Here is a 57,671-nt window from a genome sequence, read left to right as displayed (position 1 = left end):
TCTCGAATACCTCCATACCGTCCTTATGCCATTTTTGCCTGTAGGCCAGGTATCGATCATGTGGTTGTTTGATGGCCTGCAGGTAAAATGCACTGCCCCGGGCCACCTGCGGCGGCCAGTGTCGTCCCTCACGGGAGAACGCGGTCCGGCCCGGAGATCGGTGTCGCCGACAGCCGCCGCCAGGCGACGCGGTCGACGCCGGATCGCCGCGCGGTGCCAACGGGGGATCTGTGGAAAGGCATGCAGTGATGGCCGCACGGGTGAGTGTCGAATCGTCGCGAGTGGGACGTCGCCCCGCCAACCGTACGCAGGGCTGATCGGTGCCCGCTGACGAGGCGGCCGTAGCGAACGGACGGTCCAGCTCATGATCGCCCTGAAGATCTACCGACTCCTGCCGTCACCGGCCCGGCGGCGGCTGCTGGGCCTGCTGCCCGCGCACCGGCGGATGGGCCTGGTGCAGACGCTCTCCCGCCCGCGCGGCGGGGACACGGTGCATCCCCTCGGCGCCCGGGTGGCAGTGACCGACGGTGGCGTTCGCACCCGGGCCGAGGTCGTCGCCGCGGCGACCCCGTTGCAGCAATGGCACCGCAACCTCACGGCCGTCACCACCGCGCTGCACGCGGCCGGCATCGAATACCACTGCATCCGTAACGACGACCACCTGCGCAGCACCGTCGCGGTCCTGGACGACCACCGGCCGGCGGTACAACGCCTGATCCGCTCCGCGCCGGCACTGGCCGGCGCGGACGTCCGGGTGGTGCAGGTCCAGCCCCGTCGGGACCAACCGGACGCCACCCCGACCGAGGTGATCCAGGTCTGCTTCCCGGTGACCGACGCCCGCGCCGGTGTGGTCCTCGGCGCACAGTTCGCCTGCGAGATCGAGTTCTGGAGCCGGCACGGAGACATGGTCCGCGCGCCGCGGCGCAACGGGGTCGTCGACGAGGCACCCGCCCGGGCGCAGCCGGTCCGGGTGGCGGCGGCGCTGATGAGCCACTTCGTGCCCGAGGCCGACGACCACACCTACGGCACCCGCCGGGACCTGGCCGTCCGAGCGCCGGACCGGATCGGCTTCCCGATCGACGCCGTCTACACCTGGGTGGACGGCTCCGACCCGCAGTGGCTGAAGCGGAAGTCGCTGGCGCTCGGCGCCCCCGAAGGCCCGCTGCACGCGGTCGCCGCGAACTCCTCGCGCTACCACAACCGCGACGAGCTGCGGTATTCGCTGCGGTCACTGCACAGCTTCGCGCCCTGGCTGCGGCGGATCTTCCTGATCACCGACAGCCAACTGCCGAGCTGGCTCGACCCGAGCCACCCGATGATCACGGTCATCTCGCACGCCGAACTCTTCGCCGACCTCGGCGGCCGGTCGTCGTACAACTCGCACGCCATCGAGTCCCGGCTGCACCGCATCGACGGCCTGTCCGAACACTTCCTCTACCTCAACGACGACGTGTTCCTCGGTCGCCCACTGCTGCCCAACCACTTCTTCCACGCCAACGGGATCGCGAAGTTCTTTCCCTCGCCGGCCCAGTTCGGCCTGGGCGAGGCGAAGCCGGAGGACCCGCCGGTGAAGGCCGCCGGGAAGAACAACCGCCGGCACATCCAGCGGCAGTTCGGCGTGACCATCACGCAGAAGATGAAGCACACCCCGTTCGCGCTGCGGCGCAGCATCATGCAGCAGATCGAGGGCACGCTGCCGGACGAGGTCATGGCCACCGCGCGGCACCGGTTCCGGCACCACGGCGACCTGTCCATCCCGTCGTCGCTGCACCAGTACTGGGCGTTCCTGACCGCGCAGGCCGTCCCCGGCGACATCGAGTACGAGTACGCCGACCTGGGCCACCCCTCGACCCCCGCCCGACTGGCCGAGCTGCTGGCCCGCCGCAACCGCGACGTGTTCTGCCTCAACGACACCGACTCCGACCCTCGGACGTTCGCCGAGCAGGAGCGGATGCTGGCCGACTTCCTGCCGCGCTACCTGCCCTTCCCCGCCCCGTTCGAGCTGCCGGACGACGTGGTGGCGGAGCGGCGGAACGTGGGCGCCGGGGAGCTGTATCGGCGCTCGTACCGCTCGGTGCAGGACGCCCGTCGGGGCGCCCCGATCGACGCTCCCACCATGCCCAACAACATGCTCAACACGGTCACCGACTTCAAGTCCGTCCTGCTCCGGCGCGACGAGTGAGCCCGTGCCAGCCGATGTTCCCCCCGCGTTTCCCGCACCCTTTCCCGTGGAGTCCAGAGTGGTAGACCCCGCCCCGCAGGTCACGATCATCGTTCCGGTCTACAACGTCGTCGACTACCTGCCCGAGACACTGGGGTCGATCGCCGCGCAGACCGTCTTCCGTCAGTGCCACGTCGTCCTGGTCGACGACGGCAGCACGGACGGCTCCGACCATTTGGTCAAGCAGTTCGCGGCGGAACACCCGAACGTGACCGCCCTGCAACAGCCCAACAGCGGGCCGGGGGCGGCCCGCAACCTGGCGCTCGACATCGCCGACACCCCGTACGTGGCGTTCGTCGACTCCGACGACCTGTTGCCGCCGCGAGCCATCGAGGTGCTGCTCAAGGCGATCGTGACCCACAAGGCGAGCATCGCCATCGGCGACATGGACACCTTTCCGAAGCCGACCGCATTCCTTTGGAAGAAGCCGTTCGGCAAGGGCGATCGGCTGCTGGAAACCGTCGTCGACGCACCGGATCTGATCTTCGACGCCGGCCCGTGCCACAAGCTGTACGACCTCGCCCAACTGCGTCAGCACGGCCTGCGGTTCCGCGAGGGGGTCCACTTCGAGGACGCCTTCCTGGCCATCCCGATGCTGCTCAAGGCCGAGGGCATCGCGCTGGTCGACACCGTGGTCTACCAGTACCGCCGTCGGGACACCGGCAACTCCATCATGGACAACCTGTTCCTGCGGGAGCAGAACTACTGGGACCACCTGGAACTCTGCGAAACCCTCGCCGGTCTCCGGCCCGAGCTGGACGTCTTCCGCCGCGAGGTGCTGGAACGCTTCCTGGTGCGCAGCTACCAGGGGTTCGCGATGCGGGCGCACACCCTGTTCGACGATGCCGCGTTGTGGCGGATATTCGAGAAGTGCACGCAGATCTACCAGGACGTCGACCCGGCCTTCATCGCCCGCTGGAGCGCTGACACCCGGCACCGGGTGGCCTACCTCGCCTTCAAGACGTACGACTTCGAGCTGTTCGCGCGCCCGTGGGAGCGGGTGCAGGGTGTCGTCGCCTGCGGCGGCGAGCTGCACCTCGACTACCCGGTCACCCCGGCTCTGCTTCCCTTGACCAAGGTGAGCGCGGTGTCGGTGCGGTTGGAGCAGACGCGGCTGACCGAATCCGGTGACGCCCTCAAGCTGTCCGGGCACGTGCAGATCAATGGCCTGCCCATGCACCGACCGATCCGTACCCCCCTCGGGCTGCGGTTGCGGGGCAGCAAGCTGACGGTGCCCGCCACGATCGAGCGGCGCAGCGACCTGAAGTCCGCCGACGACAGCCGGGAATGGTCCGGGTTCGTGGCCGAGGTGCCCGTCGCGCAGATGCGCACCGGCAGCCACCTCCTGCGGCTCGTCTTCCTGACCGAGACGGGCCAGGCGTCGCGGCAGTGTCTGATCTCCGCCGCCTTCCTGCGGGACTCGGGGATGAAGCTCGCCGGGGACACCCGGATCCTGCCGGGCTTCGCCGGGCGGGAGAACGCCACTCTGCTGGTACAGCGGGGCGGTGGCGCCGCCGGCCGGCGGCGGTGGCGGCGGATGCTGGTGCGCAAGGACCTTCGACACGTGGTGTCCCGCCGGCCCTTCTGGAAGCAGCGCCTGCTGCGTCTGATCACCGAGCCGCTGATGCGCGGGCGCGACATCTGGCTCGTCGGGGAGCGCAAGGACACCGCCCAGGACAACTCCTGGCACCTGTTCCGACACCTGCGCAAGGTCGAGCGCAGGCGGAACGCCTACTACGTGATCGCCAGCGACAGCCCGGACCGGGAGCGGTTGCGTGGGCTCGGCAACGTCGTCACGTACGACTCGTTCCGGCACAAGTTCCTCATGCTGCACGCCAGCAAGCTGATCAATTCCTACGACATCGACTCCTACATGCTTCCGTCCAGCTGGGAGCGGGGGGCGTACCTCAAGCACCTCAACTGGCGGGTCGCGCCGGCCCGGGTCTTCCTGCAGCACGGCGTCACGGACAAGGACGTCAGCGGCGGGTTGCACCGGGCCAAGACCGGCGTCGACCTGTTCGTCGCCGCGGCCGGCCAGGAGGCCGAGTACGTGGCGAAGCAGTTCGACTACGGCGACGCGGCCCAGCGGTTGGGTTTCCCGCGTTTTGACGCACTGGTCCCGGACCGGGGCGGCCGGCGGATCCTGCTGATGCCCACCTGGCGCAGCTACCTGGTCAGCCCGTCGTACAACCCCGCGCTGCGCCCCAGGTTCCCGTTCGACACGTCCGGGTACGCCCGGTTCCTGAGCGAGCTGTTCGGCAGTGAGGAGTTGCGACTCAGCCTGCGGCGGCACGGGTACACCCTGGAGTTCCTTCCGCACTACGAGATGCGGAACGTGTCGACGGCGATGGTGCCGGCGGACCCCGCGTTCTCCGTGGTGGATCAGACGCAGCGCAGCGTGCAGGACGCCCTGCGGCAGTGCGACCTCTTCATCACCGACTATTCGTCCACTGCCTTCGACGTCGCCTACCTGGGCACTCCGTTGATCTACGCCCACTTCGACAAGGAGGAGTACTTCTCCATCGGGGGCTACCGCAAGGGCTACTTCGAACACGGTGAGCACGGGTTCGGCCCGGTCTGTGCGACCGCGCAGGAGACGGTGACCGCGATCGTCCGCTACCTGGAGAACGGGTGTGTCCGCGAGGAGGAGTACTCCCGCCGGGCGGCCGACTTCTTCGCCGTCCAGGACCGCAACAACTCCCAACGGGTGGCCGCCGCCATCGCGGCGCTGCCGGGCCCGCAGCAGTGACCGGCCCGACGCCCACCCCGGGCGAGCCACCCCGGGCACTGGCCGAACCCACCGGGTTCGTCGAGGTGTACCGGCGGGTGCTCAGCCCGCAGACCCGGCGTGCCATCGCGACGAAGGTGAGCCCCCGGGCCCGGCACCAGCTGAAGCAGTGGGTCGCCCGGGCCGCCCGCGACGGTCACCTCTCCGAGCGCCGGGGCGAGCGGCTGGCCCGCCGCCAGCCGGAGTTGCTGGCCGGCGCGGACCGGGTGGTCGTCACCGCCGACCGGGGGCCGAGGGTGGCCCGGATCGGGGCGTCGGTCACCCCTCTGATGGCACGGCTGGACAATCTCACCGCGGTGACGACGGCGCTCGACGAGGCCGGCGTACCCCATTTCCGGGTGCGGGGGAAGTTTCACCGCTCGTCGGTGGTGGCTGTGGACGCCACCCACCGCGCGCAGGCGTGTGCCGCGCTCGCCGCCGCCTGCGGCCGGGTCCCCGGATACGTCTCGGTGCCGGAGGGCACCGGGCAACCGGCCGCGGGGTTCGAGACGAAGACCTGGGAGCGGCTGGCGGACGCCCCGGTGGTACGGCTGACCTGGTACTGGACGGACCCCCAGCGTCGGCTGGTGCTGGGGCAGGCGTACGGGTGCGACGTCGAGTTCTGGACCCGGGAGGGTGACACGCTTGTCGCGCCGCGGTCCAACGCCGTGGCCGAACAGGTGACGGTGGTGGCGCCGCTGGTCCTCGTACCGGAGTCGCGGTTCACCGGGTTGGCACCCCCCTCCGCGCCCGCCACCGCCTGGACCCGTCCGGAGTTCGCCGCACCGCGCCCCGACGACGTGCCGTTCCCGGTCGACGTGGTCTACACCTGGGTCGATGGCACCGACCCCGCCTGGCTACGGCGACGGGCCGAGGTGGCCGGGGTGCCGTACCACGCGGAGGCGGCGAGCGCGGCCCGCTTCCTCAGCCGCGACGAGCTGCGCTACTCGCTGCGGTCGCTGCATCTCTTCGCGCCCTGGGTACGCCACGTCTACGTGGTGACCGACGACCAGGTGCCGGCCTGGCTGGACCCGTCCGCCAGCGGGCTGCGGGTGGTCAGCCACCGGGAGATCTTCACCGACCCGACGGTGCTGCCGACGTACAACTCGCACGCCATCGAGAGTCAACTGCACCACATCGACGGGCTCTCCGAGCACTTCCTGTACTTCAACGACGACGTCTTCCTCGGCACCGAGGTGCTGCCCCAGGACTTCTTCCTGGCCAACGGCATCTCGCGGTTCTTCCCCTCGCCGGCGCTGGTGCCGCCGGGGCCGCCCACCGCCGGGGACATCCCGTCGTCGGCGGCCGGGAAGAACAACCGCGCGTTGATCGCGGAGCGGTTCGGCACCGTGCTGACCCAGAAGATGAAGCACATGCCGCACGCACTGCGGCGCAGCGTGCTCCAGGAGATCGAGCAGACGTTCCCGCAGCAGTACCGGCGGACCGCGGCGAGTCAGTTCCGCAGCATGGACGACCTGTCCATCGCCTCGTCGCTGCACCACTACTACGCCTTCCACACCGGACGCGCGGCACCGGGGGACCTGCGGTACACCATCGCCGAGCTGTCCCACCCGGACACCCCGGCCCGGTTGGCGCACCTGCTCGCCCGCCGGGACCGGCAGGTGTTCTGCCTCAACGACGCGTTCTCCGTCGAGGAGGACCTCGACGCGCAGATGGCGCTGCTCATCCCGTTCCTGGAGACGTACTTCCCGGTGCCGAGCCCGTGGGAACGGGCCTGACCCACCCCGGACACGACGGTGGCCGGTCGCGCCCTCCCCGGCGACGACCGACCACCGTGCCCTCGCGGGCGGTCAGGCTCAGTACGAGTAGCCCGAACCGCCGGCGTCGTTGGAGCCGCTGTCCGACGGCGGCGCGACCGCCTTCGGGGTGCCCTTGGGCAGGCAGCTCAGGTTCTTCTTGCCGTCCGGCTGGACCACGAACCAGGTGCCACCGACAGCCTGGCCCTTCCACTGGCCGGGCTTCTTGTCACCGATGTAGCGGTAGACCGGCCAGCCGCCGACGGTGAGCTGACGGGTGCCGTCCTGCCGGGTCACGCTGCTGACCTTGTCGTCGGAGACGCCGGTGAGCTCCGGGTTGCCGTCGGTCAGCGCCGGGGGCCAGACCTCGGCGCACTTGTCGACACAGTTCGACGACGGCGGGTCGGCGGTGTCCTTGTCGAAGCGGTACAGGATCCAGCCGTCCTGGTCGGTGACCACCTTGCCCATCCGGGCGACGCTCTTGCCGACCAACTTCTCGGTCAGGTCGACGTCCGCGGGCGGGGCGTCGGCGGCCGGCGCCTCCGCGGACGCCGAAACCTCAGGTTCAACCGTCGCGGTGGGCTCGGCCGCGGCGACGGCGACCGGCTCCGCCGCGCTCGAGTTCGCGGGGTCGTAACCCGCGGGAGCGCAGGCCGTTAGTGCGACCATCGCGCTCGCGACGATGACGGTCCGCTTCATCTGTGCCACGTGCCCTCCTCATTCTTGACAGTTCACCCATAGGTACGGGGAGCGGGCTGTCAAGGTTGAAGCAGTAACAGTGGTCAATTTCACGTAAACCGATTGAACCGTTTCCGGCTGCGCTGCGTACGCCCCCGCAGGGGATGCCTCCCGCAACGACAGATCGGCGCCGGCCATTGTGGAAATGACCGGCGCCGATGCGGTGGGCGCGCCTACAGAGGCACGGTGACCAGCGGACTCGCCACACCGTTGGCGTCCACCGACTGCACCTGCAACTGCTTGATGTCAACCGGCAGAGCCGACGTCGACGCACTCAGCTCAAGACCCTGCGGCCGGGTGTTGGTGCCGTAGCCACCGTCCGGCACCGACCAGGTCGAGATGACCTCCGTGCTGGCGTTCTTGCGCACCACCACCAGACGACAGACGCGCGGGCCGGGCAGCTTCCGCAAACTGAAATTGATCCGGGTGCCGTAATCCTTGGTCACCAGGAACATGGTGGTCTGCACACCGGTCGTCGGGTCGGTCGCCTCGACCTGGTCACCCTCCACCTCGGTGCCACCCACACCCGGGCCGCTCGGCGCGGCCGTCGGCGCGCTCGTCGGCGGATCGTTCGGCGCGCTCGGCGTCGACTCGGCGAGCACCCCCGGCGGCTGCTCGTTGCCCGTCACACTGACGAAGCCGTACCCGGTCAGACCGCCGAAGACCACCACCGCGGCGGCCGTCGCGAGCATCTGACGAAACCGGGTACGCCGCCGATCCGCCCGGACCGCGCCGAGCGTCCGGTCCAGCAGGGCCGGATCCGTCGCCGTCTGCTCCAGCGCCATCATCGTCTCGCCGTCGATGTCGGAGAGCAGCCCGACCACCGGCACCATCGTCTCCAACTCGGCCGCGCACGCCCAGCAGGTGGCGAGATGCTCCTCGAACCGCTCAGTGTCCTGCTCGTCGAGCACACCGAGCGCGTACGCCGCGACGTCCATGTGGTCCGGCCGGCTCATTCTGTCACCCCCCGCTCCTGCAGAGCCGTGCGCAGCGCGCGCAGCGCGTAGTAGACCCTCGACTTGGCGGTGCCCAGCGGCAGGCCCAACTCCTCGGCCGCCTCCGGCACCGTCCGCCCCCGGAAGTACGTCGAGATCAGAATTTCCCGGTGCGACTGACTGAGCGTACGCAGCGCGTCCGCCACCGTCATGGTGCGTAGCACCCGGTCCGTGCTGTCCGCCTCGGCGAACGCGGTGAGGTCCCGGTCGTACGTCTCCGGCGGCCGGGCCTCCTGGCTGCGGTGCTCGTCGATGGCGATGCGGCGGGCCACAGTGACCAACCACGGCCGCAACGAACCCTGCCCCTGGGCGCCCAGCCGGTGCGCGTTGCGCCAGGCCCGCAGCAGCGTCTCCTGGACGATGTCCTCCGCGCGCTGCCGGTCCCCCCCGGTGAGGCGCATGACGAACATCAGCAACGGGCCGGCGTGCTCGGCGTAGAGCTGACGGATCAACTGGTCGGAGTGGCTGGCCTCGGTTGACGTCGCCTGATGGCGCCCGGGCGCCGGTCGCGGCGTCACCGGACCATTCTGGCGAGACGTCGCTCTCGCGTCGACCCCCCGGGCAGACGAGGTCGACCGTGACGAGGGTCGCGCCGACAACCAGTCAGCGCGTACCGCGTCGCCATGCCAACCGGCCGCCACCGCGTGCATGCAGACCTCCGGGATCTCCGTGACCAACGCCGGCCCACGAGGCGGGCCGCCCGGTGGTACGCAGCACCGGTCCCAACGGATCAACAAACGGAGAAAAAACTTCCGCGCCCGCCGGTGAGGGGACGATCAGCGGCGCACCGAGAACAGCCCCGGCGGTGGCGGATCCGAACCCGTCGCGTCGGCGTCCCGCACGACCTGCGCGCCACCGGCGAAACGGTCCAGCTCGTCGCCGGACACCACCCGGCCCGGAAACCAGTCACCGGCGGCCCGTCTGGTCAACTCCGGCACCGGCGGCTGGGAGCGCCCGGCGACCAGCACCAGATTGCCGTACCGGCGCCCGCGCAGCACCGCCGCGTCGCCGACCAGACACGCCCGCGGCAGCACCGACCGGACCGTGGCGACCTGCCCCCGGGCGTGCCGCAACGGCGGGCCGTCGGCCAGGTTCGCCAGGTACCAACCGTCGGGGCGGAGCACCCGGGCCACCTCGGCCGCGTACTCCAGCGACGTCAGGTGAGCCGGGGTACGCGCACCGGCGAACACGTCGGCGACCACCACGTCGTAGCTGGCCTCCCGGGTCGACGCCAGCACCGCCCGGGCGTCCTGCACCCGAACCTTCAGCCGGGGGTCCGACGGCCACGGCAACGCCCGACGGACCAACTCCACCAGCGCGCCATCCACCTCGGACACCCGCTGGGTCGACCCCGCTCGGGTGGCGGAGACGTACCGGGGCAGGGTCAGGGCGCCGCCACCCAGATGCAGCACCCGCAGCGGCGCGCCGGCCGGCGCGATCAGATCCACGGCGGCAGCCAGCCGACGCACGTACTCGAACTCCAGGTGAGTGGGGTCGGCCAGGTCGACGTGCGACTGCGGCGCCCCATCCAGCAGCAACGTCCACGAGCCGGCCCGGTCCGGATCCGGCACCAGCTCCGCCAGCCCGGTGTCCACCTGCTCGACCACCCGCTCAGCCGCCCGTTTACGCCCCATCGGAACCAGTATCCGCGTTCAACGGGCGGCGCGGGCCGCTGCGGTCAACGCGCGGTGCAGCAGCCGGGAATCACCCAGCAGGGCCCGCAGTCGGCGCTCCAGACCGGCGATCGGGATCAGGTTCTGCGGGGCCCGCGGGTCCTTGTACGGGGTGGACGCGAAGCGCGGCAGGGTCACCAACGACAGATCAGCCAGCTCGATCGCCGCCTCGACCGGCAGGTCGGCGGAGCACTCCACCCGGACGATGCCCGCCCACGGCGCGCCGATCGCCACCGGCAGCCGCAGATACCACGACCAACCACCCCAGGCGGTGCCGAGCCGGAACACCGGGGACCGCTCACCCGACGCCATCCCGGTCACCACGGCGGTCAGCCGGGCATCCAGATACTGACTGTGCTGCGTCTTGATGTAGCCCAGAGTGCGCGGCAACTGCCGACGACTGCGCAACGGGCCGTCCACCACCAACAGGTCACCGTCGACCCGGGCCGCGTCCGACACCGCCACCTCCAACGCGGTCAGCGGACCCTGCACGGCGGCCGGAAGCTTCGCCAACTCACCGGTGCCACCCACCCGGTGCACCGGGTAACGGATCGCGCCCGCCACCACATCCTGCGCCGACGGGCTCGCGGTGAACAGCCCCCTGCCAACCTGGGTGCCCGCCAACTGCGCCGCACCCCGGCCCAGGTCACAGCGGACCACCCCGGCCGCGTACGAGGCGGCCAACCCGGGAAACGACCCGCCGTCGGTCTCGGCCGTCCAGATGCTCGCATCGATCCGACGCACCCCGTCGACCAGCAACACCACGTCGGGTGCGCGCACCCCCGGGCGTACCCCGATCGCCCGCCAGTCCACGGCGGGCAGCTCCACGTCCGCGTCGACCTGAGCGCTGCTCGGCGCGGCCGGCCCGGCCGCCGACGCCTCGAACGACGCCCCGTACGCCGGATCCCACGAGTCGACGAAGAACGCGGCGTCGCTCACCGGGCCAGCCTTTCGTTCGCGACTGCGGGGCTCCGCTGCGCTGCACTCCTCGCGCTCACCGGGCCAGCCTTTCGTTCGCGACTGCGGGGCTCCGCTGCGCTGCACTCCTCGCGCTCACCGGCCGGTCCGCTCTACGCGCGCGGACCGGGCGTCCTTGCGCACCTCGAAGCGGACCGGGATCCGCTCGGCCAACGCCGGCACGTGGGTGACCACGCCGACCATCCGATCGCCCCGGGCCGCCAGGTTCTCCAGGGTCGCCGCCACCGTGTCCAGCGTGGCGGCGTCGAGGGTGCCGAAACCCTCGTCCAGGACGATCGACTCCAGGCTCGCCGCCGTGGTGGACATGCCGGCCAACTGTTCGGAGAGCGCCAACGCCAGCGCCAGCGACGCCTGGAACGTCTCACCACCGGAGAGGGTGCGCACCCCCCGGCGCAGCCCGGCGTCGTGGTGGTCGACGACGACGAACTCGCCCTTGTCGTGCACCAGCTCGTACTGCCCGTTGGACAACTCCCGCAGAATCCCCGACGCACCGTCGACCAGCAGGTCCAACGCCTCGGCCAGCAACCACCGCTCGAAGTTGTTGGCCCGCAGGTGCCCGGCGAGCGCGCGCGCCACCTGCGCCTCCCGCTCGTGCCCCGCCCGCTGCTCGCGCAACGCGCCGGCCTGCTCGCGACGCTCGTGCAGCCGCCGCCGCTCGGCGTCGGCCCGCTCCACCGCCACCGTCGCCGCGTGCACCGGATCGTCCCCCACCGGCACGTCGGCGTCGGCGAAGATGGCCGCGATGGCCCGCTGCACCCCGTCGGCCACCGACTCGGCCGCCGCCACGGCAGCGGCCCGACCGTCCCGGTCGGCGCGGCGGCGGTCCGCCTCGCTGGTCGCCCAGCCGGTCAGCGTCGACCAGGCGGCGGCCACATCGTCCCGGTCGGTCGCCGGGGGACCGAACCGGGCCAACCCGTCCCGGGCGGTGTCGAAGGCCCGCCACGCCGCCCGCAGCCGCTCCTCGGCGGCATCAACAGCGGCCCGGGCCTGGCGAGCGGTCTCGCGACCGGCCCGGACCGCCGTCGCCGCCTCGTCCAGCGCGCGCCGCAACCGGGCGTGCTCGGCCAACTCCCGGTGCAGCACGGCCGGCTCGGCAGCCCCGGAAAGCTGCCCGTCCAGCTCGGCCAGCCGGGCCTCCAACTGCTCCTGCCGGGCCCGCGCCTGCACCAGCAGCCGCTCCAGCTCACGCGCCGCCGCGTCCCGCTGCCGCACCGTCTCCTGCGCGGCCTTGGTCGCGGCCCGCGCGGCCTTGCCGGCCGCCGTCGCGGCGGCCACCGCCGAATCGGCCGGCACCGCCGGCACCTCGGTCACCGGCTGCTCGCACACCGGGCACGCCACGCCCGCGTGCAGGTGCACCCGCAGGCTGACCGCCAGGTCGGTGGCCTTCGCCTCCTCGTGCGCCCGGAAGGCCGCCTCCAGGTCCGCGTCGGCCCGCTCGGCGACCGCGCGGGCGTCGGCCAGCGCCGCCACCGCCGTGGTGTGCTCGCCGTGCGCCGTGCGCACCGTCTCGCGGACCGTGTCGGCCTCGCCGGCCAGCCGGTCCCGATCGTCGTACGCCCGCAGCAGCAGTCGCAGCGCGCTCTCGTCACCGGCGGCGGCCAGCTCGCCGCGCAGCTTCTCCTCCCGCTCCTCGGCCAGCGACACCCCGGTCGCCGCCGTCTCCGCCTCGGCCCGCGCCGCGGTGACAGCGCGAGCGACAGCGCCCACCCCGGCCGGCGCCCGCACCCCCGTCAGCACGGTCAGCTCGTCGTCCAGGGCCGTCAGCGCCGCCGCGGCCTCCCGTGCGGTGACCCGCGCCGCCGCCAACTCCGGCACCGCCTCGGCCACCGCGGCCGCCAGCTCGGTCATCCGATCGACCCGGGCGTCGGCCTCGGCCAACGCCTCGTCGTCCACGCCGGTCAACCCGGCGAGCACCTGGTCGACCGCCTCCAACCGGGCCTCCGCCTGCGCGGCGCGCGCCGTCGCCTTCTTCTGCACGTCCTCGTAGACCCCGAGGCCCAACAGGTTGACCAGGATCTGCTGCCGCGTCGCCGGCTTGGCGTGCAGGAAATCGGCGAACTGCCCCTGTGGCAGCACCACACAGCTGGTGAACTGCTCGTACGGCAGCCCGACCGCCTCCAGCACCGCCTGCTCCATCTCGGCGGGGGTGCCGGCCACCACCTCGCCGAGGTCGTCCGGGCTCAGACCGGTGTCCAGTTTGGTCACGTCAAAGCCGGCCGGCATCAGCTGCAACCCGGCGTTCGCGGTCTTCACGTTGCCCCGGCCGTCCCGGCGGACCACCCGGGTCGCCACGTACCGGGCACCGCCGGACTCGAAGACCAACCGCACCCGCGCCTCGGTCGCCGACGGGGCGAGCGCGTTGGCCAACCCCCGGGCGCCGCCCCAGCGGGGCACCATGCCGTACAGGGCGAAGCAGATCGCATCCAACACAGTGGACTTACCGGAACCGGTCGGGCCGATCAGCGCGAAGAAGTCGGCGTCGGTGAAGTCGACTGTGGTCTCGTCCCGGAAGACCGTGAACCCGGCCATGTCCAAGCGCATCGGACGCATCAGTGCTCGACCTCCTCGAAAAGCTCGTCGAAGAGCTCCCGGACACCCTCGTCGGCGTGGCCCCGGCTGTCCAGGTAGTCGGCGAACAACTCCCGCGGCGAACGCCCCGAGCGCTGGGCGATGCGCGTGCCACTGCCCGGCGCGGCCACCAGCTCCGGGTCGATCCGGATCTCCAGGGCCCGGGGGAGCAGCTCCTGGACCTCCTCACGGAGGCCGGCACGCGGTTGCTCCCGCACGTACACCCGCAGCCACGCGTCCGGCGCCTCGATCTCGGCGAGCTGGGCCAGGGTGCCGCGCACCGTCCGCAGCGCGCTCGCCGCCGTCACCGGCACCTCCCGCACCCGGGCGGCGGTGCTGGCCGTCACCTCGACCATCGTCACCGAGGGGACGTTCTCCTGCTCCCCGAAGTCGACAGCGAGCGGGCTGCCGCTGTACCGCACCGGGCAGGGGCCGGCGACCCGCTGCGCCCGGTGCAGGTGACCCAGCGCCACGTAGTGCGCGGTGGCCGGGAAGACGGTGGCCGGCACCGCGTAACCCAACACCGTGTGCGCGTCGCGCTCGCCGCCACCGGTGGCCGCGCCGGTCACCGTCAGGTGCGCGGTGACCAGGTGCACCCGGTCCGGCTCGGTGAACCCCTCGGTCAGTCGCCCCAGCACCCGGCCCAGGTGGTCGGCGTACGTCTGGTTGGTCTCCGCGGCGGTCAGCTCGTACATCTCCAACGCGCGCACCGCGTACCGCTGGGACAGGAACGGCAACGCGGCCAGCCGCCACCGCTCGCCACCGGCGGTGGTGCCGTCGATGATGTGCTCGTCCGGATTTTCGCGTACCCCGCCGCGCAGGGTGATGCCGGCGGCGTCGGCCCACGGACGCAGCGCGTCCAGCGCGGGGCCGTTGTCGTGGTTACCGCCGATCGCCACCACGTCCGCGCCGGTCCGCCGCAGCGCCGTCAACGCCCGGGTGACCAGGCGGGTCGCCTCCGAACTGGGCGCGGCGGTGTCGTAGAGGTCACCGGCGACGATCACCAGATCCGGCCGCTCGGCATTGGCGATCTCGATCACCCCGGCCAGCACCGCCTTGTGCTCGTCGGCCCGGGACTGCCCCTTGAGCACCTTGCCCACATGCCAGTCGGAGGTGTGCAGGATCTTCATGGCTTGCCGGCCCCCTAGAACGGGATGTCGTCGTCGGTGGTGCCGCCGCCGGAGCCCACCACGGCGAACGGGTCGGCGGACTGGGTGATCGAGCGCAGCGTCTCCGATGGTGCCCGGCCCGCCTCGGAGACCCGGGTGGCCCAGGCCGGGAACGGAAACTCCAGGCAGAGCGGGACCGGAATGTCCGGCTGGTTGACGAACATGGTGCCCGGCTTGGCCAGCAACGCCCGCTGGCGCTGCGCGGGCGGCAGGAAGCCGTATTCGGGGCGGGACGCCTCGGCCGGGTCGAGCCGGCCGACCACCCGGATCGCCGAGTTGGTGACGATCCGCCGCTCCACCTCGCTCGCCGTCTGCTGCGCGCCGATCAGGATCACCCCGAGCGAGCGGCCCCGCTCGGCGATGTCGAGCAGCACCTCCTTGATGGGGGAGGAGCCCTCCCGGGGGGCGTACTTGTTCAGCTCGTCGAGGACCACGAACAGCAGCGGCTTGGCCGCGCCGGACTTCTCCTTGCGCTCGAACTCGCTCTTCAGCGTCACACCGACCACGAACCGCTGCGCCCGGTCCGGCAGGTTGTGCAGGTCGACCACGGTGACCTGCGCCGACTCGCTGGTGTTGATCGAGTGCGGGCGGCGGGCCGCGAGGTCACCACGGATCAGCCGGGCCAGGTCCTTCTTACTGCCGATCAACCGCCGGGCGAACGCGTTGACGGTGCCCAGCCCCACCGCGCTGCCCGCCCAGTCGGAGCGGGTCTCGTCGTCGTTGAGCTGGTCGACGATGTGGTCGACCAGGTCGCCGTACGAGCCGAGCCGAACCCCGTCGATGCTCACCCCGCCGTCGGCGGGCTGGGCGTAGCGGGCCAGGTGCGCGGCGACCGAGTGAACCACCATCGTGTACTGCTGGCGCTCGTCGTCGGCGTCGGCGAACACGTACGGCAGCAGGCGGTCGGTGCAGAACTCGCTCAGCGTCCAGTAGAAGCTGTCGACGCCGGTGAGCCGGCTGCTCACATCCGGCGTGCCGGCCGCGTCACCGACCCGTGGTGGGGCGTAGACCCGCACGTCGGGGAAGGCGCCCGCGCTCAACCCGAGCTTCGCGTACGCCGCGCGGGTGGGCTCGTCGAGGCGGGTGTTGGGGTGGTCGAGGAAGAGCAGATCCTCACCCTTGACGTTGAAGATCAGCGCCTTGGCGTTGACCGCGTCGCCGCCCAGCACCCCGGAGCGGAACACCGAGTAGAGCAGGAAGGTGGCGAAGCTGGTCTTGGTGGCCACGCCGGAGATGCCGGAGATGGAGACGTGCGCGCCCCGGCTGCCGTCGAGGAAGTCGGCGTTGAGGTAGACCGGGACGCCGTCGCGACCCATGCCCATCGGGATGCGCCGCTCCATCCGGTCGAAGTGCAGCGCGCGGGCCCGCGCGTCGCCCTCGGCCCGGTGCACCACGGCCCCCGGCGTGGGCGGCACGTACAACTCCGGGTCGACCCGGGTGGTGGTGACCTCGGCCGCCTCCTGCACCATCGCCGGCAGCGTGCCGTCGGCGATGGCGAACACGTCGGAGTCGAACTGGGCGCCCTCGTGCCGGGCGCGGACCTGGGTGACCACCCCGGCGATCGTCACCGGCTCGCGGTCGGGCAGGTCGCGTCGGGTGACCACCACGTCGTCGAGCTGCAGGTAGCTGCCGGGCGCCACGGCCGTCCAGAACTGCAACGGGGTGGCGTCGGCGGTGCCCAGCACCCGCCCGACCGCCTCGCCAGGGCTGTCGAGGTCGGCGTCGGTCATCGGGCGACCCCTGTCGCTCGGGCATCACGGTCGGCGCGCATGACGTGCATAGTGCCCGAGGAGTACGACAGGTCGCCACGCGACGCGGCGGACGACACCATGCCCCGTCACACTGATGACGCTGGGTGTTCGACCGGGCGCACCAGGTGTGCGCGAGCCGTGTCGGGCACCGCACGGGTCCGGGACTCAACCACCGAGGCGCTGGTCGCGTTACCTAGGCATGGAGCACGCATGAATGACGACTTCGGAGCCTTCGTCGCGACGAGCGGCCCGCGAATGCTCCGCTTCGCCGTTCTGATCACGGGGCAGCGGGCGGACGCCGAGGACCTGCTGCAGGAGGTGCTGGAGCAGGCGTACCCCCGCTGGCACGTGGTTCGGCAGCGGCAGCCGGAGGCCTACCTGCGTCGCGCGATGACCAACCGGCTGGTCAGCCGGTGGCGCTCACCATGGAACCGCCGTCGGGCCGCCGGCCTTCCGGACGGGACATCGCAGCAGGATGAGATGACCCGGATCGATGACCGGGAGTTGTTGCTGGCGGCGCTGCGGGAGCTTCCGCCGCGGATGCGGGCAACGGTGGTGCTCCGGTACTGGCTTGGCTTCTCCGAGGCGGAGACAGCCGCCGAACTGGACTGTTCCGTGGGCTCGGTGAAGAGCCAGGCCTCCCGTGGTCTGCACCGGCTGCGGGCCCGACTGGAATCTGCCGGTGTCACCCCACTCGACCTCGACCTCGCGGAGGAGAACCATGCGTGACCAGGAGGTGACCGGCCTGCTCGACCACGCTGTCGCAACAGTGGAGTTGCCGCCTGATTTCGCCCGCCGGGTCATCACGGGCAGCCGGGCCCGGCGTCGCCGGCGGCTGCTGCGGACGGGCGGCACGGCGGCGGTCGCGGTCGCCGTGGGGGCGCTGCTGTTCCCGCACCTGGGGCCGATCGGCCGTGGTGACGGCGATGCCGGCGACGTCGGGCCGGGCGCGGTTGTCGACGTCCCGGCCGGGATCGTCGGTTCTGACGGTCGACCTGTGACGCCGGCACAGGTGGTTGCCGTCGGCCGTACCGGAACGGAGACGCTCGTGCTGATCGGACGGGAGCCACGCGGCGAGGAGCGGGCCGCCGGGGGACGGGCGGCGGAGGTCTGGATCGCCCCGGACGGGGGAGATCCGCGCCGGCTGAGCGACTACCTCTCGTACGACCTGGCTTGTATTGACGGAGACGCGGCCTGTGTGGCAGTCCGCGCCACCGGCGGCGGGCTGGGTGTGGCCGTGGCCCGGCGCTCCGGCGGCCGGCTCTACGTCCTGGTTCAGGCGCCGCCGGGGCGTACCGTCGAGGTCGTCGCTGCCGGCCTGCCACACCGGCTCGGTCCGGCGCCGCGCGGCGCGGTGGCGGAGGTGGTCGCCGCCGACCCGTACGACGAGGTGCAGGTCTGGGCGAGCACCACGGACGGTCAGCGCTACCGGGTCCCGTGGGCTCCCGGGGCGGTGCTCACGGACTGAGCCGATCCGGGCCCCGTTGCGGCCCGGACCAACCGCCCTGTTGGCGGGCGTGGCGGAGCAGGAGGACGCCGTCCTCGGTGGCGAGCACGTGCCGCAGCGGCAGGTGCCGGGGCGCGGTGACGTCGCCGGCGGTGATCCGGCCGGGGCCGGGCCCGGCGAGCAGCGGCGAGACGGTGAGGCACAGTTCGTCCACCAGGTCGGCGGCGGTGAGCGCGCCGAGCAGGTGTGGGCCGCCCTCGCAGAGCAGTTGGGTGAGCCCGCGGCGGTGCAGCTCGGCGAGGCCGGCGGCCAGGTCGACCCGCCCGGTGCCGCAGCGCAGCACGTCGGCGACGTCGGTCAGCCCGGGCGGCGGGTCGGCGTCGGCGTGGGTGAGCACGATCGGGCGGGTCGGTGCGTCGGCGAACGCGGCCTGCGCCGGGTCCAGGTCCAGCGATCCGGAGACGACCACCAGCGTCGGGTACGCGGCCAGTCCGTTGGCCTGACGCCAGGCGCGGCGGCGCTCGTCGAGGCGGACCGCCCGGTACCCCTCGTGGCGCAGCGTGCCGGCGGCCACCACCAGGGCGTCGCAGGCCATCCGCAGCAGGCCGAACACCCGCTTGTCCGGCTCGCCGGAGAGCCCGGCGGAGTAGCCGTCCACGCTGACCGCGCCGTCCAGGCTGGTCACGAAGTTCACTCGCAGCCGGGGCTGGTCGGCGCGGCCGTAGAGGGCGGTCAGCCCGGCGTCGTCGAGTGGCTGCGTCGACGGCTCGGGCCAGAGCCGTCGGATCGGAATTCTGACGGTCATTCGCCGGCCGGACCGGTGACCGGAGGGGTCGGTTCGGCGGTACGGTGCTGGCAGTCGCACCAGTTCCGGCCCGGGCACTCGTCGTGTCGCCGGGCCCGGCACGCTCGGCAGATCATGCTCGCAGCCTAAGCCGCGGGAGGACAGGACAGCATGCCGCGTCAGATCTTCCAGCTGAAGATGTCCCTCGCCGGGACCCGGCCGCCGGTGTGGCGCCGGGTGCTCGTGCCGGCCGGTTACACGCTGGACCGGCTGCACCGGGTGGCACAGCACGCGATGGGTTGGCGGGACTGCCACCTGCACTCGTTCGAGATCGACGCGATGCAGTACGGCGAGCCCGACCCGGACGGTGAGTTGGCGCTGCGCGACGAGTTGGACGTGCGGCTCGACGCGGTGCTCGGCAAGGGCAGCCGGTTCTCCTACACGTACGACTTCGGCGACTGGTGGGAGCACGACCTGGTCGTGGAGGACGCGCTGACCGCCGACCCGGACGAGCGGTACCCGGTCTGCCTGGGCGGCGAGCGGGCCTGCCCGCCGGAGGGTATCGGCGGGCCGGTGGGCTATCAGGCGCTCCTGGAGGCGCTGGACGACCGGGCCGGCGCGGGTGACCTGGTCAGCTCCCGGCACGCGATGCTGCGCGACTGGGCGGGCGCCGCCTTCGACCCGTCGGGCTTCGACCCGGACCGGGCAACCACGCTGTTGCGCCGCTTCTGCTGAATCGCCCGGTTACGGGAGGTGTCGCTGGGGCGCCTGTTCCCGGAGTGATCAGCGGTAACGATCTGGGAACGCTCCCATCGCCCTATTGACACTCCCGTTACCCGCCGGCAATCTCATGGGAGCGCTCCCGGAGGTGGCGTGGCTCACTCACGAACTCCGGCCTGGCGCGACGGGCACCCCCCACCACACCCATCCAGCCTCACCACCCGGAAAGAGGGGTCAGCGCATGAGTGTCACCACGCGGCGTACCCGCCTGGCGGCCGCTGCCCTGGCCGCGATCACCGCAATCGGCGGTCTCGCGGCCTGCGGCAACGACGACGACAAGCCGGCGGCCGGCGAGAAGCCGACCAAGCTGGTCGTCGACACCTTCAGCGAGTTCGGCTACGACGAGCTCGTCAAGCAGTACGAGAAGGACACCGGCATCAAGGTCGAGCTGCGCAAGACCGCCCAGCTCAGCGAGTACCGGCCGAAGCTGGTCCGCTACCTGGCCACCGGCAAGGGCGCGGCGGACGTCACCGCTCTGGAAGAGGGCATCCTCAACGAGTTCAAGACCAACCCGCGTAACTGGGTTGACCTCAACCCGCTGATCGCCGACCACTCGAAGGAATACCTGCCCTGGAAGTGGGAGCTGGGCAAGTCGCAGGACGGCCGGCTGGTCGGCCTGCCGACCGACGTCGGCAGCCTCGCCGTCTGCTACCGCAAGGACCTGTTCCAGGCGGCCGGCCTGCCCACCGAGCGCGACCAGGTGTCGGCGCTCTGGTCGGACTGGAACGGCTTCCACGAGGCCGGTCGGAAGTACAAGCAGGCCACCGGCAAGGCGTTCGTCGACTCGATCACCGCCGTCTCCAACGGTGTCATGTTCCAGGGCAACGGTGATCTGTTCTACGACAAGGAGAACAACATCATCGCGGACACCAGCCCCGCGGTGAAGAACGCCTGGGACACCGCCACCTCGATGGCGGACATCTCGGCCAAGGCCCAGACCTGGTCGCCGGAGTGGTCGGGTGGCTTCAAGCAGGGCACCTTCGCGGTCACCTTCTGCCCGTCCTGGATGCTCGGCATCGTGTCGGACAACTCCGGTCCGGCCAACAAGGGCAAGTGGGACGTCGCGGCAGTGCCGGGTGGCGGCGGTAACTGGGGTGGCTCGTGGCTCGCGGTTCCGGAGCAGAGCAAGTACCCGAAGGAGGCGGCGAAGCTCGCCGAGTTCCTCACCAACGCCAAGAGCCAGGTGGAGGCCTTCAAGCTCAAGGGCCCGCTGCCCACCAACCTGGAGGCGCTGAAGGACCAGGCGTTCCTCGGTTACACCAATGAGTACTTCAGCAACGCGCCGACCGGCAAGATCTTCGGTGAGAGCGTCGCCAAGATCCAGCCGACCCACCTGGGTCCGAAGCACCAGGCGGTGAAGGAGAACGCGTTCGAGCCGGCACTGCGGGCGTTCGAGAACGGACAGGTCGACAAGGCGAAGGCCTGGGAACAGTTCACGAAGGACGCAAAGACTCAGGGTGCCTTCTGAGTGATTCCCTGCCGGTGGCGTTCGGGGGACTTCCCGGACGCCACCGGCCGGTCCCCTCCGCGTAGCGCCCTGCGCGAGGGCCCCCGGGCCTCGCCGGAAAAGGAATTCGCATGAGCCTGTCGGCCACGACGGCACCGCCGTCGCCAGCAGCACCGCCTTCTCCCGACGTCTCTTCCCGACGTAGCCGGGGAAGGTTATTCAACCGTCTCGACGTCAAGTACTCGCCGTACCTCTACATCGCCCCGTTCTTCCTGATCTTCGGCGTCTTCGGGCTGTACCCGATGGTGCGTACCGCCTGGATGTCGCTGCACGACTGGGACATGATCGGCGACCACTCGTTCATCGGCTTCGACAACTACAGCCGGTTGGTGTCCGACGAGTACTTCTGGAACGCGCTGGTCAACACGTTCGGCATCTTCGCCCTGTCGACCATCCCGCAGTTGTTGCTCGCGCTCTTCCTGGCGAACCTGCTCAACCGGACGTTCCTGCGTGCCAAGACCTTCTTCCGGATGGCCATCTTCGTGCCGAACGTGGTGTCGGTGGCGGCGGTCGCGATCGTCTTCGGGATGCTGTTCCAGCGGGAGTTCGGTCTGTTCAACTGGCTGCTCAGCCTCGTCGGTGTCGACGCTGTCGACTGGGACGGGCAGCGATGGAGTTCGTGGTTCGCCATCTCCTCGATGGTCAACTGGCGGTGGACCGGGTACAACACGCTGATCCTGCTCGCCGGCATGCAGGCGATCCCGAAGGACCTCTACGAGGCCGCGGAGATCGACGGCGCGAGCCCGTGGCGGCAGTTCTGGCAGATCACCCTGCCGATGCTCAAGCCCACCTTCATCTTCGTGGTCATCCTGTCCACGATCGGCGGCATGCAGCTCTTCACCGAGCCGCTGCTCTTCGCCAACGGCAACATCCTCGGCGGCAACCAGCGGGAGTTCCAGACGCTGGCCATGTACATGTACGAGATGGGCATCGAGAACCTGAACACCGCCGGCTACGGAGCCGCGGTGGCCTGGGCGATCTTCATGATCATCGTCGTGGTGTCGCTGTTCAACTTCCTACTCGTCCGCCGTTCGGCGAAGTGAGGAGCGAGCGATGACTTCGGCTTCGCGGCGCCTGTGGCGCACCAGCCCGCTGACCTACGTGGCGCTCGTCCTGGCGGCGCTGCTCTCGATCTACCCGTTCTACTACATGATCGTGATCGGCACTCGCAGCCTTGACTCGATCAACGACGTGCCGCCGCCGTCAACTCCCGGCGGAGCGTTCGGTGACAACTTCCAGCGGGTGCTCGACAACGACGCCGCCAACTTCTTCACCGGCATGATGAACTCGGTCATCGTCTCCTCGGTGGTCACCATCTCGGTGGTGCTCACCGGTTCGCTGGCCGGGTTCGCCTTCGCCAAGCTGCGGTTCCGGGGCAGCAACGCCCTCCTGCTGGCGATCATCATCACCATGATGATCCCGACCCAGATGGGACTCATCCCGCTCTGGGGCATGATGCAGGACCTCGGGTGGTACGACACCCTCTACGCGGTCACCGTGCCGTTCCTGGTCAGCGCCTTCGGCGTGTTCATGATGCGGCAGTACGCCAGCCAGGCGATCTCCGACGAGCTGATCGAGGCCGGTCGGGTCGACGGGGCCAGCACGTTCCGGATCTACTGGAACATCGTGCTGCCCGCGCTGCGCCCCGCCGCCGGTGTCCTCGGTCTGCTGACCTTCATGGAGACCTGGAACTCGTTCCTCTGGCCGTACGCCGTCCTCACCCCGGAGAACCCGACCCTGCAGGTCTCGCTCTCCTTCCTCTCGTACGCCTACTACACCGACTACTCCCAGGTGTTCGCCGCCACGGCGATCGGCACCATCCCCCTGGTGATCGTTTTCCTCGTGTTCGGCCGCCAGATCATTGGCGGGATCATGGAAGGTGCCGTCAAGTCGTGAGCAACCCCGCCAGCCCACCCGCCGTCGACGTCCTCGACGAGCGCCCGGGGCTGACCTTTCCACCCGGATTCCTCTGGGGGGCCGCGACGGCGGCGTACCAGATCGAGGGGGCGGCGGCCGAGGACGGCCGCGCCCCGTCGATCTGGGACACCTTCAGCCACACCGAGGGTCGCGTCGTCGCCGGGCACACCGGTGACGTGGCGTGCGACCACTACCACCGCCTCGGCGAGGACGTCGCGCTGATGGCCGAGCTGGGCCTGAAGTCGTACCGTTTCTCGGTCTCCTGGTCGCGGGTGCAGCCAACCGGTAGCGGCGCCGTCAACCCGCAGGGGTTGGACTTCTACCGCCGGCTGGTCGACGAGCTGTTGGCCAACGGCATCGAGCCGTGGCTCACCCTCTACCACTGGGATCTGCCGCAGCCGCTGGAGGACGCCGGCGGCTGGCCGGCCCGGGACACGGCAGCCCGCTTCGCCGACTACACGACGGTGATGGCCGACGCGCTCGGTGACCGGGTGCGCTACTGGACCACGCTGAACGAGCCGTGGTGCTCGGCGTTCCTCGGCTACGGTTCCGGGGTGCACGCCCCCGGCCGCACCAACGGCGCGGACGCGGTGCGCGCCGGTCACCACCTGATGCTCGGGCACGGCCTGGCCGTGCAGGCGCTGCGGGCCGCCCGGCCGACCGCCGAGGTGGGCGTGACCGTCAACCTCTACCCGGTCGACCCGGCCAGCGACACCCCCGCCGACCGCGACGCCGCCCGGCGGATCGACGGGTTGGCCAACCGGTTCTTCCTGGACCCGCTGCTGCGCGGGTCGTACCCGGAGGACCTGGTTGCCGACCTCAGCACGGTGACCGACTTCGACCACGTGCGCGACGGCGACCTGGCGACCATCTCCACGCCGTTGGACCTGGTCGGGGTCAACTACTACAGCCGGCACGTCGTCGCCGCGCCGGTCGAGGGCGTCCCGGCCGATCCGGCCCCCTCGTGCTGGCCGGGCAGCGAGGACGTCCGGTTCGTCAGCCGCGGCGTCCCGGTCACCGACATGGGCTGGGAGATCGACGCCCCGGGCCTGACCGAGACGCTGCGTCGGGTGCACGGCTACACCGAGCTGCCGCTGTACGTCACCGAGAACGGTTCCGCGTTCGTCGACTCGGTGGTCGACGGGCAGGTCGACGACGTCGATCGGCTGGCCTACTTCGACGCCCACCTGCGCGCCGCCCACGAGGCGATCGACGCCGGGGTGCCGCTGCGGGGATACTTTGCCTGGTCGTTGATGGATAATTTCGAATGGGCCTGGGGTTACACCAAGCGGTTTGGCATGATCCACGTCGACTACGACAGCCAGGTCCGCACCCCCAAGTCCAGCGCCAAGTGGTACGCCTCGGTGATCCGGCGCAACGGTCTGGCCGCACAATAGGCTCGGGCCAGCCATCAGGACGGCCCCGGCGTCCACCTCCCGCAGGTGGCGCCGGGTCCGCCCGCCGTCGGAGGAGCAGACGATGACAACGCAGCGCACCCGGTCGCTCGGGCGCCCGACCCTCGACGCGGTCGCGGCGCGTGCCGGCGTCGGTCGGGGCACGGTCTCCCGCGTGGTCAACGGCTCGCCCCAGGTCAGCCCGGAGGCCCGGGCCGCGGTCCAACAGGCCATCGCCGAGCTGGGGTACGTGCCGAACCGGGCCGCCCGCGCGCTCGTCACCCAGCGGACCGACTCGGTCGCGCTGGTGGTCTCCGAATCCGGCGAGCGGGTCTTCACCGAGCCGTTCTTCGCCTCGATCGTGCGGGGGATCAGCTCCGGGCTGCTGGAGACGCCGATGCAGCTCTGGCTGGCCATGGCGCAGTCGCCGGTGGAGCGGGAGCGGGTCGAGCACCACCTCACCAACCAGCACGTCGACGGCGTCCTGCTGCTGTCGTTGCACGACTCCGACCCGCTGCCGACGCTGCTGGAGGAGCGCGGCCTGCCCGCCGTGCTCGGCGGTCGGCCCGCCCGGATGCTGCAACCCGGCGCCCAACCGGCCTGGTTCGTCGACGTGGACAACGTTGGCGGGGCCCGGCAGGCGGTGGAGTACCTGACGGGGCAGGGGCGGCGACGCGTCGCCACCATCGCCGGTCCGCAGGACATGGGCGCCGGTCTGGCCCGGTTGGCCGGCTACACCGAGGCGGTCAAGGCCACCGGGGCCAGCGTCAACCCCGACCTGATCGCGTACGGCGACTTCAGCGAGGGCAGCGGCGCGGCCGGCATGCGTCGGCTGCTGGACGTCTGCCCGGACCTGGACGCGGTGTTCGTCGCCTCCGACCTGATGGCGTTCGGCGCGCTGCGGACCCTGCGCGAGGCCGGCCGGCGGGTGCCGCAGGACGTCGCGGTGATCGGCTTCGACGACGCGACGATCGCCCGTCAGGCGGAGCCGCCGCTGACCACTGTCTTCCAGCCGGTGGAGGAGATGGGCCGGCAGATGGCCCGCCTGCTGGTGGCCCGGATCCGTGGCGAGGAGCTACCCGCCTCCCACATCCTCCTGGACACCCAACTGGTCCACCGAGCCTCCGCCTAACCCCACCCCCACCGCATCGCCCGGCCTGCCCGGCCTGCGGGCCCGCCCACCTCGTTGATCATGGAGTTATTGCCACCCGCGTCGGCGTGTCGTGGCAATAACTTCATGATCAACCGGGGCGGCGCGGGGCGTGGGGTCGGTCCTGGCGCGGGCGCGGGGTGGGGCCGCGGCGGGGGTGCGCGGCGCGGGGTGGAGGAGTCGTGGGGGTGACGGGCAGGCGGGGTTAGGGGGTCCAGCGGCGGAGTTCGCGCTTGGCCAGGGAGTTGCGGTGGACCTCGTCGGGGCCGTCGGCGAGGCGCAGGGTGCGGGTCTGCGCCCAGAGGGCGGCCAGTGGGGTGTCCTGGCTGACGCCGGCGCCGCCGTACCCCTGGATGGCCTTGTCGATCACCCATTCCGCCATCGCCGGAGTGCCGATCTTGATGGCCTGGATCTCGGTGTGCGCGCCCTTGTTGCCGACGGTGTCCATCAGCCACGCCGTCTTGAGCACCAGCAGCCGGGCCTGCTCGATGCGGACCCGGGACTCCGCGATCCACTCCCGCACGACGCCCTGCTCCGCCAGGGGCCGGCCGAACGCGATCCGTTCGTTGGCCCGGCGGCAGAGCAGCTCCAGTGCCCGTTCGGCCATCCCGATCAGCCGCATGCAGTGGTGGATGCGGCCCGGGCCGAGGCGGGCCTGCGCGATGGCGAAGCCGGTGCCCTCGGCGCCGATCAGGTTCTCCGCCGGCACCCGGACGTCGGTGAAGTCGATCTCGGCGTGCCCGCCGTGGGAGCCGTCGGTGTAGCCGAAGACGGTCATCCCCCGGCGCACCGTCACACCGGGGGTGTCCCGGGGGACCAGGACCATGCTCTGCTGGCGGTGCCGGTCGGCGGTGGGGTCGGTCTTGCCCATCACGATGAAGATCTCGCAGCGCGGGTCCATCGCGCCCGACGACCACCACTTCCGCCCGTTGATCACGTACTCGTCGCCGTCGCGGGTGATCCGGGTGGCGATGTTGGTGGCGTCGGAGGAGGCGACGTCCGGCTCGGTCATGCAGAACGCCGAGCGGATCTCGCCCTCCAGCAGCGGCATCAGCCAGCGCTGCCGCTGCGCCTCCGAGCCGAACTCGGCCAGCAACTCCATGTTGCCGGTGTCCGGTGCCGCGCAGTTGACCGCCTCCGGCGCGAGGTGCGGGCTGCGCCCGGTCAGCTCGGCCAGGGGAGCGTACTGGAGGTTGGTCAGGCCGGCGCCGTAGCGCGGGTCGGGCAGGAAGAGGTTCCACAGGCCGCGCTTGCGGGCCTCCGCCTTCAGCTCGGCCAACACCGGGGTACGCGACCACGGGTCCCCGGCGGCCACCTGCTCGGCGTGCACGGGCTCGGCCGGGTAGACGTGTTCGGTCAGGAACCGGGTCAGCTCGTCGCGCAGCTCCTCGGTCCGGCTGTCGTATGAGAAGTCCATCACCGCTCCCTGGCGGCGGTCAGCCCGTGTGCGACCAGCGGTGCCACCATCTCGCCGATCCGGTCGAAGCCCTCGCCGAGCGTCTGCCCGAGCGTGTGGCGGTAGTGGATGCCCTCGCAGATGACAGCGAGTTTGAAACAGCCCAGCGCCACGTGCCAGTGCAGTGGCCCGACGTCGACGTCGCTGCGCCCGGCGTACCGGTCGATCAGCTCGCTGCCGGTGGGGAAGCCGGCGCGTGGGCCGAGCCCGTCCGCGACGGGGTTGCCCGCGGCGGTGTCGCTGCCGCCGAGCACGTCCCAGTACGTCAGCAGCAGCCCCAGGTCGGCGAGGGGGTCGCCGAGGGTGGCCATCTCCCAGTCGAGCACCGCGTGCACGGCGACCGGGTCGGCCGAGGCGAGGAGGTTGTCGAGCCGGTAGTCGCCGTGCACGATCCGGCCGGCGTTCGCACCCTCCGGGGCGGTCGCCGCGAGCAGGTCACGCAGCTCGTCGATGCCGGCCAGCGGACGGCTGCGGGAGCGGTCGAGCTGACCGGCCCACCGGCGTACCTGCCGGGCCAGGTAACCCTCGGGGCGGCCGAAGTCAGCCAACCCGACGGTGGAGGGTTCGACGCTGTGCAGCGCGGCGAGGGTGTCCATCATCGCCATGGCGAGGTCGCGGCGTCGTTCGTCACCCAGCGGGTCGGTCTGCGCGCGGGTGCGGAACACCTCGCCGGGCATCCGCTCCATCAGGTAGAACGGTGCGCCGATGACGTCCGGGTCGGTGCAGAGCAGCAGCGCGCCCGGCACCGGCACCTCGGTCGGCGCGAGCGCCGAGATGACCCGGAACTCGCGCCCCATGTCGTGCGCGGTGGCCAGCACGTGCCCCAGCGGGGGGCGGCGCAGCACGACCTCGCGGTCGCCGAGGCGCAGCAGGTAGGTGAGGTTGGACTTGCCGCCGGCGATCAGCTGGGCGCGCAACGGCCCGACGAGCAGTTCGGGTCGGTGCCGGGCCAGGTGGTCGGCGAGGCGGTCCAGGGCCAGACCCGCGGGTGAGCTGGGGACGGCCTCCGGCCGCGACGCATCGACGGCCGGATCACTCATCCGACCAGTTGATGGCAGCCCGTTCACGTTGTCAAGGTCAGATTCACCGGACGTCTCGTCCGGAGGGCTTCGGCCACGCGGGCCAGCGCCGCCGCCGGGCGCGTCTCAAGGGGAACAATCCACACCTTTCATGTCGATTGCCTCTATATCGTCTTGATGGTGGGCCGCGGAGGCGGTCCCCGGAGCGACGGGAGTCAATCGTGGTGAGGGCGAACGGGGGCACGACGACGGTCGGCGAGCTGTTGCTCAGCCGGCTCTACGACCTCGGGGTGCGCCATGTCTTCGGGTTGCCGGGGGACTACAACATGGATTTCCTCGACCAGATCGAGGCGTTCGACGGGATCGAGTGGGTCGGCAGTTGCAACGAGCTCAACGCCGGCTTCAGCGCGGACGGGTACGCCCGTCTCGGCGGCGTGGCCGCGATCCTCACGACGTTCGGTCCCGGTGAGCTGTCGGCGGTCAACGCGCTGGCCGGGGCCATGGCGGAGTCGGTACCCGTCGTCTCTATCGTCGGCGGTCCGACCGTGGAGATCATGCGACAGCACACCTCCATGCACCACTCGCTCGCCGACGGCGACTTCGACCACTGGGTACGGGTGGCACGCGAGGTCACCGTCGCCCAGACCTCACTGACCCCGCAGAACGCTCTGCACGAGGTCGACCGGGTCCTCACCGAGTGCTGGTCGCAGCAGCGTCCGGTCTACGTCCGGATGCCCGGCGACGTGGCCCACGCCGAAATCGCCCGGCCGGGGCGACGGTTCACCCGCCCCGAGCCGGTCGTGGCGGCCGGGCAGCTCGACGCCTTCGCCACGGCCGCCCGGCGGCTGCTCGACGGTGTCGAGCGGCCCGCCATGCTCGTCGGGAACCTGCCGATCCGCTTCCACCTCGGCGCCGCCGTCACGGCTATGGCCGCCGAACGGAACTGGCCGGTCGCCGCGCAGTCGCTCGGGCGGGGACTGCTCGACGAGTCCGACCCCCACTACGTGGGCGTCTACAACGGCGGTGACAGCGTCGACGAGGTCCGCGCGGTCGTGGAGGGCGCGGACGCGCTCGTCTGTCTGGGCACCACGTTCTTCGACTGGGACGGCCTGTTCACCGCCGACCTGAAGGTGGACCGGGTCATCAGCCTGCACCGGGACGCCGCCGTCGTCGCCGGCACCCGCTTCGCCCCGGTGGCCCTGCCGGCGGCGCTGCGCTGCCTGCACGAGATCGCCCCGAACCGTACGGCGCAGTGGTCACGCGCGGCGCTGCTGACGGCCGACCCGCCCGTACTCGACCCGTCGAGCGACGAACCGATCCGGCAGACACGGCTCTGGCCAGCCATCCAGCGGATGCTGCGCGAGGGGGACATCTTCGTCCCGGAGACCGGCACCCCGTCCTTCGGCGCCGCGACGATGCGACTGCCCGCCGACGTCACGGTCGTGTGGCCGCCCATCTGGGGCTCGATCGGCTACGCCACCCCGGCCGCCTTCGGTGCCGGGGTGGCGGCACCGGATCGACGGACGGTGCTCGTGACCGGCGACGGATCTCTCCAACTGACAGTGCAGGAGATCAGCCGGATGCTCGCCACGAACCAACGTCCGGTCATCATCGTGGTCAACAACGGCGGTTACACGGTCGAACGGGCGGTCGACGGGCGGCACCAGCCGTACAACGACATCGACAACTGGCGGTACACCGAACTGCCCGCCGTGTTCGCACGGGAGCGGGGCTTCACCGCCCACGTGGCCCGTACCGAGGGTGAACTCGCGACCATCCTGGCCGGCATCGACGGACGGCCGGCCCAGTTGACACTCATCGAGGTGGAGACCGACCCACTGGACCTGCCTACCGGAATGCCCCAGTGGGGTCGGGAGACGTCCGCCGCGGACTACCACGCCCAGCTCGCCTCCACGCCGGTCCTGCCCCTGGGTGGGCTGCCCTGAGCGTCGCTGTCCGCTTCCCCGGCGAAACCGTCCGGTGGCCGGCCGGCGAATTTCCGCTCGGGACATGCCCCTGCAACAGGGACGAAATGGTCAACGACCAGGCTGGGAGCAGCCTGCCGGCGGCTCCTTTCGCCGGCCCGCCGAGCGGAGGGACAGACATGTTGCTGCGAGTTCGGGTCACCCTGCCGGACCGTCCGGGCACCCTCGGCCAGGTCGCCCGCACGTTGGGCGTCTCTGGGGCGGACATCGTCCAGGTGGTGGTTCTCGAACGGCTCGGCGGGCGCGCGGTGGACGACTTCACTGTCGTCTGGCCGGGCGCGGCACGGGTGGAGCGGCTGCTGGCTGGGCTCGCGGCGATACCGGGGGTGCGGGTGGACGGTGTGTGGCGGGCGATCGGCGCGCCCACCACCACCGGGCAGGACGCGGAGCTTTTGGCCCAGGTCGCGGCCAACCCGGCCGACGGGTTGGCCACCCTTGTCGACGCGGTCCCGGGGCTGCTGGCGGCCGACTGGGCGGTGGCGGCGGTGGTGCCGGTCGACTGGGCCTCGCGGTCCGGAGGTGGCGGGGCGACGGTGGGGCACGCGAGCTGGCGGGCTCCCGTACCCCTGCGGTTGCCGGAGGTGACGCCGCTGCGCGGCCGGTCGATGACCACACCCGACGGCACTCACCACGCGATCGCGCCGTTCGGCCGGGCGGGCCTGGTGCTGGTGGTGGCCCGCGAGCGCAGCGAGACCCTCTCCGCCGCGGGGTTCCACAGCACCGAGGTGGATCGGCTCACCCAGCTCGTCCGGGCCTGCGCGGTGATCCTCGGTGACCGACTCGATCTCGTCGGCGCGCCGCCGGTGGTCGCCGGCCCCTGAGCGGCCCGAGGAGTTCCCGGGCCGACACCGCCGGGCAACCGGGCGGCAACAGGCCGGGGTGAGGCTCTTACCGGGGAAGGGAGCCAACCATGACGTTGTGGCGGATCCGAGCGACGGTGGACGACCGTCCCGGCTACCTGTCGGTGCTCACGGCCAGCCTCGCGCTGCGCGGGGTCAACATCCTCACCGTGCAGGTGCAGCCCACCGAGCGGGGCGCGGTGGACGACTTCCTGGTGGACGCACCGGACACGCTCGACGAGGCCGAACTGGTCGCGGCCGTCGAGCGTGGTCGTGGGCGGGACTGCTGGGTGGCGCGCAGCGAGGCGCGTGGCCTTGTCGACCAGCCCACCCGGATGCTCGGTCTCGCCAACCGGCTGGTGCGGGACCCGGATTCGACAGGTGAGGCCCTGCGGACGCTGCTCGGCGCCGACTCGGTGAGTTGGCGACCGACGTCGACGGACGTCGAGCGGGGCGTCACCGGCACCGACATGGCGCTCGCCGACCCGACGGGTGGCTCGTTCGCGCTGCACCGCACCGCGCCCGCGTTCACCCCGGCGGAGTACGCCCGGGCGCAGGCCCTCGTCGAGTTGGCCGCCACGATGGCGCGGCGGGCCGCCGAACAGGTCACGCTTGTGCTGCCCGACGGCGCGGAGGTGGCCGTCCGGCCGGCGTGCGCGGACGACCTGTCGGGCGTTCTGGAGTTGCACGAGGGTTGTTCCCCGCGAAGCCGGCAGCGGCGTTATCTGGGCGGAGCGTCGCTGCCCCAGCCGGCCCGGCTGCGCCGGATGCTGGAGCCGGGCCGGGGGTTGACCCTGCTGGCCACGACGGTGGCCGCCGACAGCGCGGCGGAGTCGGTGGTCGCCATGGCGAACCTGCTCGGCGAGGGCGACGAGGCCGAGGTGGCGCTGCTGGTGCGCGACGACTGGCAGCGGCGGGGGCTCGGTTCGGCGTTGCTGCGCCGGCTGGTGCGGCACGCCGACGCGGCCGGCTACGCGGCGCTGGTGCTGCATGTGCAGGCCGAGAACACCCCGATGCTGCGTACCCTGCGTCGGCTGGACCGGCCCGCCGCAACCGAGCGCGACGGCACAGTGCTCAGCTGCACCGTGCCGCTCGCCGCCCCGGCCGCGGTGACCGTACCGGGCGGCTAGCGGGGGTCCCCGGGCGGTTCGCGCCGACCCGACACGCAGAACCGGTTGCCCTCCGGGTCGGCGAGCACCACGTACGGCGGCTCGCTCGGGAGTGGATCGGTCGGGTAGTGCCGCCAGTCGACAGGCTGGGCGCCGAGGGTCAGGAGCCTGTCGACCTCCTCGTCGAGGGTGCGTTCACCGGCGTCCAGGTCGAGGTGGACGCGGGGGAACTCCTCGGCCGGGCTGTCGCTGACGTCCATCGCGATGGCAGCGCCGGGCATTCCGGGCGGCGGCTCCAGGACGATCCACTCGTCGCCGGGGTGTCGGGGCGGGCGTCGGCGATAGCCGAGGGCGGCGGCCCAGAATGCCCCCGCCCGGTCCGCGTCGGACACACCCAGCGAGAGTTGCGCGATCATGGCCATCACTGGACGGTACGTCAACGGCACGTCGCGGCGAGAGCCCCCCGGCCTGTCGACGGAGGGCCCTCGCCGCGCACCTCGATCAGGTGGCGGGGTAGCTGCTGTAGTCGGGGAAGTTGCCGTAGAGCCGGCTGTCGCCCCCGACGGTGACGGCCTGCACCAGCAGGTCACCGCCGACGAACGCGCCCTTCCAGGAGGCGCCCCGACCGCCGAACGGTTCGTCCCGGTCACCGCGTGAGCGTGACTTGTTGATGCCCACCTTGAACGCCTGCAGGTCCACCGCGAGCTTGCCGGCCTCGTCGGTGTCGTCGCAGGCCAGCGAGGCGACGAGCGCGCCGTTGGAGGCGTTCATGGCGGCCAGCAGTTCGTCGGTGGTGTCCACCACGACGATGGTGTCGACCGGCCCGAACGGTTCGGCGTGCATCAGCCGGGACCGGCCGGGCGGGGCGAGCAGCACCGACGGCGCCACGTACGCGGACGTGTCCTGCCCGGGGAGGAACGGTGCGCCGGTGAGCTTGCCCCGGTGCAGGGGAATCGCGCCGCCCCGCATCGCCTCGTCGACCTTGCGGTGCAGCTCCTCGGCCTTGGCGGCGCTGATCAGCGGACCGAAGTCCAGTCCGGGCAGCGGGTCACCGGCGGCCCAGTCGTCGCCGACGGCGAGCGGGTGACCGAAGCGGACCGAGCGGACGACCGGCAGGTACATGTCGAGGAACTCGTCGACCAGGTCGCGTTGCACCACGAACCGGGGGTACGCGGTGCAGCGCTGCTTGCCGTACTCGAAGCCCTTCTTCAGGTGGGTGGCGAGCAGGTCCCACTGGGAGAAGTTCCAGATGCCCCAGGCGTTGAGGCCTTCCTGTTCGATGAAGTGCCGCTTGTCGCTGTCGAGCAGCGCGGCGGCCACCTTGCCGCCGTTGGACCGGCCGCCGACGAACGCCACCGCGCCGATCTCGGGTGCCCGGACCAGCACCTCGGACAGCTCGGCGCCGCTGCCGGAGACGAGGGTGGCGGGCAGCCCGGCCCGGCGCATCAGCGCGTGCGCGACGGTCAGGCAGACCGCGCCGCCCTGCGACGGGGTCTTGGCGATGACCGCGTTGCCGGCCAGGAGCTGCACCAGCTCGGCGTGCACCAGGACGCTCATCGGGTAGTTCCACGACGCGATGTTGCTGACCGGTCCGGGTAGCGGCTCGCGACCGTCGGCGAGCATCCGGTCGATCTCGCCCGCGTACCAGCGGACGCCGTCGAGCGCCCGGTCCACGTCGGCGCAGGCCAGCCGCCACGGCTTGCCGATCTCCCAGACCAGCAGCAGGGCGAGCAGGTCGCGGTGGGCGGTGAGCGAGTCGAGGGCGTCGGCGACCCGGGCCTTGCGGTCGGCCAGCGGGGTCTGCGCCCAGGCCCGGTGCGCGGCGGCCGCGTGTGCGACGGCGGCGCGGGCGGTGTCGGCGTCGAGGCGGGGCAGGTTGACCAGGACGGTGTTGTCCACCGGGGTACGGACCGCGGCGGGTTGGCCGACCGCCCGCCATTCGCCTTCGACCAGGTTGTGCAGTGTGGTGACGCCGTCGACCTGGGGGCCGAACGCCTCCGGGGTGGCGGCCACCGCGCGGGCCAGGATGTCGGTCCAGGCGGTGCCGTCGGCGAGTCGTAGTGCCATCGCTTCTCCTCAGGGTTTGACCGGGGAGCGGCGGCGTCGACGGCACCGCTGATGGTCGGTACTGTCTCGCGCCTGGTAGTGGGTCAGCAACAGTACGTTTGTCTGGCTGGCCGTCGACGCGTCCGAACGGCGTGAGGATCTTTTCGGGGGAGTGGGCGGTGAGCTGCGGAAACGATGACTGTCTATAGATAGGAATCGATGGTGTGAAATGGTCTGCAGTGGTTACCCGCGAGTACGCGACCGCCGCGCGCGGCGGCGCCCCGGCCGGCAGGCTTCCCAACCGACGACCCGACCATTACATTGTCGACTATCCATGGGAGCGCTTCCACGGCCTATGGTCACACCGCCACCCCGCTGTCGCCGGTGGCCGTGCCGCCCGTACGCCGTCCCGCGTCGGTGCGACCGCCGGCGGCGCCTCCGACAGGAGCCCGCCATGCGCCACCTGACCCGGCCGTTCAGCGGCCAGCCCGGCCGGTCACCGGCCGCCGACCAGCCCTGGCCACGGCGACTGCTGGCCATCGGCGTCGCGCTGCTCACCGGCGCGTCCCTCGCGGTGATCGCGCCGCCGTCCGCGCCCGCCTCCGCCGCGCCGGCGGCGACCTACAACTACGCCGAGGCGTTGCAGAAGTCGCTGCTCTTCTACGAGGCGCAGCAGTCCGGCCGGCTGCCCGACTGGAACCGGGTCTCCTGGCGCGGAGACAGCGCGCTCACCGACGGCGCCGGCGCGGGTGTCGACCTCACCGGCGGCTGGTACGACGCCGGCGACCACGTGAAGTTCGGCTTCCCGATGGCGTTCAGCGCCACCATGCTCGCCTGGGGCGCCGTCGAGTACCGCAGCGGTTACACCTCGTCCGGGCAACTGCCGCACCTGCTCAACAACCTGCGCTTCGTCAACGACTACTTCATCAAGGCGCACCCGTCGGCCAACGTCCTCTACGGACAGGTCGGCAAGGGCGACGACGACCACAAGTGGTGGGGTCCGGCCGAGGTGATGCCGATGGCGCGGCCCGCGTACAAGATCGATGCGAGCTGTGGCGGCGCGGACCTGGCGGGGGAGACGGCGGCCGCGATGGCCGCCTCCTCGATGGTGTTCCGGCCCACCGACGCCGCCTACGCGGACAAGCTACTCGGGCACGCCCGGCAGCTCTACACCTTCGCCGACACGGTGCGGAAGGCCTACCACGAGTGCATCACCGACGCCACGAGCTTCTACCGGTCCTGGAGCGGCTGGCAGGACGAGCTGGTCTGGGCCGCGATCTGGCTGCACCGGGCCACCGGCGAGGCCAGCTACCTGACCAAGGCCGAGAGCGAGTACGACAAGCTCGGCACCGAGAACCAGACCACCACCCGCTCCTACAAGTGGACCATCGCCTGGGACAACAAGCAGTTCGGGGCGTACGTGCTGCTGGCCAACCTGACCGGCAAGCAGAAGTACGTCGACGACGCCAACCGGTGGCTGGACTACTGGACCGTCGGGGTGAACGGGCAGCGGGTGCCGTACTCGCCGGGCGGGATGGCGGTGCTCGACTCCTGGGGCGCGCTGCGCTACGCCGCGAACACCTCCTTCGCCGCGCTGGTCTACAGCGACAAGACCACCGACACCACCCGTAAGGCGCGCTACCACGACTTCGCCGTCCGGCAGATCAACTACGCGCTCGGCGACAACCCGCGCAACTCCAGCTACGTCATCGGGTTCGGCGCCAACTCCCCGAAGAACCCGCACCACCGCACCGCGCACGGCTCCTGGTGGGACAGCCAGACCGTGCCCGTCGAGACCCGGCACACCCTCTACGGCGCGTTGGTCGGCGGCCCGTCCTCGGCCAACGACGCGTACAGCGACAGCCGGTCGGACTACGTGATGAACGAGGTGGCCACCGACTACAACGCCGGCTTCACGTCCGCGCTGGTCCGGCTGACCTCCGAGTACGGCGGCACGCCGCTGGCGAACTTCCCGGTCGCCGAGACGCCGGACATCGACGAGCTGACCGTCGAGACCACCGTGGCACAGGCCGAACCGCGGGCCACCGGGCTCAAGGTGATGGTCTACAACAAGTCCGCGTTCCCGGCCCGTGCGCTGACCGACGGGAAGTTCCGGTACTACTTCCGGCCCGACGGCACCGGCCCGGTGCAGGTGACCGCCGGTTACACCCAGGGCTGCCCGTCCCCGACCACGGCCAAGCAGTTCAGCGGGGACATCTGGTACGTCGAGGTGGACTGCACCGGGTACACCATCGCCCCGGCGGGTCAGTCGCAGCACCGGATGGAGGTCCAGTTCAAGGTGGGCGTGCCGGAGGGCGGCACCTGGGACCCGACCAACGACCCGTCGTACCAGGCCACCGCCGGGCCGAACCGGAAGGTGCCGCTGTACTCCGGCACCACCCGCGTCTGGGGCGAGGAGCCGGGACCGGTCGTCCCGGACACCACCGCGCCGACCGTCCCCGGCACACCCGTCGCGTCCGCCGTCACGTCGAGCGGACTCACGCTGACCTGGGCGGCGTCCGCCGACACGGGCGGCAGCGGCCTGGCCGGCTACGAGATCACCCAGTCGCAGACCGGCAGCGACGCGCTGGTGCTGCGGACCGCCACCACCAACACGCTCGCGGTGACCGGGCTGCTGCCGGAGCGGACGTACCAGTTCACCGTGCGGGCCCTCGACGGCGCCGGCAACCGGTCGGCGTCGTCTGCCGCCCTCAGCGTCACCACGCCGGCCGGACCGGCACCGGACACCACCGCGCCGACCGCGCCCGGCACCCCCGTCGCCTCGGCGGTCACCGCGACCGGACTCACCCTGAACTGGGCGGCGTCCACCGACAACGTGGGCGTCACCGGCTACCGGGTCTACCGCGAGGCCGGCGCCACCGACGCGCTCGTCGGCTCACCCACCGGCACCACTGTCGCGGTGACCGGGCTGACCGCCTCGACCGCCTACCAGTTCTACGTGGTGGCGGTCGACGCGGCGGGCAACACCTCCGCGGCGTCCGCGCCGGTCGCGGTGACCACCGCGGCCCCGCCGGTCGGCGGCACCTGCTCGGTGGCGTACGCCACCACCGACTGGAGCACCGGCTTCACCGCCAACGTGTCGATCACCAACACCGGCACCACCGCGATCAACGGCTGGACCCTGCGGTTCAGCTTCGCCAGCGGGCAGACCGTCAGCCAGGGCTGGTCGGCGACGGTCAGCCAGACCGGGGTGGCGGTCACCGCCACGAACCTGTCCTACAACGGCACGATCGCGCCGGGCGCGTCGGTGAGCTTCGGCTTCAACGGGAACCACAACGGCAGCAACCCGAAGCCGACCGCCTTCACCGTCAACAACACCACCTGCGCCATCGCCTGACCCGCTCCGCGTTCGAGATCGTGGACAGTTACGTTCGTGCTGGACGGTAACTGTCCACGATCTGCGACCGGGGTGGGCGATCCGCCACCGGCGCCAACCGGCGGATGCCGCGGCGCCGCTGACCCGGCGGCTCGCGCTCACTCCACCAGGTCGTCGGCGAGCAGGTCCATCAACAGGCCGTCGTGCCAGCGGCCGTCCGCGCCGCGCTCGTAGCGGCGCAGCACCCCCACCGGCCGAAAACCGACCTTCGCGTACGCCCGGATGGCGGCGCTGTTCGCCGCCGCCGGATCGATGGTGAAGCGGTGGTGGCCGTACTCGTCGATCAGGTGTCGGGCCAGGGTGCGGATGGCGTCACCGCCGAGGCCGGCACCGCGTACCGCCGGGTCGAGGAAGACGTCCAGGCTGGCGTGCCGGTAGTCCGGGTCGGACTCGGCGTACCACTGGATCGCGCCGATCACCCGGCCGTCGTGCTCGATCGCGTACACGTGCAGGTCGTCGTCGGCGAGGTCGGCGCGCACCGAATCGGCCAGGTCGTCGCCGCCCCGCCACCACCGGCGTACCTCCGGGTCGGCCCGGATCGCCGTGAGGGCCGGCACGTCCGCGGCCATCGCCGGTCGTAGGGTCACCGCCCGCCCGCGCAGCACCGGCTCAGCCCCGGATCTCGCCGTGCTCGACGCAGACCGCCGACCAGCCCACCGGCAGCACCTGCACCTTCATCCGACGTCGGCAGTGCTGGCAGAACCGGGGCGGCTCCAACTGGCGGGCCGACGCGCAGCCCGGGTGGGCGGTGGCCGTCGCCGCCTCACCGCACCGGTCGCACCACAGCTCGGTGGTCGTCATGGTCGTCACAGCGTGGCGGAGAGAGCCTTGACCGGCATCTTCAGCTCGTTGAGCAGCTCCAGGTCGGCAGTGGCCGGCCGACCCAGCGTGGTCAGGTAGTTGCCGACGATCACCGCGTTGATGCCGCCGAGCAGACCGTCGCGGGTGCCGAGGTCGCCGAGGGTGATCTCACGACCACCGGCGTACCGCAGGATGGTGCGCGGCATGGCCAACCGGAACGCGGCGATGGCCCGCAGCGCGTCCTTGCCCTCGACCACCGGCCGGTCACCCAGCGGGGTGCCGGGGCGCGGGTTGAGGAAGTTGAGCGGCACCTCGTGCGGATTCAACTCGGCGAGCTGCGCGGCGAACTCGGCCCGCTGCTCGACGGTCTCGCCGAGGCCGAGAATGCCGCCGCAGCACACCTCCATGCCGGAGTCGCGAACCATCCGCAGCGTCTCCCAGCGCTCCTCCCACGAGTGGGTGGTCACCACGTTGGGGAAGTACGACCGGCAGGTCTCCAGGTTGTGGTTGTATCGGTGCACGCCCATGTCGACCAGGTCGTCGACCTGCTCCTTGGTGAGCATGCCCAGCGACGCGGCGACCTGGATGTCGACGGCCGCCTTGATGGCGGCGACACCCTCGCGCATCTGCTTCATGAGCCGGGCGTCCGGACCGCGGACAGCGGCGACGATGCAGAACTCGGTAGCCCCGGTCGCGGCGGTCTGCTTCGCCGCCTCGACCAGCGACGGAATGTCCAGCCAGACCGAGCGCACCGGTGAGGTGAACAGGCCCGACTGCGAGCAGAAGTGGCAGTCTTCCGGGCAGCCGCCGGTCTTGAGCGAAACGATCCCCTCGACCTCGACCTCCGGGCCGCACCAGCGCATCCGCACCTCGTGGGCGAGCTGGAGGGCGGCGGGCAGGTGCTCGTCGGGCAGGTTCAACACGGCGAGGACGCCGGCCTGATCGAGGCCGACACCGTCACCCAGGACCTGGGTCCGGGCCTGGTCGAGGATCTCTGGCATGGCTCGTACCCTACTAGGCCGGTGCCAAAGCCCCCGGTCGCCGCCTGGACTCCGTCGCAGGCCGACCGGGGGCTTGGCGCAGGCCTCGGCTCTCCGATCAGCCGGAATGACCTGGCAGCCCGGTCGGCAGCGCACACCGAGTGGAATCGTCGGGCCGGTGGCTGCGGGTGGTAATTTCGCCCGGCGGGTGTCGGGCTGACCGGCAGGCAAGCGGGGGAGGGTGACGGTGGCGGACTGGCTCGCGGCGCTCGACCGCCGCGCCGAGCTGCGGGCGAAGGCCGGGCTCACCCGGCGGCTGCGTCCGCGTCCGGCCGACGACCAGATGACCGATCTGGCCGGCAACGACTATCTCGGCCTGGCCACCCACCCGGAGGTCACCGCCGCGGCCACGGCGGCACTCTCGGCGTACGGGCTGGGGGCGACCGGGTCGCGCCTGGTGCGGGGATCCACCGACGCGCACCGGGCGCTGGAGGAGGACCTGGCCCGCTGGCTGGGCACCGACGGCGCCCTGGTCTTCTCCTCCGGCTACCTGGCCAACCTCGGTGCGCTGCGGGCGCTCGTCCAACCTCGGACGCTGCTCGTCTCCGACGCGCACAACCACGCGTCGCTGATCGACGGTTGCCGCCTCTCCGGCGCCGAGACGGTGGTCACCCCGCACGCCGACGTGGACGCGGTCGCCGCCGCGCTGGCGTCCGCTCCCGGTCGTCCGGCGGTGGTGGTGACCGAGTCGATCTTCTCGGTCGACGGGGACCTCGCCCCACTGGCTCGGCTGCACTCCGTGGCCCGCCGGCACGGCGCGTTGCTGCTGGTCGACGACGCGCACGCGCTCGGCCTCACCGGCCCGGCCGGCGCGGGCGCGGTCGCGGCCAGCGGGCTGGCCGGCGAGCCGGACGTGGTGGTCACCGCCACCCTGTCCAAGGCGCTCGGTGGCGCGGGTGGTGTCGTCGCCGGCCCGGCCGAGTTCGTCCGGCACCTGATCGAGACCGGGCGCACGTTCATCTTCGACACGGCACTGCCGCCGGCGGTCGCCGCCGGTGTGCACGCCGCATTGCGGCTCGCCCGGGCCGGCGACGACCTGCGCGCCGAGCTGTCCGACCGGGTGGCGCTGGCGGTCGGTCGCCTGCGCGCGGCCGGGTTGACCGTCTCCGCCCCGGACGCGGCGGTGATCTCGGTGACCGCCCCCGGGCCGGAGGCGGCGACCGACTGGGCCGCCGACTGCCGGGACCGGGGCGTCGCGGTGGGTTGTTTCCGGCCGCCGTCCACCCCGGACAGCCGTTCCCGCCTGCGCCTCACTGTCAGCGCGGGGGTGCCGCGCGCGGCGTTCGAGCGGGCGCTGGACGTCATTGTGGACACGTCGCCGTGACCGGGTGGGCGGGGCCGGTGCTGGTGACCGGGACGGACACCGAGGTCGGCAAGACGGTGGTGACCGCGGCGATCGCGGCCGCCGCGCAGGCGGCCGGGTTGCGGGTGGCGGTGATCAAACCGGGCCAGACCGGTACGGCCGGTGGTGAGCCCGGTGACGTGGACTCGGTCAACCGCTTGGCTGCGCCGTTGACCGGTCGGACGTTGGCGAGTTATCCGGATCCGCTGGCACCGTTGGCCGCCGCGCGGGTGGCCGACCTGCCGCCGCTGGAGTTGTACACGGCGGTGGACGCGGTGCGTGCGGAGGCGGACAAGCACGACCTGGTGTTGGTCGAGGGCGCGGGTGGGTTGCTGGTGCCGATGGGGCTGCGGCCGTCGGGTGAGCCGTGGACGATGGCCGACCTGGCGGTGTCGCTCGGCGCGCCGGCGGTGGTGGTCGCCCGCGCCGGGTTGGGCACGCTCAACCACACCGCGTTGACGCTGGAGGCGCTGGACCGTCGGGCGGTGCCGGCCGGCGTGGTGATCGGTGCCTGGCCGACCAGGCCGGAGCTGGTGCACTGGACCAATCTGACCGACATGGTGCCGAACCTGCTCGGTGCGCTGCCCGACGGCGCGGGGGCGATGGATCCGGGTGTGTTCCGGCGGTCCGCGCCGGGTTGGCTCACCCCGGCCCTGCACGGCGTGCTCGACGACTGGCGGGTCTGGGCCGAGGAGAGCAGCTGAACACCTGACCGTCGGTGTCCGGGCGGGCCGGGCTCCGCCCCGGTTGCCGGCCGTGGTCGGCCCGCAACCGGGGATGCCGGAGGTCAGAGCGCGGAGGGCTCCGGACGTCGGAGCGCGGCGGCTGTGGTCACGCGGCGGACAGGAACCGGTTGACCTCGCCGGCGAACTCGTGCGGGTACTGGAAGAGGAACCCGTGGTTCGCGTTCGGGTAGATGATCAGCTCGGCGTTCGGCAGGTGCCCGGCGAGCAGGTACGAGTTGGCGGTGGGCACCAGGATGTCGTGGTTGCCGTTCGCCACCAGGGTGGGCTGCTGGATCGCGGCCAGCCGGTCGAGCATGGCGGCGCTGGGGATGCCCCAGTCGGCGATGGCCTCGGCCTGCGCGTCCCGTACGGCGAGTGTCGTGGGGGCGTCGCGGTCCTCCTGGCGGGTGAAGATGCGCCCGACGTACTCCATGCCCTTGGCCCGGCTCTCCTCGGTCGGGGCGAAGAAGAGGTAGAGCAGGTCCTCGGCGTCCTGTGCCTCCCGGTAGGCGTGTCCGCGGGTCTCTTCGGACCAGGCGTGGAAGCCACGTCCACCCTGCGGCCCGGTGCCGGCGAGGATGAGCCGACGCACCAGGTAGGGGCGCTGCAGGACGACGCTCTGTGCGACGAATCCGCCCAGTGAGAAGCCGAACAGGTCGACGGTGGTCAACGCGAGCGCGTCGATGAACGCGATGGCGTCCCGGGCGAACTCCCGTACGGTCGTGGGCACCTGCCCGGTCGATCCGCCGACCCCGCTGGCGTCGAAGAGGATGACCTCGCGCTCGGCGGCGATGTCGTCCACCAGTGCCGGGTCCCAGATGTCGATGTTGCCCCGGAAGCACTGCAGGAAGACCACCGGCGTGCCACCTGCCTTGCCGAATCGCCGGTATGTGTAGGTCGTCCCGCTGTCGGCCTGCACGGTCTGGTTGGGCGCGGTGAGCATTGACATGGTTCTTCTCCCGTTCGGATCGATCCAGCTGAGGTCGGCGGCCCGCCGGGTTCGGCGCATTCCCGGGGCGCTCGCCATCTGGGCGAACCCCGACCGCTCGTTTAGATGACAAACATAATCTATCACGGGCAGTAAGATTGGCTACGTAATCTAAATCTCAGCTGTGCGGGCGAAGCGGCGGGGGCGCGCGGCAACCGAGCCTCGGGGCGGTGGTCGCCGGCCGGGCTCTGGATCGAGCGGGGTTGACCTACCGCGTGAGGGCGTCGCGGACGACGTCGAGGATCTCGTCCGACAGTGGTGTCCCACTCGTCGCCCGGGCCAGGGTGAGCGCCCCGACCATCGACGTCAGATCGACGATCGCCCGCCGACGGGCCTCCTCGCCCTCCGCGTCCTGGTACTCGGCGACCTGGCCGAGAATGGACTCCAGCCCGGCCACGTACGCCTTCCGCAGCGGTCCTTCGGTCGGCCCTCGGGCGGCGTCGGAGGCCAGCGCCGTGATGGAGCACCCGTCGCCCGGCGAGTCGCGGTGGGTGGCGGCGAGGTACTGGGCGAGGAGTTCGGCGCGGGCCTCGGTCCGGTCCGGGAACTCGCCGAGGAGCTTGTCCAGCAAGCTCTGGATCTCGTGGTGCGCGGTCCCGGTGGCGATGCCCACCAGCTCTTCCTTCGAGCTGAAGTGCTTGTAGAAGCCGCCGTGGGTGAGCCCTGCCGCCGCCATGAGGTCCTGCACGCTCACCCCGGCCGCGCCGCGCTCCCGCAGGAGCCGGGATGTCGCGGCCACCACCTCTTCGCGATGCTTCGCCGCGTCGGCACGTGACGATCTACCCATCGAGCGTCTCCTTCCGCGCTGTCCGTCGGGCGAACCCGCACCGTTTAGATTAGCTCGCTCATCCAAAGGCGGGTCGATGACTGGCAGGTCGCGGCGGGAGAGCTGCCGAACACCTGACTTTCGTCGGTGTCCGGGCCTGGTGCGCGTGGGTAGCCTGGCCGCCGTGCGGATCCTCCACTCCGCGCCGCCGGGTTGGCCGCACCGGCGGCGTCGCCTGCTGCTGGACGTGCTGCTCTGGGCGGTGGTGGCTGCCCCGGTCGGCTACGCCGGGATCAGCCCGCCCTATTCGCGGTACGCCTTGCCGCTGCTGGTCGGCAACCTGCTGGTGCTCACCGCGGCGGTGGTGGCGAGCCGACGTCAGCCGTTGGTCTCCCTGGTGCTGGTGGTGCTCGGGTCGTTGGTCGACGGCAACTTCCTGTTCGCCATTCCGGTCTTCAGCTATCTCGCCGGGCGGCGCAGCGCCACCGTGGGTCCGTCGATCATGGTCTTCGTACTGATCACGGCCGGTGGCACTGTGCTCAACCTGGGGCTGCTCGGTGCCGGCGCGGCCACCTGGTTCCTGCTCGCCTCGGTGCTGCTCTTCGCCGCCGTCTTCCCCTGGCTGGTGGGCCGGTACCGCCGCCAGCAGCAGGAGCTCGCGGAGGCGGGTCGCCGGCACGTCGACGCGCTGACCCGCGAGCAGCGCGGTGCCGCCGAGCGGATCCGGCTGCGGGAGCGGGCTCGGATCGCCGGGGAGATGCACGACTCGCTCGGTCACGACCTCAGCCTGATCGCGTTGCGCGCCGCCGCCCTGGAGGTCGCCGCGGACCTGGACGACAAGCACCGGACCGCGGCGAGCGAGTTGCGGGCCAGCGTCTCCACGGCCACCGAGCGACTGCACGAGATCATCGGCGTGCTCCGCGAGGAGGGTGGCGCGTCGCTGCGTCCGAGTGGGGAGACCGTCGCCGACCTGGTCGACGGTGCCCGGGAGGCCGGCATGGCGGTGCGGCTGGACGCCGCCCCGGCGGTGGCGCAGCTGCCGGCGATGACCGCTCACGCGGCGCACCGGATCGTCCGTGAGGCGCTGACCAACGCGGCCCGGTACGCGCCCGGCGCGCCGGTCGACGTCCGCCTCACCCGCGACGGTGACCGGGTTGAGGTGACAGTCGTCAACGACGCCCCGTCGGCCGGCCCGCTGCCCGCCCCGCCGTCGCAGGGCAGTGGGCTGCTCGCCCTCGCCGAGCGGGTCCGTCTCGCCGGCGGGACGCTTGCGGCCCGCCACCGGGCCGAGGGCGGTTTCGCGGTACGGGCGGTGTTGCCGGCCACCGCGCCGACGCCAGAGGCGATCGGGTCAACCGTGGAGGTCGGGCCGACGGCGTCCTCCGACGAGCGACCCGGTCCGGCGGAGGGGCCGGTGGACGCCGAGCGGCGGCTGCACGACGCCCGGCGGCGGGTCCGGCGCAGTCTGCTGGTGGCGCTCGTCGCACCTGTCGGTTTCGCCCTGGTGCTCTCGTTCGTCTACTACCCGGTGGCGACCGCCGGCACGGTGCTGGACCGGGCCACCTTCGACCAGCTGCGCGTCGGCGCGCCCCGGTCGGAGCTGGTCGGGCTGCCCCGGCGGCAGTTGGAACGCCCCGCCGCCACCGACCGGGCCGGCTGCGAGTACTACACCGACGGCAACTTCCCCCTCGCGGAGCCCACCTGGCGACTCTGCTTCACCGATGACCGGCTGGTCAGCAAGGAGTGGATCGCGTAGTGGACACCGACACGACGGGGGCGCCGCCGATCCGGGTCGTGCTGGCCGACGACGAGGCGATGATCCGGGCCGGTGTCCGGGCCATCCTCGCGAGTGACCCCGGCATCGAGGTGGTCGCCGAGGCCGGCGACGGGCACGCGGCGGTGGAGCTGGTCCGGGCCCACCGACCCCGGGTCGCGCTACTGGACATCCGGATGCCGCGACTGGACGGGTTGGCCGCCGCCGCCGAGATCCGCCGGGTCGTGCCGGACACGTCGACGATCATGCTGACCACGTTCGGCGAGGACGACCACGTGGCACGGGCGCTCGGGCACGGTGCCAGCGGGTTCCTGCTCAAGGCCGGCGACCCGCGTGAGCTGATCGCCGGTGTGCACGCCGTCGCCGACGGCGGGGCGTACCTGTCGCCGACCGTGGCCCGCCGGGTGATCGAGCTGGGGGCCGGGCGGTTGGCCCGCCGGCCGGCGGCCCGGGACCGTACGGCCGGGCTGACCGAGCGGGAACGGGAGGTGCTGGCCCTGGTCGGGGCGGGCCTGTCCAACGCCGAGATCGCCCGCCGGCTGCACCTCGTGGAGGGCACCGTGAAGAGCTACCTGACCAGCATCTTCACCCGACTGGATGTGCGCAACCGGGTGCAGGCGGCGATCCTCGCGTACGAGGCGGGGTTGGTCGACGGCTGAGCGGGGGCCGGTCGGCCCCCGCTCAGCGCGCGGGTCTCAGGCGTCGCGGCGGCGCAGCGCGGACCGGCCCAGCAGCAGCGCGGCGCCAGCCCACCCGGCGAGCACGAGCAGCCCGACCACTGGTGGGTACGGCTCGGTGTCGCCGGCCAGGAAGTGCCCGCCGGCCACGCCGGGGAACACGTCGGCGATCCGGTTCAGCACATCGATGTCCGGCTCCTGCAGCGACAGCGGCACGATCATCAGGGTGGCGAGGAGCACGGTGAGGGTGAGCACCGCGCTGCGCAGCGCCGCGCCGAGGCCCAGCGCGAGGACGCCGATGAGCGCCAGGTAGGCCGCCACCGCCACGATGTCGCCGATCGTGCCGGCGGCCGGGGCGCTGCCCCACTCGCCGAGCACCGGCCGGGCGACCAGCGCGCCGACGCCGCCGAGCAGCAACCCGAGCGCGAAGGTGACGGCGCCGGCGACAGCGGCCTTGGCCAGCAGCACCCGACCGCGGGACGGGGTGCACTGCAACGTCGTCCGGATGGTGCCACTGGTGAACTCCGCGGTGATCGCGAGCAGACCCAGCGCCAGCACCACGTACTGGGTCAGCTCGACCGAGTCGATCAGCACGCTGCCGACGGTGACGATCCCCCGGTCGTCGGTCGGGTCGTCGTTGGTGTTGTCGTTCGCCGCGTAGATGGCCAGTTGCCCGGCGCTGGCCGCCATCACCAGCAGCCCGGCCAGCGCCGTCCACCAGGTGCTTCGGACGGAGGAGAGCTTGGTCCACTCGGCGGCCACGACGCCGTGCCGGCTGATGGTGCTCATCGCGCCGCACCCCCGGCGTACTCGACGCTGTCGGCGGTCAGCTCCATGAACGCCTGCTCCAGCGACGCCGCCTGCGCGCTCAACTCGTGCAGGCGTACCCCCAGCTCGTGGGCCAGGTCGCCGACCTGGTCCGCGGTGACGCCGGTGACGGTCAGCTCGTTGCGGTCGGCCGCCTCGACGCCCGCCCCGGCGGCGGTGAGGCGCGTGGCGAGGGCGGCCAGGCCGTCCGGGTGCGGGCTGCGGACCCGGACCGCGACGGTGCCGCGGGCGATCACCTCGCCGATCGGCGCGTCGGCGAGCAGCCGTCCCCGGCCGATCACCACGAGCTGGTCGGCGGTGAGCTGCATCTCGCTCATCAGGTGGCTGGAGACGAAGACGGTGCGCCCCTCGTCGGCGAGTGACCGCATCAGGTGCCGCACCCAGCGCACCCCGTCCGGGTCGAGGCCGTTCACCGGCTCGTCGAACATCAGCACCGGCGGGTCGCCGAGCAGCGCGCCGGCGATGCCGAGCCGTTGGCCCATGCCGAGGGAGAGCGTCCGACCCGGCTTGCCGGCGGCCCGTCCGTCCAGCCCGACGGTGTCCAACACCTCGTCGACCCGACGGATCGGAATGCCGTTGCTGTGCGCCATGGCCCGCAGGTGCGCCCGGCCGGACCGGGCCGGGTGGATGGCCCGGGCGTCGAGCAGCGCGCCCACCTCGTGCAGCGGCCGGCGCAACTCCCGGTACGCGCGCCCGCCGACCAGCGCCTGCCCGGCGGTGGGACGGTCCAGCCCGAGGACCATCCGCATGGTGGTGGACTTGCCGGCGCCGTTGGGGCCGAGGAAACCGGTGACCCGGCCGGGCGCGATGTCGACGGTCAGCGCGTCGACAGCGACTGTCGACCCGAACCGTTTCGTCAACCCACGTAATGTGATCATGCGCTGACGCTAGGCGGGCGGGCTGCCGCCGCACCGCGCCCGAACGGCACCACCCACCCCCGACCTTCGTCAGGTCGTTGGCGGGCTGATCACCGTACGTACTGCTCCAGCAGCGCCGGGGTGAGCCCGGCCCGGTGGATCGCCTTCAACGCCGCGAGCAGGTCGTCCATCAGTGCCGGCCGGAAGTGCATCAGCAGCACGTCGCCGGGTTGGACCACCTTCTCCGGGGTCTGGTAGCGCACCTTTCCCTCGTGGACGGTCTCCGTCCAGTGGAAGACGGCCTTCGCGCCGCAGTCGTGCGCGGCCTTCAGCGTGGTGCTGTCATGCTCGCCGAACGGTGGCCGGAACAGGGTGGGCCGCTTGCCGAACAGCCCCTCCAGCCGGTCGGCGGCACCGCAGATCTCCTGCCGCTGGTAGTCGTACGACCGGCCGGCCAGCGAGTTGTGCGCGATGGTGTGGTTCTCCACCACCCCGCCCACCGCCTCGATCTGCCGGAAGTAGTCGGTGTGCTCGGCCGCCGCCGGCGAGTTGAGGAACATGGTGACCGGGATGCGCGCCTCCCAGATGAAGTCGATCACCCCCGGTGGGCGGGCCAACCCACCGTCGTCGATGGTGATGAAGGCGACCTTCTGGTCGGTCGGCAGACGGTGCCAGAACGGGGCCGAACCGGTCGCCGGCAGCGGCACCGGCTGCGGCAGCGGCGCCTCGGGAAAGGTCGGCACCTGGGACACGTACCAGGCCAGGCTCTTGAACGCGGGTTTCGCTGTCACCGACGGCGACACCGACGGGGTCGCGGCGGACGCGGACGGGGTCGCCTCGGCGGCGGTGACCTGCCGGGCGTGGGCCGGGTGGCCGGGGCCGACCGCGCAGCCGGCCAACGCCAGCAGGGCCAGAAGCGTGACGACAGCAGGGATCCGACGGGTGGGGGTGGCTGACACGCCCGGAAACATACCGAGTTGGTGTCAGGATCCGGTCAGCCCGGTGACAGTGCCGCGGCGGCGGACCACGAACGCGTCCGGCATCCGGAAGGTGAGATTGTCCGGGCACCAGGGCGGACGGAGCACCGTCACCCCGTCCAGCAGCGGCGCCGCCTCAGCCACCACCACCGCCGCCTCCATCCGCGCCAGCACGTCCCCGACGCAGCGGTGCGCGCCCGCCCCGAATGCCAGGTGTCGGCGTGACCCCCGCTGGCCCGGACGGAACTCGTCGGGCGACTCCACCACCGCTGGATCCCGACCGGCGCGGCCCAGCCACAGCACCAGGCTACTGCCCGCCGGTACCACCGTCGCGCCCAGCGTGCTCTCCGTCGCGGCCACCCGTCGCCAGGTGACGATCGGTGGTTCCAGCCGCAGCCCCTCCTCCACCACGTCGGCCACCGCCACCGCACCGGTGCGCAGCCCGGCCCGCACCGCGGGCTCGCCGGCCAGCCGGTGCAGCAGCAGGGTGAGGAACTGCGAGGTGGTCTCCTGCCCGGCGACCAACAGGAAGAACAGCGCGCCCACCACCACGTCCGGCGGGTGCCCGGCCGCGCGCAGCTCGGCGGCCAGACCGCCACCGACGGCCGCGAAGTCCCGCAGTACGTGGTGGAACCGGCCCACCTCTTCGGCGAGCGCCACCTGCCGGTCGGCGTCCAGCGGTGCCCAGAACAACTCCAGCGCGGCGCGGGCGAACTCCTTGACCGCCGCCACCGGCGCGTCCGGCAGCTCGACCAGCCGGGCCAGCACCAGCAGCGGTAGGTCGGCGGCGAGGTCCGCGTACAGGTCGACCGGCGCGCCGGCGTCGAGCGCGGTGCCGAGCCGGGCGACCCGGTCCCGGACCAGCGTGGTGAGCCACTGCCGCTGCGCGGCGACCCGGGTGGGATGCAACGCCGCAGCGACGATCGCCCGGATCTGCGGGTGGCTGTCGCCCGAGTTGTTCGCCAGGGTCGGCGGCAGCCGGAACCGGTGCCCGGCGAGCACCCGCAGCGCGGTCACCGGCATCGGCGTCACCGCGTCCAGGGCGTTGTCCGGCCGGTAGGTGACCGGGTCGGCGAGGACCTGGCGGACCAGCGCGTGCCGGGTCACGACCAGATGGGTGCCGCCGACGTGGTCCGGCACCCGGGCCACGTCCGGCCATGCGGGGTCGGCCACCTGCGCCCAGCTGCGGAACAGCACCCGGACACGCTAGCCGGAGGCCCCCGGTAGCCCGGTCCGCAGCCGCCAGACGGTGGTGCGCTTCACCCGCACGCTCTCCAACGCCTCCGGCACCGGCACGTCGTACGCGGCCAGCTCGTCGAACCGGTCCCGGGGCAGGAACGCCCGGCCGGGGTCACCGACCAGCGCCGGCGCGCCGGCCCGCGCGGCGCGCAGCAGGAACCGCAGCACCCGACGGGCCATCGCCTCGCTGTAGAAGACGTCCCCGGCGAGCACCACCTCGGCGTCCCCGGCGTCGCCGTCGAGGATGTCGCCGAACTCGGCGTCGACGCGTACCCCGTTGGCCTCGGCGTTGAGGGCGACCGCCGCCACCGCCAGCTCGTCCACCTCCACCGCGCGTACCGACGCCGCGCCCGCGCGGGCGGCGGCGATGGCCACCAGGCCGGAGCCGGACGCGAGGTCGAGCACCCGGCGGCCGGCGACCAGCTCCGGATGGTCGGTCAGGTAGCGGGCGAGGGCCTGCCCGCCGGCCCACGCGAACGCCCAGAACGGCGGCGGCCGGTCACTGGAGAACTCGCCCTCGGTCAGCTCCCACAGCCCGATCGGCTCATCCGCCTGGTGCAACAGCACCTCGGGCACGAAGGGGACCGGGGCCAGCCGCGCGTGCAGCCGGACGAAGGTGCTGGAGAGCTCGGACACCGCGTGATTCTCCCAGCGGCCCGACTACCGGCGTGTCGCGGGGGAGTGGTGACCGGTTCACCACTGTCGGTGAAAACCCACCCCGTCCTTGCCGCCCGGTGCGAACACACCCGTCTGGTCCGGCCCACGTCCCGCTTCTAGCGTTGCCAGGTGGAGGCGACCGAACGGAGGACAGCGGTGGTGACGGTGTGGCGGTACGCACTGCGGGCAGGGGTGGTGCTGGCCTGTCTGAGCGGGGTGGAGCTGGCGGCGGCCGCCCCGGCACAGGCGGCCTTCACCACCGAGATGAGCGGCCTGCCGGGCCGGTTCACCGCCGGTGAGCAGGTGCGGACGATCTCCGCGGTGGTCTCCCAGACGGACCGGCGCGGCGGGTGCGCCAAGGTGCGCTGGTCGATGGTGCTCACCGTGCAGGGCCTCCGACTCGACCAGGTGAAGATGGACCGGGTGGAGGAGACCGGCGACTTTCCGCTGGAGATCCGCACCGAGGGTGACGTGGCCCGGTTGACCGACCGGCAGCTCGACCCGGGCACGCTCTGCCCGGGGCGCACGGTCACCGCCCGCTACCGGGTGGCCTTTGACGAGGACGTCACCCAGGGGCGGGTCACCCTCGCCGCCGAGGCGTACGACGCCAACCTGCGCCTGCTGGCCCGGCAGACCGCCACCCGCTCGGTGGTGGGGGTGGGCGGCGTCCCGACCAGCAAGCCGAAGCCGACGAAGAGCCCGCCGGAGCCCACCGAATCCGCGAGCGCGCCGATCGACGACGAGAGTGCGGCAACGGAGGAGCCGGCCGCCGACTACCCGGCCGACGCCGTGCCACCGTCGGCCGACCGCCCGGTGTCGCAGTCCAGCGCGTTCGGCGTGGTGCAGGTCGCGTTCCTGCTCGGCGGGCTGCTGCTCTTCCTCGGGGTGGGGCTGCTGCTGCGGTTGCGGCAGCTGACCCGGGCCGCAGCCGGGGAGACCGGCGACGCCGACGACCCCCCGGTGGACCGGCGCTGGGAGCGTCCGGCCGTCGCCGACCCCTGGCGTCGGGCGCACCGCTGATCGGAGGCGGTGGGGCCGGCGGAGTGCCGCCGGCCCCACTGTGTCACGTCGCGAACACCTGGAACGTCACTTCGCGAACGCCTGGAACTCGGCGATCCTGACCTGGCTCCGGGACGGGCTGGCGGTCGCGCAGTCCGTCGTCGTGGCCGGGTCGTCGTCCTGCTCACCCGCGTAGTGCGGGCCACCGGTGCACTGGCTCGCCAGCACCTCGAGTCGCAGGTGGGTGGCGAGGGTGGTGGGTACCGCGAACGTCCGGAGGTTGATGTCCCGGCTGTACGCCCGGTACGCCCCACCGGGGAACGCGTCCGCCGCACTGGTGTAGATGCGCTGCCAGCGCGCCGGGTCCGCGCAGTCGGTGGTCGTCGCGTTGCAGGCGGACACCGCGAACGAACGCAGCGCGGTGAGCGCGTTCTGCGCGCCGGTGTCGGCGTCGCCGGTGATCGCCGGGCGCAGCATGGCGCTGACGTTCACCCGCTTGACCGTCTGCGGGGTGCCCCCGGGCAGCGCCACGGTGAGCTGCCGGCCGGCGACCCCGTCGAGGGACGCCCAGTTCGTCGCCTCGGTGTCGTCGACGACCCGGTCCAGGTTGACCCCGTCACCGCTGACGGTGGCGCCGGACGCGGCGGAGGCGAGGTTGCGGCTCATCCGCAGGTCGATGTACCCGTCCTGACCGGCCTTGGCGACCACGCTGAGCCGTTGGTGCCCGAAGCCGGGGGCCACGGCGAGCAGGTCGTAGGTGCCGGCCACCATCTCCACGGTGTCCGGGATCGGCGTCGCCGGGTCGGTGTCGGCCACCGGCACGGCCCGCGCCTCGTACGCCCCCACGTACACGCGGATCGGCGCGTCGGCGCTGTCTCCCCGTGGGCGCAGGGTGAGCGTCGCGTTGTCACCGCGCGGCGAGGCGAAACTCGGCGTCGGGTCGGTGTCGCCGGCACCGTTGGTGGCGGCGTCGCGGCCCATCCCGGAGCGGGCGAACTCGGCCCAGATCAGGTCCTGGTTCGCGCCGCCGAAGCGGAGCAGGTCGGCGGTGAGCATGTTGTCCCGCATGTCGAGCATGCTGACCTGGCTGGCGGCCTGCAAGAGGAACGAGTCGAAGACCAGCTGCGACCAGCGTCGGTTGCCCGGGCACTGATCCGCCGCGACCTTCCCCAGTGCGCAGTCGAGCTGCCGTTGCGGGGTGCCGAGGCCGTACCGCTTGACCAGGGCGGAGCGGACCCGGAAGTTGGTGGCGCCCCAGATCTCCCCGTCGGCGTGCACGGCCGGGCCGGCGGTGTTGTAACCGATGTCGGAGTAGTTGAGCGGGCTGCGGCTCAGGTCGTAGTTGCGGATGCCGCTGACCAGGTTGCCGGTGACGTAGCCACCGGTGATGAAGGGCGTCTCGCCGGGTGCGCGCAGCCCGTGCTGGAAGAGGTACTCGGCGGCGAGCAGGTCGCCCCACGACTCACCCATCGACCCGCCCTGGTGGCCGCTGATCCCGCTGTCCGGGCCGGCGATCATCCGGTTGGTGATCGCGTGGGTGTACTCGTGGCCGATCACCGTCATGTCGTAGTCGCCGTCCACGCACGGCGGGTACGGCCCGCCGGCCTGCGGCTGCCAGAGGTACATGTTGGTGGTCGGCGGCAGCCCGTCGCGCGGGGTGCCCTGGTTGGCGTTGTTCCGGTTGCCGCTCAACGCGCCCTGCTGGGCACGGCCCTGCTCGGCGTCACCGCCCAGCCCGGACGGGGTGAGGTTGACCGCCTGGAGGTTCCACGCCGACTCGGTGAAGCCCAGCTGGTACGACCAGTCGTGCATCCGGTTGTGCATGGCGAAGAGGTTGGCGATCGACGCGTCCGCGTCGTTGCGCTGTGCGGAGGTGAACACCTCCGGGTTGCACTTCGCCTGGTGCCACTGGTCGGTGAAGGGGTACTCGTAGCGGCGTTCCGGGCTGGTGGGGGCCGGCACGACCGGGGTGTTGGCGCCCCAGGACAGCACCGTGTTGGCCGAGTTGCCGCGCGAGGTGAAGGTCGGCGTGCCGCTGGCCGCGTCGACGTCCCACGGTTGGCCGGTGGCCGGGTCGCGCCAGGCCGCCTGGCAGCCGGGTGTCGGGTCGCCGCACCAGCGCACCCGGGGATCCTGCCCGGGGCCCAGGTCGCGGGGCGGGGTGGCCGGGAAGACCGCCCAGCTCGGGTTGTCGGAGTCGTAGTCGACCAGGTCCTCGCGGACCAGCACCTGCCCGGTTTCACCGTCCACGTAGCTGGTGAACGCGGCCGGATGTTCGGTGTCCGCCCCGATCATGGTCACCTCGTAGGCGGCGCGGGGTCCGTCCAGCGGGGTGGGCACCGCCACCTGGCGGATGGTGTGGCTGGCCACCGCGCTGGCGGTCAGCTTGGCGTCGACGAGCGCGGCGGCGTACGCCTGCTCGGGTGTGCGGGTGGCCGGAGCCGGCGTGCCGGTGTCGCGGGCCAGCGAGGAGCTGACCGAGAGCACCGCGCCGTCGGCGACCGCGAGGGTGACCAGGCCGTCCGGCCCGGCGGGCAGGTCGCCGAAGCGTTGCCGGAGGGTGACCACCGTGCCGGTGCCGATCGGCCGGACCAGCACCCGTTCCATGGTGGCCACCGTGGCGGCGTCCATGCCGAACAGGTCGGGGTTGGCGGCCAGGTAGGCGCGGGCGGCGGCCTCCGGATCGGCGGGCAGCCCGCTGGCGAGCGGGGTGCGACCGGGGCCGAGCGCCTGTGGGGTGCCGAGCCGGTTCCACCGCACGTCGGGGTCGACGGCGCGGGCCTTGCCGCGTTGGCGGGCGTCAGGTGCCGCCGTACCGGTGCGGTTGTCGGCGTCGGCGGGCACGTGCCCCTCGGCGAACGGCCCGGACCGGCGCTCGGCGGACGCCGCGCCGCCGGTGGGCGCCGCGGTGCTCACGCCGGTGGGGAGCAGCGCGGCGACCGTCGCGGTTGTCGCCAGGATGGCGATGAGCCGGCGTCGACGCCGGCTCATCGGGGGTGACCACTCCGGTTGTGGCACGGGACCTCCTCGTGGGAGCGGGGTGGTCGGCGGGTAGCCGACCACAGATGCGCGGTGACGCATGCGCATCTGTGGATATCAGTCTCCCGAGGTCACGGCAAGGTCCCGAGCCGTTGTCGCACGAACAGATCGAAGGTTTGCTCAGGCGCTCGGCGCCCAGTCGGGGTCGCGGCCGAACGCGGCCAGCAGGCGGTCCTGCTCGTCGGCGTCGTCGGGCACCCGTACCCCGGTGTGGACCAGGTTGTTGCGCTGGTAGGCGTCGATCTGGCCGGCGAACCACCGGGCGGCGGCGCGCACCGCGTCCGGGTCGAGCTGCGGCTGCGCGCCGATCGCCACCGCCACGTCCCAGCCGTGCACGAGGTGCTCGGCGAGGAGTTGCTGGAGGTACTCGGTAGCCGGTGTGTCGCCGCTGGAGAGGTGCACGGTGCGGTCGATCGTGCCGGGGTGGGTGGCGGCGATCTCGGCCTGTGCGGCGGCCTCCCGCGCCGTGGCGATCGGGTCGGTGCCGAGTTGGTCACCGTCGAGCCGGTCGCCGACCTCCTCGATGGTCCGCCCGGCGAGCAGTGGAACGCTCCACCGGTCCTCGGTCACCACGTGGTTGACCAGCGTGCGGACGTCCCAGTCCGAGCACGGTGTCGGGTCGGACCACTGGCCGGGCTCGATCTGGTCCACCCGGTCGATGAATTCGGCCAGGCTCCGACGGTACGCCTCCAGTAGATCCATGCTGCCGATTGTTCCGGTCGGCGGGACGTGCCGAGTCCGTTTTGCCCGGCCTGGTGCGGCGGATCGGTGCGGGGTCGCCCGGCTCAGTCCAGGTCGGCGGGGTCCAGGCCGAGCTCTCGGGCGGTGACCAGCCGGACCCACTCGCCGAACTGCCGGCGGGAGATCACCCGGTCGTGCACGGCGAGTTGGACGGCAAGCCCGTCCATCACCGCGCTGATCCGCCAGGCGGCCCCGTCGGGGTCGGCGCACTGGAAGGTGCCGTCGGCGACCCCGGCGGAGATCACCGCGGCCAGGTCCTGTCGCCAGCGCAGGTCGAGGCGGCGGGAGACCTTCTCCAACTCGGGGGTGCGCAGGGATTCCGACCAGCCGTCGATCCACATCGACCAGGAGGTCGCCCGCCCGGCCGGGGTGTAGAGCTTGAGGATCCGGCGGAGCTTGGTCAGCGGCGGGGCGGAGGAACGGGTCACCGCGTCCAGCCGGGCCAGGTCCTGTTCGACCGCGTACGCGAAGGCCTGCGCGAGCAGCCGCTCCTTGGTGGCGAAGTGGTAGAAAACCAACGCCTGACTCACGCCCGCGGCGTTCGCCACGTCCGCCGTCCGGGTGTTGGCCAGACCGCGCTCCACGATCACGTCGCAGGCGGTGCGCAGCAGGGCATCCAGGCGGATCTCGGCCGCACGTCTCGTCACGACCGTTACCGTAGCCCATCTGATCGAACACGAACAGTTACCACCGCGCGTCGATCCGCGCGCTGACAGTCGGAAGCCGGACACTTCTTCCAGGTGTTCTCGGTCGTTTCTTGGAGAGCGTTCGTCGAGGTCTGCCGCCCGGTGCCCGGGCCCGGAGGCATCGACGGTCGGGTGTGCGACCAGATGATGACGATGATTGCCTAGTGATGTCGGAGGGTGACGGTCGGCGGGGGTTTCGGGCATCAGGTCAGCCCCCTAGGAAGCCCGCCGGAGGTGACTCCGGTCCAGCCCCGACCACCCGGGACGCGCCGAGGCGACCCCGAGTTGGCAGTCAAACACCTACTCGGCTAAAGTTCTCATCCGTCACCCGGGAACGTCCGGGGGCGTGCGGACGTAGCGCAGCTGGTAGCGCATCACCTTGCCAAGGTGAGGGTCGCGGGTTCGAATCCCGTCGTCCGCTCGGAGATGCCGCCACGCATGACGGGGGCAACCTCGGTGGGGTGGCCGAGAGGCGAGGCAACGGCCTGCAAAGCCGTGTACGCGGGTTCAAATCCCGTCCCCACCTCGGCAACAAGCACGGGCGATTGGCGCAGTGGGAGCGCGCTTCCTTGACACGGAAGAGGTCACTGGTTCAAACCCAGTATCGCCCACCAAAGAAGAACGGCTCGTCACCGGAAGACCGGGTGGCGAGCCGTTCCGCTTGTGGCCCGTCGGTCGTCAGTCGACGCTGAGCCGGTAGCCGATCCCGCGCACGGTGTGCACCCGCAGAGTGTCGTCGGCGGCGCGCAGTTTGCGGCGTAGCCGCTTCACCGCCGAGTGCAGGGTCGACGTGTCCCCGAGGAACGCACAGCCCCAGACCGATTCGAAGAGCCGCTCGTACGTCCAGACGCCGACCGGGGCCGTGGCGAGCTGGGTGAGCAGGTTGCGTTCGAGTCGGGTCAGGGCCAGCGGTTCTCCGCGCCACGTCACCCGGTGCTCAAGCGGGTCGATGGTGAGGTCGCCGAGGCTGATCTGGCCGGCCGCGCCGACAGGTGCACCGGCTGCGACGGGAGCGGGCGTGGGCGCGGTGGTGGAGGTGGTGACCCGGGCTGGGCCGCTGATCACCGGTCCGCCGATCATCGCCTGCAACTCCGCGAGGTCGGCGCAGATCACCAGGGTGCCCAGGCCGTTGAGGCGCCGTACCATCCGTTCGCGCACCGACACGTCAGCGGTCACGCAGAACACGAGGGACACATCGTCGATCACTGTCGTACCTCCCCAGGCGACAGTAGAAGACAACGCTGTCTGAACCGCGTAGTCAATGGTTTGCGCCGGCCGGCGCCCGCTCGTCGTCAGAAGGTCAGCAGGCGGAACTCGGCCACCGGCCGGAAACCGAGGCTGCGGTAGACCGACTCACCGACCGCCGACGAGGTGAGGGCGGCGGTGCGGACGCCCCGCTCGGCGGCCAGATCGAGGGCAGCCCTGGTCATGGCCGCGCCGATGCCCCGGCGGCGCTGCTCCGGCTGGGTGCCGACGAAGTAGAGCGTGACCAGGCCGTGGCTGATCCAGGCGACGGCGGTCGCGACGACCCGACCGTCATCGAGGTGGCCGGCGAGCCGGAGCACCGTGCCGTCGCCGGTGAACGCCTTCTCCCGTTCGATCGTCGCCGCCACACCGTCCGCCGGAATTCCGGACACCCGGGCGTAGGCCGGGACGAACGCGGCGAGGTCGGCGGTCTCGGCGATGTGCACGCCCCCGGGCGTCGGCACATCGGTCGCCTCCCCGATCTCCACCGTCATGATCGGCATGCGGGCGACCTCCACCGCGCCGAGGGAGATCAGGGCGTCCGCGGTGCCGGCGTCGCTGTCCGGGCCGACCCACCAGATCCGGGGTATGCCGTGCAGGCGTTGCCGGGCCTCGGTGAGCGCGTCGTGCGGGGTGCGCCCGGCCACCCGCAGCACGCCGTTGAGCGGCGCGTGCGGCACGTCACTGCGGTAGGTCGGGAGGTCCGGGCCTCCGGTGACGCCGATGTTCCACCCGAGCAGGTACGCCCGGTGCGCGGCCAGCACCGTGTCGAGAGGATCCATGATCTGGATCGTAACGCGGTGGCCGGCACCCGCCCCGGCCAGGGGAAACGGCCGGCTCGGC

Annotated in this window: 48 protein-coding genes and 3 tRNA genes; 23 read left to right on the top strand and 28 right to left on the bottom strand. The window is 71.9% G+C overall.

The window, feature by feature from the left end:
* Positions 1–364 precede the first annotated feature (364 nt).
* From QCZ28_RS21330 to QCZ28_RS21320, 3 genes are read left to right on the top strand one after another with little or no spacing between them, the layout of a single operon-like run.
* Positions 365–2,182 carry a stealth family protein gene (locus QCZ28_RS21330; protein WP_279518291.1) on the top strand — a complete coding sequence of 606 codons (1,818 nt, stop codon included), beginning with the start codon at positions 365–367 and terminating at the stop codon, positions 2,180–2,182.
* A 58-nt stretch (positions 2,183–2,240) separates the two neighbouring features.
* A complete protein-coding gene (locus QCZ28_RS21325) occupies positions 2,241–4,970 on the top strand; it encodes a CDP-glycerol glycerophosphotransferase family protein (RefSeq protein WP_279518290.1) in 2,730 nt (909 codons plus the stop codon).
* On the top strand, positions 4,967–6,727 hold the full coding sequence (locus QCZ28_RS21320) for a stealth family protein (RefSeq protein WP_279518289.1): 1,761 nt from the start codon (positions 4,967–4,969) through the stop codon (positions 6,725–6,727). Before QCZ28_RS21325 ends, QCZ28_RS21320 begins: the two co-directional genes overlap by 4 nt.
* Before the next feature lie 78 nt (positions 6,728–6,805).
* Here QCZ28_RS21320 and QCZ28_RS21315 read toward each other — a convergent pair whose 3' ends face one another.
* The 8 genes from QCZ28_RS21315 to QCZ28_RS21280 all read right to left on the bottom strand — a co-directional run bounded on the left by QCZ28_RS21315 (position 6,806) and on the right by QCZ28_RS21280 (position 16,596).
* Positions 6,806–7,453 carry a hypothetical protein gene (locus QCZ28_RS21315; RefSeq protein WP_279518288.1) on the bottom strand — a complete coding sequence of 216 codons (648 nt, stop codon included), beginning with the start codon at positions 7,451–7,453 and terminating at the stop codon, positions 6,806–6,808.
* A 203-nt stretch (positions 7,454–7,656) separates the two neighbouring features.
* Positions 7,657–8,439, bottom strand: a complete 783-nt coding sequence (locus QCZ28_RS21310; protein WP_279518287.1) for a zf-HC2 domain-containing protein — start codon at positions 8,437–8,439, stop codon at positions 7,657–7,659.
* Positions 8,436–9,128, bottom strand: a complete 693-nt coding sequence (locus QCZ28_RS21305; RefSeq protein ID WP_130399796.1) for a sigma-70 family RNA polymerase sigma factor — start codon at positions 9,126–9,128, stop codon at positions 8,436–8,438. Before QCZ28_RS21305 ends, QCZ28_RS21310 begins: the two co-directional genes overlap by 4 nt.
* Before the next feature lie 126 nt (positions 9,129–9,254).
* On the bottom strand, positions 9,255–10,112 hold the full coding sequence (locus QCZ28_RS21300) for a fused MFS/spermidine synthase (protein ID WP_279518286.1): 858 nt from the start codon (positions 10,110–10,112) through the stop codon (positions 9,255–9,257).
* 18 nt (positions 10,113–10,130) lie between these two features.
* Positions 10,131–11,090 carry a hypothetical protein gene (locus QCZ28_RS21295; RefSeq protein WP_279518285.1) on the bottom strand — a complete coding sequence of 320 codons (960 nt, stop codon included), beginning with the start codon at positions 11,088–11,090 and terminating at the stop codon, positions 10,131–10,133.
* 114 nt (positions 11,091–11,204) lie between these two features.
* Positions 11,205–13,679, bottom strand: coding sequence for an SMC family ATPase (locus tag QCZ28_RS21290; RefSeq protein WP_279518284.1), 2,475 nt, complete (start codon positions 13,677–13,679; stop codon positions 11,205–11,207).
* On the bottom strand, positions 13,679–14,827 hold the full coding sequence (locus QCZ28_RS21285) for an exonuclease SbcCD subunit D (RefSeq protein ID WP_279518283.1): 1,149 nt from the start codon (positions 14,825–14,827) through the stop codon (positions 13,679–13,681). Before QCZ28_RS21285 ends, QCZ28_RS21290 begins: the two co-directional genes overlap by 1 nt.
* A gap of 14 nt (positions 14,828–14,841) precedes the next feature.
* Positions 14,842–16,596, bottom strand: coding sequence for an ATP-binding protein (locus QCZ28_RS21280; protein WP_279518282.1), 1,755 nt, complete (start codon positions 16,594–16,596; stop codon positions 14,842–14,844).
* 231 nt (positions 16,597–16,827) lie between these two features.
* On the opposite strand from QCZ28_RS21280, the gene QCZ28_RS21275 reads away from it, so the two are divergent.
* Positions 16,828–17,346, top strand: a complete 519-nt coding sequence (locus tag QCZ28_RS21275) for a SigE family RNA polymerase sigma factor (protein WP_279518281.1) — start codon at positions 16,828–16,830, stop codon at positions 17,344–17,346.
* Complete coding sequence (locus QCZ28_RS21270; protein WP_279518280.1) at positions 17,339–18,085, top strand: hypothetical protein; 747 nt, start codon at positions 17,339–17,341, stop codon at positions 18,083–18,085. Before QCZ28_RS21275 ends, QCZ28_RS21270 begins: the two co-directional genes overlap by 8 nt.
* Here the strand turns inward: QCZ28_RS21270 and QCZ28_RS21265 are convergent.
* On the bottom strand, positions 18,075–18,869 hold the full coding sequence (locus QCZ28_RS21265) for a pyrimidine reductase family protein (RefSeq protein ID WP_279518279.1): 795 nt from the start codon (positions 18,867–18,869) through the stop codon (positions 18,075–18,077). The two genes, QCZ28_RS21270 and QCZ28_RS21265, sit on opposite strands and share 11 nt — an antisense overlap.
* A gap of 150 nt (positions 18,870–19,019) precedes the next feature.
* Between QCZ28_RS21265 and QCZ28_RS21260 the strand changes: the two genes are divergently transcribed.
* The 6 genes from QCZ28_RS21260 to QCZ28_RS21235 all read left to right on the top strand — a co-directional run bounded on the left by QCZ28_RS21260 (position 19,020) and on the right by QCZ28_RS21235 (position 25,578).
* On the top strand, positions 19,020–19,583 hold the full coding sequence (locus QCZ28_RS21260; RefSeq protein WP_279518278.1) for a plasmid pRiA4b ORF-3 family protein: 564 nt from the start codon (positions 19,020–19,022) through the stop codon (positions 19,581–19,583).
* Between the two features lie 226 nt (positions 19,584–19,809).
* Entirely contained in the window at positions 19,810–21,096 is a 1,287-nt protein-coding gene (locus QCZ28_RS21255) for an extracellular solute-binding protein (protein ID WP_279518277.1), read from the top strand.
* A 110-nt stretch (positions 21,097–21,206) separates the two neighbouring features.
* Positions 21,207–22,178 carry a sugar ABC transporter permease gene (locus QCZ28_RS21250; RefSeq protein ID WP_279518276.1) on the top strand — a complete coding sequence of 324 codons (972 nt, stop codon included), beginning with the start codon at positions 21,207–21,209 and terminating at the stop codon, positions 22,176–22,178.
* 10 nt (positions 22,179–22,188) lie between these two features.
* Entirely contained in the window at positions 22,189–23,031 is an 843-nt protein-coding gene (locus QCZ28_RS21245; RefSeq protein ID WP_279518275.1) for a carbohydrate ABC transporter permease, read from the top strand.
* On the top strand, positions 23,028–24,449 hold the full coding sequence (locus QCZ28_RS21240; protein WP_279518274.1) for a GH1 family beta-glucosidase: 1,422 nt from the start codon (positions 23,028–23,030) through the stop codon (positions 24,447–24,449). The genes QCZ28_RS21245 and QCZ28_RS21240 overlap by 4 nt, the downstream gene beginning before the upstream one ends.
* 82 nt (positions 24,450–24,531) lie before the next feature.
* Positions 24,532–25,578, top strand: a complete 1,047-nt coding sequence (locus tag QCZ28_RS21235) for a LacI family DNA-binding transcriptional regulator (RefSeq protein WP_279518273.1) — start codon at positions 24,532–24,534, stop codon at positions 25,576–25,578.
* Between the two features lie 223 nt (positions 25,579–25,801).
* On the opposite strand, the gene QCZ28_RS21230 is transcribed toward QCZ28_RS21235, so the two are convergent.
* A complete protein-coding gene (locus tag QCZ28_RS21230) occupies positions 25,802–27,013 on the bottom strand; it encodes an acyl-CoA dehydrogenase family protein (RefSeq protein WP_279518272.1) in 1,212 nt (403 codons plus the stop codon).
* Positions 27,013–28,092: a phosphotransferase family protein gene (locus QCZ28_RS21225; protein WP_279518271.1), complete on the bottom strand. Its 1,080-nt coding sequence runs from the start codon at positions 28,090–28,092 to the stop codon at positions 27,013–27,015. Before QCZ28_RS21225 ends, QCZ28_RS21230 begins: the two co-directional genes overlap by 1 nt.
* 203 nt (positions 28,093–28,295) lie before the next feature.
* Between QCZ28_RS21225 and QCZ28_RS21220 the strand changes: the two genes are divergently transcribed.
* From QCZ28_RS21220 to QCZ28_RS21210, 3 genes are all read left to right on the top strand, one after another.
* Positions 28,296–30,017, top strand: a complete 1,722-nt coding sequence (locus tag QCZ28_RS21220) for a thiamine pyrophosphate-binding protein (RefSeq protein ID WP_279518313.1) — start codon at positions 28,296–28,298, stop codon at positions 30,015–30,017.
* 158 nt (positions 30,018–30,175) lie between these two features.
* The gene (locus QCZ28_RS21215; protein WP_279518270.1) at positions 30,176–30,877 is read left to right on the top strand and encodes an amino acid-binding protein; all 702 of its coding nucleotides are present in this window, start codon (positions 30,176–30,178) and stop codon (positions 30,875–30,877) included.
* 89 nt (positions 30,878–30,966) lie between these two features.
* Positions 30,967–32,025, top strand: coding sequence for a GNAT family N-acetyltransferase (locus QCZ28_RS21210; protein ID WP_279518269.1), 1,059 nt, complete (start codon positions 30,967–30,969; stop codon positions 32,023–32,025).
* On the opposite strand, the gene QCZ28_RS21205 is transcribed toward QCZ28_RS21210, so the two are convergent.
* Positions 32,022–32,426 (bottom strand): VOC family protein, encoded by a 405-nt coding sequence (locus tag QCZ28_RS21205; RefSeq protein WP_279518268.1) that lies wholly within the window; start codon positions 32,424–32,426, stop codon positions 32,022–32,024. The two genes, QCZ28_RS21210 and QCZ28_RS21205, sit on opposite strands and share 4 nt — an antisense overlap.
* Positions 32,427–32,505: 79 nt before the next feature.
* Complete coding sequence (locus QCZ28_RS21200) at positions 32,506–34,071, bottom strand: aldehyde dehydrogenase family protein (protein ID WP_279518267.1); 1,566 nt, start codon at positions 34,069–34,071, stop codon at positions 32,506–32,508.
* A 433-nt stretch (positions 34,072–34,504) separates the two neighbouring features.
* Between QCZ28_RS21200 and QCZ28_RS21195 the strand changes: the two genes are divergently transcribed.
* Entirely contained in the window at positions 34,505–37,408 is a 2,904-nt protein-coding gene (locus tag QCZ28_RS21195) for a glycoside hydrolase family 9 protein (protein ID WP_279518266.1), read from the top strand.
* A gap of 137 nt (positions 37,409–37,545) precedes the next feature.
* On the opposite strand, the gene QCZ28_RS21190 is transcribed toward QCZ28_RS21195, so the two are convergent.
* The 3 genes from QCZ28_RS21190 to bioB are packed head-to-tail and all read right to left on the bottom strand — an operon-like array spanning position 37,546 to position 39,249.
* The gene (locus QCZ28_RS21190) at positions 37,546–38,052 is read right to left on the bottom strand and encodes a GNAT family protein (RefSeq protein ID WP_279518265.1); all 507 of its coding nucleotides are present in this window, start codon (positions 38,050–38,052) and stop codon (positions 37,546–37,548) included.
* Positions 38,053–38,056: 4 nt separating this feature from the next.
* Positions 38,057–38,248: a hypothetical protein gene (locus QCZ28_RS21185; RefSeq protein WP_030336135.1), complete on the bottom strand. Its 192-nt coding sequence runs from the start codon at positions 38,246–38,248 to the stop codon at positions 38,057–38,059.
* 5 nt (positions 38,249–38,253) lie between these two features.
* Positions 38,254–39,249, bottom strand: a complete 996-nt coding sequence (gene bioB / locus QCZ28_RS21180; RefSeq protein WP_279518264.1) for a biotin synthase BioB — start codon at positions 39,247–39,249, stop codon at positions 38,254–38,256.
* A 226-nt stretch (positions 39,250–39,475) separates the two neighbouring features.
* Here bioB and QCZ28_RS21175 point away from each other — a divergent pair, with 226 nt between their 5' ends.
* Positions 39,476–40,612 carry an 8-amino-7-oxononanoate synthase gene (locus QCZ28_RS21175; RefSeq protein WP_279518263.1) on the top strand — a complete coding sequence of 379 codons (1,137 nt, stop codon included), beginning with the start codon at positions 39,476–39,478 and terminating at the stop codon, positions 40,610–40,612.
* Between the two features lie 17 nt (positions 40,613–40,629).
* Positions 40,630–41,334, top strand: coding sequence for a dethiobiotin synthase (bioD, locus tag QCZ28_RS21170; RefSeq protein WP_279518312.1), 705 nt, complete (start codon positions 40,630–40,632; stop codon positions 41,332–41,334).
* 127 nt (positions 41,335–41,461) lie between these two features.
* Here the strand turns inward: bioD and QCZ28_RS21165 are convergent, their stop codons facing one another.
* Together QCZ28_RS21165 and QCZ28_RS21160 are read right to left on the bottom strand one after the other, a co-directional pair.
* A complete protein-coding gene (locus QCZ28_RS21165; protein ID WP_279518262.1) occupies positions 41,462–42,304 on the bottom strand; it encodes an alpha/beta hydrolase in 843 nt (280 codons plus the stop codon).
* Between the two features lie 247 nt (positions 42,305–42,551).
* Positions 42,552–43,130 carry a TetR/AcrR family transcriptional regulator gene (locus tag QCZ28_RS21160; protein ID WP_279518261.1) on the bottom strand — a complete coding sequence of 193 codons (579 nt, stop codon included), beginning with the start codon at positions 43,128–43,130 and terminating at the stop codon, positions 42,552–42,554.
* 163 nt (positions 43,131–43,293) lie between these two features.
* On the opposite strand from QCZ28_RS21160, the gene QCZ28_RS21155 reads away from it, so the two are divergent.
* Together QCZ28_RS21155 and QCZ28_RS21150 are read left to right on the top strand one after the other, a co-directional pair.
* Positions 43,294–44,865 carry a histidine kinase gene (locus tag QCZ28_RS21155; protein WP_279518260.1) on the top strand — a complete coding sequence of 524 codons (1,572 nt, stop codon included), beginning with the start codon at positions 43,294–43,296 and terminating at the stop codon, positions 44,863–44,865.
* Complete coding sequence (locus QCZ28_RS21150) at positions 44,865–45,542, top strand: response regulator transcription factor (protein ID WP_279518259.1); 678 nt, start codon at positions 44,865–44,867, stop codon at positions 45,540–45,542. Before QCZ28_RS21155 ends, QCZ28_RS21150 begins: the two co-directional genes overlap by 1 nt.
* 36 nt (positions 45,543–45,578) lie before the next feature.
* Here QCZ28_RS21150 and QCZ28_RS21145 read toward each other — a convergent pair whose 3' ends face one another.
* The 5 genes from QCZ28_RS21145 to QCZ28_RS21125 all read right to left on the bottom strand — a co-directional run bounded on the left by QCZ28_RS21145 (position 45,579) and on the right by QCZ28_RS21125 (position 50,097).
* Positions 45,579–46,349, bottom strand: coding sequence for an ABC transporter permease subunit (locus QCZ28_RS21145; protein ID WP_279518258.1), 771 nt, complete (start codon positions 46,347–46,349; stop codon positions 45,579–45,581).
* Positions 46,346–47,266, bottom strand: coding sequence for an ATP-binding cassette domain-containing protein (locus tag QCZ28_RS21140; protein ID WP_279518257.1), 921 nt, complete (start codon positions 47,264–47,266; stop codon positions 46,346–46,348). Before QCZ28_RS21140 ends, QCZ28_RS21145 begins: the two co-directional genes overlap by 4 nt.
* An 89-nt stretch (positions 47,267–47,355) precedes the next feature.
* On the bottom strand, positions 47,356–48,204 hold the full coding sequence (locus QCZ28_RS21135) for a polysaccharide deacetylase family protein (RefSeq protein WP_279518256.1): 849 nt from the start codon (positions 48,202–48,204) through the stop codon (positions 47,356–47,358).
* Positions 48,205–48,228: 24 nt separating this feature from the next.
* The gene (locus tag QCZ28_RS21130; protein ID WP_279518255.1) at positions 48,229–49,419 is read right to left on the bottom strand and encodes a cytochrome P450; all 1,191 of its coding nucleotides are present in this window, start codon (positions 49,417–49,419) and stop codon (positions 48,229–48,231) included.
* Positions 49,420–49,428: 9 nt separating this feature from the next.
* Positions 49,429–50,097, bottom strand: coding sequence for a 50S ribosomal protein L11 methyltransferase (locus tag QCZ28_RS21125; RefSeq protein WP_030336114.1), 669 nt, complete (start codon positions 50,095–50,097; stop codon positions 49,429–49,431).
* Between the two features lie 150 nt (positions 50,098–50,247).
* Here QCZ28_RS21125 and QCZ28_RS21120 point away from each other — a divergent pair, with 150 nt between their 5' ends.
* On the top strand, positions 50,248–51,138 hold the full coding sequence (locus QCZ28_RS21120; protein ID WP_279518254.1) for a hypothetical protein: 891 nt from the start codon (positions 50,248–50,250) through the stop codon (positions 51,136–51,138).
* Between the two features lie 66 nt (positions 51,139–51,204).
* Here QCZ28_RS21120 and QCZ28_RS21115 read toward each other — a convergent pair whose 3' ends face one another.
* The 3 genes from QCZ28_RS21115 to QCZ28_RS21105 form a co-directional block, all read right to left on the bottom strand.
* A complete protein-coding gene (locus tag QCZ28_RS21115) occupies positions 51,205–54,135 on the bottom strand; it encodes a M36 family metallopeptidase (RefSeq protein ID WP_279518253.1) in 2,931 nt (976 codons plus the stop codon).
* Between the two features lie 141 nt (positions 54,136–54,276).
* Entirely contained in the window at positions 54,277–54,858 is a 582-nt protein-coding gene (locus tag QCZ28_RS21110; protein WP_279518252.1) for a TIGR03086 family metal-binding protein, read from the bottom strand.
* A gap of 83 nt (positions 54,859–54,941) precedes the next feature.
* The gene (locus tag QCZ28_RS21105) at positions 54,942–55,544 is read right to left on the bottom strand and encodes a TetR/AcrR family transcriptional regulator (protein WP_278138192.1); all 603 of its coding nucleotides are present in this window, start codon (positions 55,542–55,544) and stop codon (positions 54,942–54,944) included.
* 387 nt (positions 55,545–55,931) lie between these two features.
* On the opposite strand from QCZ28_RS21105, the gene QCZ28_RS21100 reads away from it, so the two are divergent.
* The 3 genes from QCZ28_RS21100 to QCZ28_RS21090 all read left to right on the top strand — a co-directional run bounded on the left by QCZ28_RS21100 (position 55,932) and on the right by QCZ28_RS21090 (position 56,197).
* Positions 55,932–56,004: transfer RNA gene (locus QCZ28_RS21100), tRNA-Gly, on the top strand.
* Positions 56,005–56,038: 34 nt separating this feature from the next.
* Positions 56,039–56,109: transfer RNA gene (locus tag QCZ28_RS21095), tRNA-Cys, on the top strand.
* Between the two features lie 13 nt (positions 56,110–56,122).
* Positions 56,123–56,197, top strand: a tRNA-Val gene (locus QCZ28_RS21090).
* 64 nt (positions 56,198–56,261) lie between these two features.
* Here the strand turns inward: QCZ28_RS21090 and QCZ28_RS21085 are convergent.
* Together QCZ28_RS21085 and QCZ28_RS21080 are read right to left on the bottom strand one after the other, a co-directional pair.
* The gene (locus tag QCZ28_RS21085; RefSeq protein ID WP_279518311.1) at positions 56,262–56,747 is read right to left on the bottom strand and encodes a winged helix-turn-helix domain-containing protein; all 486 of its coding nucleotides are present in this window, start codon (positions 56,745–56,747) and stop codon (positions 56,262–56,264) included.
* Between the two features lie 128 nt (positions 56,748–56,875).
* Positions 56,876–57,610 (bottom strand): GNAT family N-acetyltransferase, encoded by a 735-nt coding sequence (locus QCZ28_RS21080; RefSeq protein WP_279518251.1) that lies wholly within the window; start codon positions 57,608–57,610, stop codon positions 56,876–56,878.
* Between the last annotated feature and the right edge of the window lie 61 nt (positions 57,611–57,671).

It is taken from the genome of Micromonospora sp. DH14 (assembly GCF_029809455.1).
Classification (GTDB): domain Bacteria; phylum Actinomycetota; class Actinomycetes; order Mycobacteriales; family Micromonosporaceae; genus Micromonospora; species Micromonospora parva.
Note: the sequence above shows the minus strand (reverse complement) of the source record. Positions and strands in the feature narration are given on the sequence as shown.

Bases quoted from the DNA above. Each gene is read 5' to 3' on its own strand.
- QCZ28_RS21215 (WP_279518270.1), top strand. From the start codon at position 30,176: ATGTTGCTGCGAGTTCGGGTCACCCTGCCGGACCGTCCGGGCACCCTC.
- QCZ28_RS21280 (WP_279518282.1), bottom strand. From the start codon at position 16,596: ATGACCGACGCCGACCTCGACAGCCCTGGCGAGGCGGTCGGGCGGGTG.
- QCZ28_RS21270 (WP_279518280.1), top strand. From the start codon at position 17,339: ATGCGTGACCAGGAGGTGACCGGCCTGCTCGACCACGCTGTCGCAACA.
- QCZ28_RS21225 (WP_279518271.1), bottom strand. From the start codon at position 28,092: ATGAGTGATCCGGCCGTCGATGCGTCGCGGCCGGAGGCCGTCCCCAGC.
- QCZ28_RS21205 (WP_279518268.1), bottom strand. From the start codon at position 32,426: ATGGCCATGATCGCGCAACTCTCGCTGGGTGTGTCCGACGCGGACCGG.
- QCZ28_RS21165 (WP_279518262.1), bottom strand. From the start codon at position 42,304: ATGTCAATGCTCACCGCGCCCAACCAGACCGTGCAGGCCGACAGCGGG.
- QCZ28_RS21140 (WP_279518257.1), bottom strand. From the start codon at position 47,266: ATGATCACATTACGTGGGTTGACGAAACGGTTCGGGTCGACAGTCGCT.
- QCZ28_RS21230 (WP_279518272.1), bottom strand. From the start codon at position 27,013: ATGGACTTCTCATACGACAGCCGGACCGAGGAGCTGCGCGACGAGCTG.
- QCZ28_RS21245 (WP_279518275.1), top strand. From the start codon at position 22,189: ATGACTTCGGCTTCGCGGCGCCTGTGGCGCACCAGCCCGCTGACCTAC.
- QCZ28_RS21195 (WP_279518266.1), top strand. From the start codon at position 34,505: ATGCGCCACCTGACCCGGCCGTTCAGCGGCCAGCCCGGCCGGTCACCG.
- bioB (WP_279518264.1), bottom strand. From the start codon at position 39,249: ATGCCAGAGATCCTCGACCAGGCCCGGACCCAGGTCCTGGGTGACGGT.
- QCZ28_RS21275 (WP_279518281.1), top strand. From the start codon at position 16,828: ATGAATGACGACTTCGGAGCCTTCGTCGCGACGAGCGGCCCGCGAATG.
- QCZ28_RS21200 (WP_279518267.1), bottom strand. From the start codon at position 34,071: ATGGCACTACGACTCGCCGACGGCACCGCCTGGACCGACATCCTGGCC.
- QCZ28_RS21260 (WP_279518278.1), top strand. From the start codon at position 19,020: ATGCCGCGTCAGATCTTCCAGCTGAAGATGTCCCTCGCCGGGACCCGG.
- QCZ28_RS21290 (WP_279518284.1), bottom strand. From the start codon at position 13,679: ATGCGTCCGATGCGCTTGGACATGGCCGGGTTCACGGTCTTCCGGGAC.
- QCZ28_RS21250 (WP_279518276.1), top strand. From the start codon at position 21,207: ATGAGCCTGTCGGCCACGACGGCACCGCCGTCGCCAGCAGCACCGCCT.
- QCZ28_RS21255 (WP_279518277.1), top strand. From the start codon at position 19,810: ATGAGTGTCACCACGCGGCGTACCCGCCTGGCGGCCGCTGCCCTGGCC.
- QCZ28_RS21235 (WP_279518273.1), top strand. From the start codon at position 24,532: ATGACAACGCAGCGCACCCGGTCGCTCGGGCGCCCGACCCTCGACGCG.
- QCZ28_RS21080 (WP_279518251.1), bottom strand. From the start codon at position 57,610: ATGGATCCTCTCGACACGGTGCTGGCCGCGCACCGGGCGTACCTGCTC.
- QCZ28_RS21330 (WP_279518291.1), top strand. From the start codon at position 365: ATGATCGCCCTGAAGATCTACCGACTCCTGCCGTCACCGGCCCGGCGG.
- QCZ28_RS21305 (WP_130399796.1), bottom strand. From the start codon at position 9,128: ATGCACGCGGTGGCGGCCGGTTGGCATGGCGACGCGGTACGCGCTGAC.
- QCZ28_RS21110 (WP_279518252.1), bottom strand. From the start codon at position 54,858: ATGGATCTACTGGAGGCGTACCGTCGGAGCCTGGCCGAATTCATCGAC.
- QCZ28_RS21145 (WP_279518258.1), bottom strand. From the start codon at position 46,349: ATGAGCACCATCAGCCGGCACGGCGTCGTGGCCGCCGAGTGGACCAAG.
- QCZ28_RS21185 (WP_030336135.1), bottom strand. From the start codon at position 38,248: ATGACGACCACCGAGCTGTGGTGCGACCGGTGCGGTGAGGCGGCGACG.
- QCZ28_RS21300 (WP_279518286.1), bottom strand. From the start codon at position 10,112: ATGGGGCGTAAACGGGCGGCTGAGCGGGTGGTCGAGCAGGTGGACACC.
- QCZ28_RS21210 (WP_279518269.1), top strand. From the start codon at position 30,967: ATGACGTTGTGGCGGATCCGAGCGACGGTGGACGACCGTCCCGGCTAC.
- QCZ28_RS21285 (WP_279518283.1), bottom strand. From the start codon at position 14,827: ATGAAGATCCTGCACACCTCCGACTGGCATGTGGGCAAGGTGCTCAAG.
- QCZ28_RS21160 (WP_279518261.1), bottom strand. From the start codon at position 43,130: ATGGGTAGATCGTCACGTGCCGACGCGGCGAAGCATCGCGAAGAGGTG.
- QCZ28_RS21310 (WP_279518287.1), bottom strand. From the start codon at position 8,439: ATGAGCCGGCCGGACCACATGGACGTCGCGGCGTACGCGCTCGGTGTG.
- QCZ28_RS21265 (WP_279518279.1), bottom strand. From the start codon at position 18,869: ATGACCGTCAGAATTCCGATCCGACGGCTCTGGCCCGAGCCGTCGACG.